Consider the following 57,671-nt stretch of genomic DNA (forward strand, 5'->3'; position numbering starts at 1 on the left):
ATCCAGTTTAATAGGTGCATAACCTCTATCTCAAAATAGGTCAACATCCGCTCCTTATCTTGCGCCCAGAAACGTACATTTCGCGTCATCGCCGCTCCTCCTATCTCTTCCGTTAAAGCGGCCTAACCCAGCGCCCCTGCTTGCTATCATCTAGTCCAGTGTTTGCTCCATACACCCTTTGCCCGCGTAGATAGGTCGCCATAACCTTGCATGGAAGCTCCATGCCCAGATACGGGCTATGCTTGTGCTTCTGATACAAATGCCGCTCTTCCAAAATATATGCCTCATTTAAATCGATGAGCATAAGATCAGCATCAAGTCCGATTCGGATTTCACCCTTCACACCATCAAGCCCGAACCTTCTTGCCGGGGCTCCCGAGAGCATATCGCTCAGCAAAGTAAGCGGTAGGCCACGCTTCACATGACCTTCTCCGATTATAAGCTCCACTGAGCTCTGTGCTCCGGCAATTCCTCCCCATGCATCGAAAAAATTGTCTGCCTCCTTCATCGAGACAGGACATGGTGAATGGTCTGATGAAATGATGTCCACCAGCCCATTAGCCACGGCGCCCCAAAGATGCTCCTGCTCGGCAGCTTCTCGAATCGGCGGCGAGCATTTGGCAATTGCTCCTTTAACCTCCAAATCCGCAGACGTTAATGCCAAGTAGTGCGGACAGGTTTCCACCGTAACATTCAAACCGCGATCACGCGCATGCTGAATGGAGCGAACCCCCGCTTCGCTGCTAATATGGACGAAATGAAGGGCACAACCCGTCTGCTCTGCATAGAACAACGCTCGATTAACAGCTTCAAGCTCTGCCACGATTGGTCGTGAGGCCACATAGTCGCTCGGCGTCAATCGTCCGGCCTCCCGCATGTCAAGGCCTAGCTTCGATACGATCGGCTCGCTTTCCGCATGCAGTGCAAGCACCTTGTTCACGCTTGCGATGACCTTCATACCCTCGAGCAGCGTATAGTCATCGACCTCGCGGAACGCATCCTCGCCCTGACCTCCCGGCGATGACATAAATGCTTTGAATCCGACGACTCCCGCTTCATGAAGCGGAATGAGCTCATGCAGCTTACCTGGCACCAATCCGCCCCAAATGGCATAATCCACATAGGAGCGCTCCTTTGCGGCAGCAAGCTTTTGCTGCATGCCGTTTATCGTAACAGTTGGCGGTATGCCGTTAAGCGGCATGTCGATGTACGTCGTGCACCCGCCTGCGGCCAGCGCGGCGGAACCCGTCTCGAAACCTTCCCAATCGCCTAGGCCTGGCTCATTCAAATGGACATGAACGTCGATCATGCCAGCCATGACAGTCAGTCCAGCAGCATCGACCATATGGGTAGCAAGCTCCGCATCAAGAGCCTCACCAAGCTGGACGATTCGTCCCTCTTTGATTCCAATATCGAGCAGCTTTACTTCATCCCTTAGCACAACACTGCCGTTTTTTATGACCAAATCAAGCTTTGCAATTGTGGACATATCACCCTCCGCCTTTCCATAGTGCATAAGTTGATTCCGCTTGACGCATGGATTCAGACTTTGTAGAAGTAACCGAGCGATGGATCTCGTTGTCCGTGGCTTGTTCATCTATCCGGATATTAGGACACGCAATTAGATCCGGCAAAGTGGCGATAATCACATAATTTCCAAAGAAAATGCGGCTCGAAATCTGTATTATGTTAGATTTGATGACATCATTACTACTATATAGCTACATCATAGTCCGAAACAGCAGCATTGTCATTGTGCAACCTAACTAGAAATCGATCAATTTCATTGAATAGGTTAAACAAACACACATTTACACCTGCAAGCATAAGTGATATATTAACGTCATAAAATCTAACATAACTTTATTGGCGGTGCTGTCATGCTTCTCAAAGAACTGATTTCTCTCCCTATTTATGCGAATGCAAAAGTAGTTGCTGGACATGAAGGCATACGAAATACGGTCCAATCGGTCAATATCATGGACGCTCCTGATATTATTCACTACTTGAAGCCGCAGGAGCTGCTGCTTACTACTGGTTATGCCATGAAGGATCAGCCCGGAGCACTGCTATCGCTGGTAACCAGCATGGCTGAGGTTGGCTGCGCAGGACTTGCGATTAAGACAAAGCGGTTTCTGCAGGAGGTTCCCGAGGATGTACTGCGATGTGCGGAGAAGCTGCAGTTCCCCATCATCGAGCTGGCATTGGATCAATCGCTAGGCGATCTATCCAACTACTCGCTCAGTCATATTTTGGAGAAACGGACTGGAGAACTTCACTATGCTCTAACGACACATAAGCAATTCTCCCAGATGATTATGCAAGGCAAAAGCACGGAAGACGTTATTGAGGAGCTGTCCCTCCTCATCAACTCCCCTGTCATACTGATGGATTCGCAGGCAAGCCTGATGTTCCGTTCACAGTCTATAAGCGAAGAACTCTATCTAAAACTGTTGCCCGAGCTTGAATCTATTATGCAAGCCCCATCGCCGCACAGCTCTTACACAATACCGATTTTATCACCCCATTTCAGCGGCACACACGATGCAAGAATTGAGCTGCTTCCGATCGCTACCTTTCAACTCGAAGGCTTTCTCATCGCCTTAACGAGTAATAGCAGCAAACATTTCAGCAATCTGACCAAACACGCTCTGGAACAAGCTGCTAATGTGATTGGATTGGAGCTAATGAAGAATCAAGCAGTGAAGGAGCGGTCGCGGCGATATAAGAACGAATTCTTCTCCGACTTTGTAGATGGGTTAATTACATCGGAGCAGGAGCTCATGCACCGCAGCAAAAATTACGGCCTGCTAGGCCATCCCGTCTATATTAGCGTCGTTGCCAAACGCGACACTTCGTTCGAGCCTGAGCGTTCCGATGGCGCACTCGAGACGGATGGGCGAATGATTTCGGAGCGTGACAGGCATTACAACCTGCTGAAAAGCGAGTTTTCTAAGCTGGACCTTCGGTTCGTTCTGTTTACCAAAAACGATTACTTCTGTTTTCTCGTTGCGCTGCATGCAAGCCAAGACGTTACAGCCGGAAAGGAAAGCAAGTTTATGACGCAGCTGAAGCAAATGGTCAGTAACTTGAACGAGCTTCACGGTATCCCCATCTCTCTTGGCATTGGCAATCCCGTCTTGCAGCTCCCGCATATCCCCTTGTCCTACAAGGAGGCCGTCGAAGCCCTTCAGACCGGTTATGATGCGCGCAAAACACAGTTCGTTCAGCCTTATCGCGCCAAAAATTTCAACAACCTGCTGCGATTGATTCCGAAGGAAGAACTTAAAGAATACTATGAGGAAACATTCAAAGATTTGCTCAGTATCGAAGGAAAAGAGCGCAGCGATTTGCTCAAGACGCTCAGCACCTTCTATAATACCCATTGTCAGCTTGCAGAGACCGCTAAGCAGCTATTCGTCCATCGCAACACCGTGACCTACCGCTTGGACAAATGCGAAAGACTAACCTGTCGTGATCTTCGCGATCCCGTGGAGAGCCTTCGTTTCCGAATTGCCTTCTCCATGGAGTCGCTGCTCTTAACCGAATGATCGTTGCAAGAGCACCCGTATGCTTACAGACCAACAAACCCAACTAATCGCAGGCTGTAAGCGCATATTCGCGCTTATAGCCTGCTTTCACACTCGCTCCCACTACCTCTTCCCGCGCTTCGCCTTCTTACAATGCAGACGATAGGTTTTACCGTACGCCTTCGCGTAACGCACGATTTTGCGCAGCATTGATTGATCCTCAAGCAGCGAGAACGGACATGGATCAGGCAGCGTGTTCACTTCCAAGATCCACGGCTTCAACCGTTGATCCATTGCAAGATCAAGCCCCAGCTCCTTAATTCCCGGATATGCTGTGTGAAGCCGCAATGCTGTTCTCACCGCGAGCTGATCCATCCCCTCCATAATTCTTCGCCGCACTTCTTTGCCTGTATAAGCCTTTAACAAATACGCCGTTGGATATATTGTGCCGCCTTGGCTTCCGTTCGTAACGATTTTGCGAGGATGAGCCACCCTGCCCAGCGTACCCGTCGCCTCCCATATCCCTTGTGGAGATTGCTGCATGACGAGGCGTATATCGAAGGGACGTCCCTCATGCTTCAGCAAGCGAATACCCTTCTGCACCAGATAACCCTTACCCTTGATCGTCCTGCGAAAAGAACGATAGAACGTTTCATAAGAAGAGAATACATGACGCTTCTCCCCCAACTGGTACACATACTTTTTCCCTGATACGCCGTCTCCGCCATTGCTTCTTTTACGAGACTTGAGCTCCACTCGCATTACGCCGTTACCCTGCGAGCCTCTGATCGGTTTAGCGTATACCATCCCCCACTTCTGAAGCATCTCGCTCAGCGACTTCTCCGTCAACAGCTTCGTCTGTGGCAAATGTCTTACAAGAACAGGATCGCCGCGCAGCACCTCCGACTTCGCCCACTTGTCTGCTACTCTACGACTTCGACCGTTTCCAGATGACACCTTGACACACCTTCGTTCCACATCATCCCTCCGTCTCGCGATTCACTCTTATTAGCATACGAACCCCCCTCCAAATGGATATGGGCTGTTGTCGTCATAAGCTGAACCTGTGCGCGCCAGCTACATATGCTTTAATAACCCGACATCCGAGATGATTGTCCCTTAGGAGGTATTCTGAGCTATGTCACCCTTCATTGCCCTTGAGCTGCTCGTCGACAAAATCTGCCGCCACCACCCCTGGTATCGCAGTCTACTCGCTCAGCAAGAAATAGATCTCTCCAACATAAGACTCACCCAGTTGCCGCTCATGACCGCCGAGTTGCTGGATCAACACTATTTCAATCCAGAAGAGAGATCTGAGCCGGGGCTGTCCGTATACAAAACCTCTGGCACTTCATCCGGTATTCGAAAAGCGATCTACTATTCCGAAGAGGATGACGAGCATTATATCGCAGCAAAATCGACTGCCTTCCGCACATGGCTATCAACCCATTCTGCAGACAGCAAGTCATCCAGCTCCTCCGTCATTAAGAAGGCGCTTGCCGACATGGGCACCGGGCACGCCGCAAGTACCGCACTCATCATCTTCACTAAGCTCGGCTGGCAGGCGGAATCCCTCTCCTTCGAGCTGCCTATCGAACAACATATTACGAAGCTTGAGCAATTCCAGCCTGAGCTGCTCTATACGATGCCATCCATCCTAGATGCGATCGCCTCCGCTTCGGGCAACCCTCTGCTTCTAGGCATTAAGAAGATTATTCTCGTCGGAGAAATCGCACCGCCAGCATGGCAAGCGAACATCGCTGCCAGGTTCGGGATCGAGCCAGGCGATATTTTGGACACTTACGGCTCCATTGAGATCGGCGCCATCGCGGCGTACTCCCACGAGCTTGGCCTATATATCATCGACGAGAGCCTATACGCGGAATCCTTGCCCGCCGAGCAGATAGATAAGCACTTCGAGCCGCTTCAGCCGAATGAAGGCGTGCTCGTCCTTACCTCTTCTGTCCGCTCCTTGTTTCCAGCGATCCGCTATGTAACTTACGACGTCGTTCGCGACTTTAAAACCATAGATATAGATGGCAAATCACTTCAGACTTTCAGCTGCATCTCCAAGCGCATCGGCTCTGAACTCAAGCATGGCGAGAAGATCAGCCTGTACGATATCGAAAGCGTAGTACATCAATTTGTCCAAGACGCCGAGCTTCGAGTAAGGCTCGAACAGAACCAATTATCCGTCCATATTCAGAGCCATTCGCTGCAAGACGAAAATCTCATGTCGATCCAACATGCGATCGAGCACAAAATCATAGAAATTGGACAAATGATACAGAATCGGATACTTGGGGGCATAACGGTTACACGCGCGGCACCGGACGAACAGCTTGAACGAGGGACAATTAAATCCAAAAAAATTTATTTCTGAGGGGTACTGAGCCTATGAAGGAAAACAGCTTGTTGTCTATTATCGGTAACACCCCGCTCGTCCAGCTCAATAAGCTGTTCGCGAACAACCGGGGAATCAAGATCTACGCTAAGCTTGAACTGCTCAATCCCGGCGGCAGCGCCAAAGACCGCTCCGCTGCACGTATCATCCAGAAAGCTTGGGAGGAGGGGTTAATCGGTCCCGGCTCCGTCATCATCGAGTCTAGCTCAGGCAATATGGCTATCAGCCTCGCAGCTATCTGCTCCTATCTCGATATGACATTCATTAGTGTCATTGATCCCAAAACAACGCAGCAGAACATTCGAATCATGCGTACCTACGGAGCTAAGGTCGAGCTGGTTACTGAAGCCGATTCTGAGACGGGCGAGTTCCTTCCTGCAAGATTAAACCGCGTAAAGCAGCTGCTTGCTAATATTCCAGGCAGCTATTGGCCTAATCAATATGCCAACGAGAACAACTACTTATCTCATTACGAAGGTACGATGCGCGAGGTTATGGAGGAGCTTGGCCATGTCGATTACATAGTCGGCGGGGTCAGCACCTGCGGCACCATGCTTGGCTGCGCCCAATATGTCCGCGATTATAAACTGCCGACACAAATCGTCGCCGTCGACGCTGCGGGGAGTGTGATACTGGGCGGCATGAATGGCAATCGCAAATTCCCTGGCCTTGGCGCAGGAATCGTTCCGCCTTTTGGCCAGAGCAAATTCATGGACCGCGCCATCAAAGTTGCGGATTGCGATATGGTCGCCGGATGCCGGATGCTCGTGGCGAAAGAGTCCATATTAGCAGGTCCCTCCTCTGGTGCCGTTATCCATGCTATGCGGTCGATCGAAAACGAGCTTCCAGACGAAGCCGTATGCGTGGTCATTATTCATGATCGCGGCGAGCGCTACATGGATACGGTGTATAACGAAGAGTGGGTAGAGAGACAGTTCGGTGCAGCAAGCCCTTTATAATTCCTAGTGCAAACTTCTTCAACGATTCATACCGCGTAAAGTTGAACACATCGTGACACGCAGTTATAAGGGGGATCATGCCTGTGTTGTATCTTGGCGATGAACATATCCGTCAGATCGGATTAAACTGGAAAGCACTTGTAGACAGCATGGAAAATACCGTTCGGATCATCGATTCGGGAGATTACAAGCAGCCAATCAAGCCTTATCTACGTTATCAGAGCGCAGTCAATCGCATCATAGCCATGCCTGCTTTTGTCGGAGGCCGCTTACAAACCGCCGGCATCAAATGGATAGCCAGCTTCCCTGCCAACATCGACATTGGTCTGCCGCGTGCACATAGCATTACGATCCTCAATGATGCAGCAACAGGCATTCCCCGCGCCATGCTGAACACGGCGCTGCCGAGCGCTGCGCGAACAGCGGCTGTCAGCGGCTTGCTCATTCGTCATTACTTGCAGGCTCAGGGCGAGTCCCGTCGATTAAAGCTGGGCATTATCGGTTTCGGACCAGTCGGCAGGCTCCATTATGATTTGTGCAGTCAGCTGTATGCGGAGCGTATTGACGACGTTTATCTATACGACCCAAGAGGATGCGACATGGAAAATGCCGATTTGAACCACGTAGACCCCGCTTTCCGAAATCGTACGCAGCTTACGAGCAGCTGGCAGCAGCTCTACTACGAATGCGACCTCATTATTACGTGTACAGTGAGCAAAGAGCGCTATATCGATATTGCTCCCGCGAAGGGCTCTTTGCTGCTCGATATATCTTTAAGGGATTACAAAGTGGATGCTTTAATCGATATTCACACAATAATTGTTGACGATTGGGAAGAGGTCTGCCGCGAGAATACCGATATTGAGGCGCTCCATCATCACCGCGGATTGACCAAAGAACAAACCTACTCGCTCGCGGACGTGGTTTGCCACAACGTGCTCGGAAGGATCAGCAGCGAGGAATCCGTATTGTTTTGCCCCATGGGTATGGCAGTTTTCGATATAGCAGCCGCTGACTATTTCGTAGAACGGGCTTCAGCGCTCAGCATTGGTGTTCAACTGCAATAGCAACTGGATACGCCAAGCGTAAACGGCTGAAGCCGTCTGCGCTTACAGCATCTGTTCGAACTCGCTCCTACTCCATTCCGACTCCTTAAGGGCAGATATGCGCTTACAGCTTCCGTTCGAGCTCATTCCTACTCCATTCCGTCTCCATAAGCGCTTATCTGCGCTTACAGCCATCGTTTTTAGCTTCGCATCATTTTCTCTTAGCTAAGAAGAACTGCCTAACGGCGTCCTTTTAATAGACGCCATCGTTTCGTCGAAATGTATATCTAAAGTAAAGCAAATTTATATACTTTCCTATATTTGAAAAAAAGGATGACACCAGTTGAAGCTGGCATCATCCTTTTCCTTATCTTGCTATGTTCAGGGCTTAACCGCCCGATCGTAGAGTTTATGCTGATTGCCCCAAGCGATTTGCAGGGAACGGGTATACTTTGGAGCGATCATTCGCCTTGTCTGCAGCCAGGCTTTCATTCCTCGCATTCGTTAGCTCCATAAACCATGTCTCATCCCATGTATCCAATGCCAAGTCGATTGAATTCTGAAAAACTTGGGCATCATTTAGAGTAATGTCGGATACGTTTTTGAGCCAAGATGAACGAACAGCAACGATTCTGCCAACGACTTCCTCATTATCCGATTTCACAACATTTACAGTGACGAATCCTTGCAAAATATCGATCGTTTCCACAAATCCGTGGATAAGCTCGCCGTCTTTCGTTTTGCCTTGCACCCAATCGCTTATGTTGAATTTCATCTTCCAACACCACCTATCCCCATTTGTAAGAGCACGCGCAAACTGTACCTGTTATTAGTACACTTACGATTAAAAAGCAGACGCAGCATTGATTTCATCTAACGTCTTCGTTTCACTTCTTACTGTAAGTTTAGTAGTTACAGTTGCCTTTGTCAAGTGCATGGCTCCTATTTGGGCGTGATGCCGGTCTTCAGCTTAGAAGGCGGCTAGCTCCATCCCCAGAAGAAGCCATCTCGTTCCCAAGCCGCTTTGCCCTTATGAAGCTTGCGGAATATCTTCTTTACTTCTTTATCGATTGATTGATTGCCATGCTCATTCACATAGATAAACGATTCGCCGAAATGGTTCTTTATATACGCCACGGCCTCGCCTTGATGCAATATTCCTTTTTCCTTCAGCTCAACCAACATCCATTCTGCAACTTCCGCGGCGGTATGGGACATTACGTTCACTCCTCTGCTTGGATAAACGTTGTAACTATAGCATACTTCTACCTCTTTCATCAATAAAGCCCGTTCCGCTTTCATTGACAGTCCTTTGCGCAAACTTTATTATTATATTTATCACAATTTAATTTTGCTAAATTTAGAGATGATGATAGGCATACTTCCCGGCAGTCTCAACATTGAACGGAGGATAACAACATGGACAACCAAGATGTTTTGAAACTAGATAATCAAATTTGCTTTGCATTCTACGCTTGTTCACGCGAAATCACGAAACTATACCGGCCCATGCTGGAAAAAATAGATCTTACTTACACGCAATACGTCACGATGCTTGCATTGTGGGAGGAGGATCATGTAACGGTTACCGCACTAGGCAATAAGCTGTACTTGGATTCGGGTACATTAACACCACTCCTCAAGAAACTCGAAGCAGCAGGACATCTGACACGCACCCGCGACCGCAATGACGAGCGCAGCGTGATTGTCGAGCTGACCGAGCAAGGCAGAGCACTTAGAGAGCAAGCTATCGAATTCCCTTACCAGCTCGCTTGCAAACTCGACGGTACACCTGAAGAAGCAGCAGGACTGCTTACGATCATGCATCAATTCCTGCAAAAGATGCAGCAGAGCAACACGAAAGAGTAACAAATCGATATCCGCCACTACTAGCAAAATAGGAGGAAAAACCGATGAATCCATCTATTCTCCGGCCATTTGGCCCAACGAATCTGCACTTATCTCCGCTCGGACTAGGCTGCTGGCAATTCAGCAACGGTAAAGGGCTGGTCGGGAAGTTCTGGCCTATTCTACAGGGCAGTCTCATTAATGACATCGTGAGAACGAGCTACGAGGGCGGGATCAACTGGTTCGACACAGCAGAAATTTACGGCAATGGGCAGTCTGAGCTATTGCTTGCACGCGCATTGAGAGAGACGATTCCTTCGGATCAAGACACTTATATTGCTACCAAGTGGTGGCCGCTATTCCGGACAGCAAGCAGCATCAGCAGCACAATTGAAGAGCGCATACGATTGCTCGAAGGCAGGACAATTCATCTGCATCAGGTTCACCAGCCCTTTTCCCTGTCTTCGGTAAGCAGTGAGATGAAGGAAATGGCTAAGCTCGCATCCGCAGGCAAAATCCAGCATGTTGGCGTAAGCAATTTCTCCGCTAAGCAAATGCTCGAAGCTGACCGCGTATTGCGTGAGCATGGTCTGCGACTTGCGTCTAATCAAGTGAAATACAGCCTTCTCGACCGACGCATCGAGCATAACGGCGTTCTGGAAACCGCTCAGGAGCTTGGATGCGCCATTATTGCGTATTCACCACTCGAACAGGGTATTCTAAGCGGGAAATTCCATCATGATGCAGCGCTTGTCAAAGCGATTAAGGGACCGCGCAAATGGAGCCCCGCCTTCCAAGCAAAGGGCCTGAATCGATCAAGACCGCTGATCGATTTGCTTGAGCAAATTGCGGTAGGCTACGACGCTACTGCAACACAAGTCGCGCTCAACTGGCTTATACATGCTCATGGTCATACTGTGTTCGCCATCCCAGGCGCTTCCAAAGTCCATCACGCCGAGCAGAATGTAAAGGCCATGCGATTCATCTTGTCAGCCGATGAGATTACAGAAATAAGTGAAGTATCGCATTTCGCAGCGGCAAAATAATGACAGATAACCGAATACGGAATCGAACCGTTCGCGTACAGCTATCAGCTCCTCGATTCAAAGCTGTGAGGGAAGGGTATATGGAGATGTAACCTCATATTGGCTTAGAAGCGAGAGGAGGGCTCACCCATGACGGTGACCATCGGTATTTTTGAGAAGGAAGAACACGTCCTGGAAGCGATCAAACTGTTTCAAGCAGCACGAGAAGACAAGCAAAGCCTGCAAATTATTGTGAAAAATAAGGAGGCTGCACCGCAGCTATCCAGCCAAACCAGTATTCCAGTCGACGAGGTCTATGACATTCGTGAGGCTGGGGAGCCGAATGGCGAGCGAATCATCGCACCGCTGGCCGCTGGCGGCTATGTTGCCGGAAGCGCAGGTGTAGTAGGCGGAAGCCCTGCTGGCATTGTTACAGGCGCATTCGATTTAGACAACGACACGCGAACCAAAAACGTGCTGCAAAGTATTGGCGTTCCTGATAAACACGCCGACACTGCTGAAAATGCCATTGAGCAGGGACAATACCTACTGTCGACTGACACGGAATTCGAGGAAAAAGCCAAAGCTTTGCTCATCCAAGCTGGCGCAATTGATATCATCGTATAAATTTCATAGCATGCATAATGGAGGCTGCCGCATACTTTCGCGGGCAGCCTCCTTTTCAATTGACAGCTTTCTTTATATTGTGTACAATTAAATTACAAAAAACTTAAATCGAAAGTTATTGGAGGTTTTATTATGTCCTTATACGATATCGAAGTAAAAACGATTAGAGGAGAATCCCAAACACTAGCCCCTCATAAAGGCAAGGTGATGCTCATCGTGAATACGGCTACCAAATGCGGCTTCGCCAACCAGTTCAAGGGTCTCCAAAAGCTTCATGAAACCTATAAAGATCAAGGCCTGTCCGTACTAGGATTTCCATCCTCACAATTTGCCAATCAAGAACTGAGCGAAGACAGCAAGGTAGCTGAGGCTTGCGAAATCAATTTCGGTGTAACTTTCCCGCTATATGCCAAAATCGACGTAAACGGCAGCACCGCTCATCCCCTATTCCAACATCTAACCAATGAAGCTCGCGGCTTCCTTGGCTCGCGGTCAATTAAGTGGAACTTCACGAAGTTTCTAGTCGATCAGAACGGGAAAGTATTGAAGCGATTCGGCTCCAAGGATACACCCGAGCAAATCGATAAACACATCCAGAAGCTGCTCAAAACACCTACACTTGCATAATCCATTAAAGAGGCCGCTCTAAAGGAAATAACACCTTTAGAACAGCCTCTTTTTCTATATATGATCAACCAATAAATTGTTGGGTCCAGTAATAATTATTCATTCCGATCCCAATGTACTTGAACGAGCTGCTCAGCATATTTTTCAAATGACCTGGGCTATCCTCCCATCCGTTAGTTACCAACGTCGCCGTACGATAACCATAGGCAATGTTCTCGCCCGCGGCACTATAGTCGATCCCGAATTGATCCATCATTTCGAAAGGGCTTCCATACGTAGGAGAGGTATGATCGAAATATTGATTATCATTCATATCCTTCGACTTCACACGAGCAACCTTGCTCAGTGATACATCTAAACCGAGGGGTACCTTCGCTCCTCTCTTCTCTCGCACAACGTTCGTCAGGAAAAAGACCTCCAGCTCCTCCTGCTGCATCTCCTTTAAATCTCCACGCAGCGTATACTCAGGAAAAGAAACGGTCGTCGCAGTCACCCCTGCCTGCTTTAAGCCAGCTTGAAGGGTATTCTCCTTCCATGATACCGAATAACCCAGAAACTCTCCGCTAGCACGAAGCGGTATATAGACACGATTGTTGATCATTCGAGTCGGAACATCCACCTTAACTACCTTTGATGAAACAGCCCCATTGGACGTCGTCAGCGTACGACCTACAAACGGAGATCCGACTGTCATTTCAACGTACACGATGACCTTGTCCGTATCCTTCGAATAATCTACGGTTACAAGCTGCTGCTTGCTATTCCAGTCAACCTTGGCGCCCATCCCCTCCAGAACAGCCCTTAACGGAACAAGCACCCGACCTTCCATCTGTACAGGCTTAGCATCCTGAAATACAACCGCTTTATTATTGACTGTAACCTTAATTTCACTTGTGCTGCTTGCCGCACTTGCTTGCTCAGGCGCCGTTGCAATACTCCCAAGCCATAGAACAGGTAGTAGAATGAAAGCTGCCAAAAAGATAGATATTTTTTTATAAGTACTAAATGATGTGCGATTCATAGCATGCGTTCCTCCAATATAATCCAGTTATTTCATATCATAAAATAGAATATATCATATTATCGTATACGGAGCATGATACAAATGCACTTATTATTCATATTTTCAGGTGAATTCTCAGGTTCTTCATTTGTCAGCCAAACGGTAAATCACTTCGTCAATACACAAGTTCTGCTCCGTCCTCGCTTCCATATCCTTCAGACGTACCAGCCCCTCGTTCCACTCCGATTCACCCAGCAGAAGAGCATAACGAATGCCGCTGCCCGCTACTGAAGCCAGTATGTTCTTCAGCTTCCTTCCACTCGTATCAAGCTTCACCCGAATACCGCCGGCACGCAGCTCAGCTGCAGTCTGCAGCACTTCTAAAGCCGTTACACCGATGGGAATAAGCACGATTGCTGCAGATGACTTTTCTACCTCCAAACTCTCAAGCAGCGCCATGATAGACTCCATACCGAACGAGAGACCCGCCGCACTATAATCAACATCATTTTTGCCTACCAGTTCTCCAATAATGCCATCATAACGTCCGCCTCCGCCAAGACTAGAAGTGAAGCTGCTGGAAGCATCGAATATTTCGTATACCGTTCCCGTGTAGAAGGATAGCCCTCGCGAGAGGAAGGGATCAAAAACACAAACACGTTCCAAACCAAGTTTAAGCAGCATATTTCGAACGGCTAATACCTCCAACGCCCCTTCGCTGTTCTGCAGCCCGTATTTATTCATCAACAGTTCCAAGGTCGGCTCCTCTAGCTCAATCAGCGCCATAATGCCGCTTATTACGGCATCGCCAAGCCCTTTATCCACTAACTCCTGCTTCACGCCGATTACTCCAACTTTCGCGAGCTTATCTAAAGTCAGCATCACTGACAGCATATCCTCGGCCGGAATTTCGATAGCAGCCATCATTTCACCTAAGAAGCGACGATTATTCCATTTGAGCTCAATCTCGATATCAAGTGTCCGAAATACATCAATAGCCAATTGCATAAGCTCAACCTCCGCCTCCGGCCCCTCCACTCCCACAACATCCACATCACATTGCAAAAACTCACGCAGCCGCCCGCGCTTTACCGGGCCGTCCCGAAACACCTTTCCCATCTCGTATCGCTTGAATGGCAATTCAATACTCGGATTTAGAGCAATCACTTTCGCGAACGGAATCGTCAGATCATATCGCAACCCCAATCGCCGTTCACGCCTATCCGTCAACTGATACATCTCCTTTACAATTTCATCGCCGCCCGCGTATTTCGAAGTCAAGAATGCAAGATCGGTCAGCTCAGTTGTAACCATTTCATCGAAATCATAGAGCTCGAACTTCTCGCGAAGCGTCGCTTGAATCTTCCTTCTTAACGCCTGCTCTTTGCCAAAAAAATCATAGGTTCCCTTTACTTTTTGCATCACGATCATTCCTCTCTAAGTAAATAGAATAAAAAAAACGCGCAGGACCCCATGGTCCTGCGCGCATCGTATGCAGCAGGGGGGGCCAACGCGAGAAGCGCTAGCCCGCCCTGATTGTTGATCAGGTGTGCTAACGCTTAATGAAATGATGAAGCTGGTTGAATGAACATGTATACATGAAGCTCCACCCCTTTGACTGAATTAAAGTGATTATAGCGAATTGCCAAGCGTCGCGCAACAACTTCTTTTCTTACGTATTATGAGATCTTGTTATCCCATCTCATTTGTGATATCGTAACTTTCAAAGCGAAACGGCTATTGCCAAAAAAATAATGTAGAACGTTAATGAACGGGATAGTATACCATGACGAACAGTCAAAGCGAGCCGGGTTAGTGGAAGCCGGTACGTCTCTCATGGAGGAATCGGGCCCAGGAAATGGTTTGCTGAACGATGAACAGTAAGCAAATCCGGTCAATGACCGTTATCAAAATCGAGTGGTTAAACGATTCGTTTAGCACTTTAGAGTGGCACCACGGGACCTGTTCAGGCTCTCGTCTCTTTACATAGAGACGGGAGCCTTTTTGTGTTTTTTACAGCTTTCACATTTCGCATATTACAACGAAAGGAGTTTGTTGACATGAAAAAATATAAAAATTTGATTGCCAAAGAAATATCATCCTTATTAGAGAATGTTACAGAGCAGCAAATTGCAGCGTTAATCGAATATCCGCCTAATTCCGAGATGGGGGACTTGTCATTTCCGTGCTTTAAGCTAAGTAAAACGCTTCGTAAAGCCCCTCAAGTGATTGCTGATGAATTGAAATGGTCTCTCCAATTGGATGCCATCGAACGAATGGAGTCGGCAGCTGGATATCTGAATTTTTTCATAGATAAGGTTCGTTTTGCTGATTATGTGATTAAAAGCATCCTGACTCTAGGTGATCAATACGGGTCTCAGAATGTCGGAAACGATAAGACCGTTGTTATTGATTATTCTTCACCGAACATAGCGAAACCCTTTCACGTAGCCCATCTGAGATCCACAGTCATTGGCAATGCGTTATATCGTATTTATTCATTTCTAGGCTATACATGTATTGGAATCAATCATCTTGGTGATTGGGGTACACAGTTCGGCAAATTAATCGTCGCTTACCACTTGTGGGGCAACTCGGATGAGATAGAAAAAGGCGGGATTGATGAACTACTTCGTCTATATGTTAAATTTCACGATGAAGCAGAGCATAATCCGGTGCTTGAAGATCAAGCACGTGCATGGTTCGTTAAATTAGAACAAGACGATAAAGAGGCACTACGCTTATGGCGCTGGTTCGTTGATATTAGCATAAAGGAATTTAAACGTATCTATCAGTTGCTTGGCGTTCACTTTGATTCCTACACCGGAGAAAGCTTCTATAACGATAAAATGGAGGCAGCTATCGGACAATTAAGGGATAAAGGTTTGCTAGAAGAAGACCAAGGTGCCTCGCTGGTAAGGTTAGATGCTTATGAAATGCCGCCTGCCTTAATCCTTAAAAAGGATGGCAGTTCTTTGTATCATACTCGTGATATAACCGCTGCACTTTATAGAAAAGATGCCTATGACTTTGAGAAGGCCATTTATGTGACCGATTACGCGCAAAATCTTCATTTTCAACAGTGGTTTAAGGTTGTCGAGCTGTTGGGTTATGAATGGTCAAATGATCTTGTCCATGTTGCCTTCGGTCGAGTAAGTCTGGAAGGTACGAGTCTATCTACACGTAAAGGCAATATTATTAAACTGGAAGATGTATTACAGCAATCTATTGCTAAGACAAAAGCCATCATGGAGGCTAGAAATGCAAACATCGAAAATATGGACGAAATCGCAAGGCAGGTCGGCGTTGGAGCTGTCATTTTTAACGATCTGAGTTCAAGTCGTATCAAGGATATCGTCTTCTCTTGGAAAGAAGTACTTAACTTTGAAGGAGAAACAGGACCTTATCTACAATACACACATGCACGCGCATCAAGCATTCTGACAAAAGCAATGAGTCAATTTGGGATGTCGATTAATGATTCGCTAGTTGAGCCTGCCCACCTTATTAATGACTCGTCCATACATTTGTTAAAAGAACTGTCTATGTTCGGTGAGCGTATCGAATGGGCCATGCAGAAGTCGGAACCCTCTATCATTAGCAGATATCTTATTGATCTTGCGCAAGCATTTAATCGTTTTTATCATGAATGTCCGATCCTCGTGGAAAACGCGTCTGTACGAGAGGCACGTCTTGCTTTAGTCAAATGCGTTAAGACCACATTGGTCAACGGATTACGTTTGATTGGTTTGGAAGCGCCAGAGAAAATATAAATGATTGGTTGAACTGGTCCCTAAGCCGAGTTGGTCTAGCTTGGTTATTCCCAAATCTAGATTCCTATATTTTAGGGTGCGTGCTAAGATGGTTGTAAAAATAACGAAGAAGTAGGAGATTACATGAGGCCCATTCGAAATTCTGCTAAAGCAGTAATCATTCAAAATGAAAAAATTTTATTAACAAAAAATCAGGATGACTTGGGCTTCTTTTATTTGTTCCCTGGAGGTGGGCAAGACCACGGTGAAGAACTAAAAGATGCTGTTAAGAGAGAGTGTTTAGAAGAGCTTGGAGAAGAAGTTAAAGTAAGTGAACTGGTCTACGTACGCGAGTACATTGGTAAAAACCATGAGTTCGCACAGTGGGATTCAGATTTGCACCAAGTCGAATTTTACTTTAACTGCTCATTAACGTCAGAAGAGCCTACATTCTTGAAAGCTACGAATCCTGATAAGGACCAGGTCGGCGTTGAATGGATTGAAATTAAGAAGCTTGAAGAAATAAGGCTATACCCAAAAACACTTAATAAAATGATTAATCAATCTGATATTAACATTCATTATCTAGGTGATGTAAGTTAACGATTTAACACACGGGCACTATAGCTTAACAATCATTAGATCAAGGCTGCCGGAATGAACCGGCAGCCTCTTTGAGCTAACTGGCAGGTTTGTTCAATAACTTCGCGAATACTTAAAAATTGATAATTTTCGCGAAGTTTGTAAATACACTGTTAGCCGAAACTTCCTAGGTCAAGATCCTATGGGTAAACCCTAAAAGCCAGAGCATCTAAGGCCAAGTTCGGATATGGGCATAAGAAGATCAAGACACATTCGGTGGTAACTCTAAGAAGAGGAAGCATCGGCTAACATCGCAATCACGCTTCGGGCTACGCCCTCGAAGTTGAGAAGCCAGGTAGTAGATTCAGCCGGACACATCCGACTCCGTCGGACGTCGAGAATTCAAGAACGTTAGCCGAAAGAATTTCTTACATGTTTAGGAGGAGTCTATATGATATTAGAAAAAGTTATAAATAGAATTGTAATACAAAGTGAATATAAGGATTTTGTTGATAAATATAAAGATAATATAATTACCGAATTTAAAGGTAAGATTCATAGCATTTATATGTGTGGCTCGATTCCAAAAGGAACTGCTAAACCTTTTAAGTCAGATGCAGACTTTACTATTGTATGTGTAAATCCCAAAGATATTGATTACGAAAGATTGTCAAATATTAAAGACAATCTTTTGGAAGAATATCCAGTAGTAACTAAGATTGATACGATAATTTGCTCGATTGACGATGTATTAAGTAAACCGAATGAGTGGGGTTTTGGATTAAGATAATTTGTGTTTGCATATATGGCCCTGACATTGGTGAAAGAGTGCCACCGATAATTGCTTCTCCAGAGTTCATTTTGGACTTAAATACAGAGACCAAGGAGGAAGTAGATCGTATACATAATTTACTTTCTAATGCTAGTGATAACACAATGAAAACTAGATATATTAAAGGTTATTCTAAGAGATTAATTCGTGCATTATACTCTTTGGTTTTAGAAGATACAGGTGTATGGCAAGATGACATTATTAAGATGAAAAATGCCATATTAGACTATTGTGAGATTGACTCCGCTTTAGTTGATTATCTGTATGATTGTTACTTGGATAGTCATATACGTGTAGAAGAGTTTCTGGGAATTGCAGATGAAGTATATAGCTATTTTGAGAAATCCTTAAATACAATGGCTGCTTCCAGAACTTCCTTCGGCTAACACCGCATTCACGCTTCGGGCTATTCGGCCTTCGGTCCTGTTAAACTAACGTAAGAACTATAGTTTAACAAGCATCAGAATGAGACTACCAAAATGCAACGACGGCCTCGTTGAAAAGAGAAACGTTAGTGTAATAACGCTCATAATGAGCAGGTGCTGCGATGCCTGCTCTTTTTATTGAAGCTCACAGAATAAAATTTCTAATAAAGGGGATTATGCTTTGAATTTTAAATTAGTTGACTTACACAATCATCTAAACGACTTAAAAGAATTAGAAAGCACATCATATTACGAATTTCTGAAGGTACCTTCAATGAGTATAGGGCTCTATAAACTGGGTAAAGGGGAAACGGATAAACAACAGCCGCATACAGAAGATGAGATATACATAGTAATTGAAGGTAAATCTTCGTTTCAGAATGGGGATATCCTTTCAGATGTCAGTAAAGGCGATATCATATTTGTAGAAGCTTACAAAGAACATAAATTTTTTGATATAACGGAAGACCTGACTACCCTGGTCGTTTTTTCACCAGCAGAACACTCAAATAAATAAGCAGTACAAGCTAACGTGGGTTTGTTGAAATAAGGCGAAACACTAGTTCAACAATACAGCGGCGGCCTATGTCTTAATTTTCTTCTGACATCGAACCGCCTCAGAGCTACTCCTTAGCTGCCTTATTAATCCTCATTCGGTCGTATACGAGTAGAATAACGATTAATAAAACAAGAGAAGCGTAGCTTTCAGCCATATTCATCAGATGAGAAGAGCCCTCGTCAAAAACAACGACAAACAGCCCGTTGCCAGAGGCAAGCTCCGGAACTCCGAAAAACAGACTATGAACAAAGCTAACTCCCGTTCCGATACCTGCACTCATCCAGATCGAGTTTGTACGCAGCAGCACATAGCCGAGCGATAGCCCGAGCACTGCCGAAGCGAGCGCTTGTGAAGCATTGAATTCGGTCAACCATACGTCGTCCAGTGCATAAATAACGGCAGCTAGCAGCACTAGAAATACACTGTGGATTTTACCCTTCAGATGTGCGAACACATATCCTCTGACGACTAGCTCGTTCATCAGCGAGACAAAAATTGCAACGGAGAACGCCTTTGCCAAGAAAGCCGCAGCAGCAGGCATGGCAAGCATCTCGCCAACTTGAAAAACTCCAAGCTTCGCCATATAAACATACAGCGCACCCGATAGGCAAGCACCAAACAAGATGCCGATCCGCATATTTCTTTTCCAGCCATAATGCCCCGTCAATCCAAGCGCCCCCACTCCTCTGAGGCCGGTCAGTTTCGCTACCCAGTGGACCAGCACCATGAACGCGCATACGTATAACATGAAGGACAAGGCCCGGTTAACCTCGAACAGCCTTGGTACGAGATTCATATATAGATTAATGATAAGGAAACCCATCAGGCCGAATAACATCTTCATATCATAAACCCTCTCTATGGCTATAGTGAGCAGCTAGACTTCCCATTCACACACCCGTGTCCGTGTATCCAATCCGATATTCTGTCCTATTCCAGCTTATTCTCCAGCTTGTTTACCTATTCCAAAAGGCTAAGATGCCCATTACAAATCGTTCACTTTCCGCAAGACCATTTTTTACACAAATGTTTACATCCTTCACTTGTAAGCGTTTACAAATAAAGCTACTTTATTAGTGAGATCCATATGCATGCTGTGCCTTGCCGCAAATAAGTACATTCACCTGTCGGCTGAGGATCATCTATCTCTTATGGGAGGGATTTAACAATGCGTACAGCTTCAAAAAGATTACTCTCTATGGTCATCATGTGTTTACTTATCGTTCTAACTTATGCAGGAATCAGGTCTGAGCAAGCAGTTGCAGCGAGCGTCAGCATTACGAATGGCACAGAATGGCTGGATACAGCGGGTAATCCGATCGACGCTCACAGCGGCAATATTCTAAAGGTCGGCTCCACGTATTACATGTATGGCGAGAAAGCGGTCAATTGGACGTTCGACAGAGTGAATGTGTACACCTCTACCGATTTGAAAAACTGGACACTCGGCAACAGCATTTTGACCAAAACCTCTGCTCCAGAACTGAATTCTAGCAAAATCGAGCGTCCAAAAGTCATTTACAACGCAGCCACAGGTCAATATGTGCTGTGGATGCACTATGAGAACGGCACCGATTATTCGCTCGGCCGTGTAGCTGTAGCGACAAGCAGCACGCCTGACGGCAATTTCACGTACCAAGGAAGCTTCCGTCCTCTGAACTACGAGTCACGGGATATGACCGTCTTCGTCGATACGGATGGTACCGGCTACTTGGTTACCGCATCGAAGAAAAACGGAGGCACTAATGATACGATGGCTATCTTTCAGTTGAATAGCAGCTATACGAATGTGCAATCCTTTGTAGGCTGGGTATTCGAGAACGGCTATCGCGAAGCTCCTGCCGTCGTTAAGAAGAACAACACTTACTATTTATTCACCTCACAAGCATCAGGCTGGTATCCGAATCAAGGCAGTTATGCTACCGCTTCCACCATGACAGGCTCGTGGTCGGCGCTTTCCCCCTTCGGAGACCCCGCCGCCTACGGCTCTCAAATTCACAGTATCGCAACGATTACTGGCAGCAGCACGACCTCATATATGTATATGGGCGACCGCTGGAACCCTCTTAATCTAAGCGACCATCATTATATTTGGCTGCCACTTACGTTAAACGATGCAAGCGCGTCTGCCTCGCTGAATTGGTACAGCTCGTGGAGCATTGACGCAGCCACAGGTTCCGTGACACTGCCGTCATTAGTGAACCATGCGCAAGGAAAGACGGCGACAGCCAGTTCAACGGGCACCAGCTCCTCAGCCGCGAATGCCAATGACGGTAATGCCCAGACCAGTTGGGCCGCTTCGAGCAGCTCTTGGCCAGCATGGTCGCAGGTTGACTTCGGTGCTCCAAAAACGATTACTGAAGTCGATATCTCCTGGTTCATGTACAAAGGCTCCGAGGCTTATTACAAATACAAAATCGAGGTGAGCAACGACGGCGTCAACTATTCGGCAATTGACCGAACGGGCAACACCAGCTACGGCTTTACGACCGATGCCGTCCGCTTCACTGCCCGCTACGTACGCATCAACCTCGTGAATGCCGTACTCTTCAACAATCCGAACAACTGGTATACGCCAACCGTACATGAAGTCAGGCTGCTCGGACCAGCTAACGCCGACGCAACCGGATACAGCAGGCTTGAATCGCATAATTTCTCCACACGCTATATCCGGCACTACAATTACATCGCACGTATCGACGAGAACGTCTCTCCCGCCTTGGACTCCCAGTTCCGCATCGTGCCCGGACTTGCCAGCTCATCTGGTGTTTCCTTCGAATCAATCAATCTACCCGGCTACTATTTAGCACGCAACGCCAGCAATCAGATTATACTGCAGCCATACGCAGGCAGCACCATCTTCAAAGCTGACGCAACCTTCAATCAGGTTGCCGGCTGGGCCGACAACACCAAAGTATCCTATGAATCATACAGCCAGCCCGGCTCCTTCATCCGCCACTATAATTACGTGCTTCAGCTATCCGCCGTCAATGTATCTAGCTCCGCAACACTGAAGAGTGACGCAACCTTCAGGCGCTACAATTACTAGATATTCCAAAACCCCGGAAGCAACGGCTCATGCCGATGCTTCCGGGGTTTTTCAACTTCACCCTTCTATAACGTAATAATTTGGACTCATTTACATTGCTGCCTAGGTGATTTTGACCCGTTCTATTCGCATTTAATTCCAGCAATATGCTATTATACTACTTGAATAAGCGCAAACGGCAGGAGCCGACTATCGGCTGCGAGAGCCCGTTTCGCTAGGAATGATAAGAATATTGCTCAGTCGAGCATCTCAAAACTGTGCAGAATTCGCAAATTTAAGGGGGATATGAAATGTTATTGAAAAACAAACGCTTTGGCATGATGTTGCTTCTTACGCTCGTCCTGCTCGTTGTAGCAGCTGGCTGCGGCGGAACCAAAGGCACGAATAACGGTACAACCAGGTCAGCTGGTGGCAATGCCGCTACAACGCCGCCCACAGAAGCACCAACAGAAGCTCCTGTCGACGAAGGTCCCGAGCTTCTTGGATCGGACAAGCACCCTGTCGTAACGATTGAGCTTAGCAATGACAAGATTATCAAGCTTGAGCTTTACCCAGAGGTTGCTCCAAATTCGGTAAACAACTTCATATCTCTCATTAATAAAGGCTTCTATGACGGCGTTATCTTCCACCGCGTAATTCCAGGCTTCATGATTCAAGGTGGAGATCCTGAAGGAACGGGCATGGGCGGACCTGGCTACAGCATTCCAGGCGAATTCAGCAGCAACGGCTTCGAGAACAAGCTGAAGCATACGCGCGGCGTGCTCTCGATGGCTCGTACGCAGGACCCGGATACCGGTGGTTCACAGTTTTTCATCATGGTTGCAGATGCCCCATCACTTGATAATCAGTACGCAGCGTTCGGCAAAGTAACAGAGGGCCTGGATGCGGTTGACGAGATCGTGAATCAAACGACCGGAGCCAACGATAGACCTGAAACGCCAATCTCTATGAAAAAAGTGACAGTAGACACGCTTGGTATGACATTCGAAGAACCAACAAAATCGTAATAAGCGATGAGGAGGGCTGATCTGAGCCCCTCCTCTTTTTTTACACCTTAAAACAGCTGCTTCTCGTCACATACTGGATAAACATGCTTAGCAGCACTCCGAAAGGAGGCATGATATTAGGTTCCTGTCATATGGTGGAGGTATATGCCTGCTGCAAAGGGTGGTGAAGCTATGTACGGTTATGGGCCTGTCAACGCGATTCATATAGCGAATTCGCTATATCACTCGCTGCAAGGGAAATACTTCGTAGGCGAGACCGATCAATTAAACCCCACCGACGCTAGCCGAACTTGGGGCGCGTTAGTTAACCCGCCACATTCCGGCGTTAATCTTCATCTAGACATGTTCGTGCTCAGCAATCTGTCGGACGATAAGCTGGTATCACAAATTTGCTTCTGCGCAAGCTTGCCTGCTCACGGGATGCAGTCTCATGAGGTTGCATCAGCGAACCTTGCCCTGCAGCCTGCTCCGCTTCCGCGTGGACAAATCCAATTCGGCAACCGACTGGATACGACTACTCTTACCGCCACCCCTGTTTCTACTCGCGTTATCCCTTCCTATTCGAGCGTCACCAGCGAGAAAGCAGGACACTGGATTATTGGCCCGGGCAAAGCTATTCTGTTCACTTTAACGAGCGCCATTAGCCGTCCAGCTCCCGCAGTTATATCCATTGGCTGGTGGGAAGAGCGTCACTTGGTTGACAACGCTCATATTAGTACTTTATAGTACTAATATGAGCCCAGAAGCCAAAACATCTAATCGTGAAATTGCCCTGCAAACCGCCACTGCCCTGTTCCTTAGCAAGGGCTATCTAGTCACCAGCATGGACGACATTGTAACGGAGAGCAAAGTTTCCAAAACTAATATTTATTATTATTTTAAAAGCAAAGAAGAACTGCTATCCGCGATTATCGGCCGGCTGACGGAGCGATACGAATCGCTTATCGTCCATATCGTGAATCAGAAGGAACTGCCTGTCATGGACCGTCTGCTACAAATGATGCAAGTACTCATCGAACAAGATGCGGACTGTCTCGGCGGCTGCCCATTTCTGACACTATATACACAAACACCGCCCGATTCTCAAGCCATCCGCGAACAGATCAGCCTATTTTTCACAAATCAGCTGACGGTGCTGGAGCAGTTGATTGCAGAAGGCATTGCGACTCAAGAATTCAGCGGAAAGCTGCCGCCGCAACAGACCGCTGCTCTCATTCTAGCCACGGTCGAAGGCGGACTATTCCTACAGCATGCACAGCCAGATTCCATGGTCATGCAGCAATCGCTCCATGCTTTAGCTTCCATGCTAAAGTAATTTTTTTGACCATATTAGTACCGAATAGTACTAATAAATATAAAGGAGTGGAAGCAATATGGCTCACGTATTCATAACTGGAGGAACTGGCTTTCTCGGTACTCAAATCATTATGCAGCTTACTCAGCAAGGCCATCAGGTTACAGCCTTGGTGCGTTCCCCCCATCGTCTAGCCGTTCTTCATGAACAACTAGAGAGAGAACACGCTCTTTCAGTATCCGCTGTTATCGGAGATCTTACATTACCGGGACTCGGACTTTCAGCGGAAGGCCTTCTTTCTCTTCATCAAGCCGATATCATGATTCATGCAGGCGGGCCCATGGATATCATGCTGAGCGAACAGCAAGCCAAATCAGCCTTTCTGGATGCTGCGGGATATATAAGCGAGCTCGCAGCAGCTTTGTACAAGAACGGAAAACTGAAGCACTTTATTCATGTCGTTGGTTTCAAAAGCCCTGTAACCAATGAGAATATAGACCAACCTGATGCCATCATGAAGCTGCTTGAGCACGAATCACCTTATGAGCGAATGAAAATAATGGCCGATGTTCATATTCGCCAACAAGCCAAGGCGAGCGGTTATCCACTCTCCATCGTCAATCCCAGCGTCGTCATCGGCGACTCTATTACTGGAAGCACCGAGCAAACAGGCGGTCTCGGTATCCTTGTCAGTAGTTCTAGGCGGAAGCTGATGGGAACCGTTCCTGGCGGCGGCAAGTTCTGGATCCCGCTCGTCCACATTGACCATACTGCCAAATTCATCGCAGCATTGGTACGAGAACACCAGCCAGAGAATGAAACCTACTATCTGCTTGATGAGCAAATGAAAAGTCCAAGCATGACGGAACTCATCCGTATCATCAATAAGGAGCTTCGCGTACCAGCTCCTATTGGATTTATCCCCTTATCTATTCTAAAGAAGCTGCTGAATACGCCTTTGGGCCGCAAGCTCGGCATTCCGCAGCAATCACTTAGCTTCATCGTTGATTCAGCCTTCCCAATTGAATCAACGAAGACGATTCAGCGCAAATATGAGCTTCCTGCTTCCATAGAAGCTTCTGTACTCCCCCATGTCATCGCTGACCTCGATTACCGACTGTCTCATCGAAATACGGATCTTTCGGGCTTTATACGCGGAAGGCGCGGACCGCTGGCCACACTCGAGAAAAAAGGCAGCGGGAACCCGATACTTATACTGCCAGGTACCTTCAGCGGCGCGGACTGCCTGCTGCCGCTCGCCTCTGAGCTTCATGGCCGCCAGGTTTGGATTGCCGATTTACCTGGTCTAGGGCGTACGCCCTATCATCATTCTAAAGACGTCGTGGAAGGTCACGTCCACTCGATCATAACCGCAATTGCCGAGCAGGAGACATCCGTTACGTTAATTGGACATTCTTATGGCGGCTTACTCGCCGCCAAGGTCATGGAGCGAATACCCAAGCATATTCAGTCCGTATACTTACTGCAGCCCGCGCTTCATAAAGCCAACGTTCACCACCGCCTGCCCAGTCTAAACCGACTAATACTTTCGAAGCTGTCCCCCAGCGTATTGCGCAATACACTCATAAGGCAGGGCTGCTTTGATAACGATGAACAGATCCCTGCTTCCTATATGGAATATGTACTCGCTGAGCTTAGCTCCCCTAGAATCCGAGCTACGCTAGCTGATACGATGGCAGCTTTAACTAAAGCGCGCACCTTTCAGCTTCAACCGAGCAGTTGGAGCGCCGTCCCAACCACCATTCTTTGGGGCGAACTAGACCGCAATTTTTCTCTACCTCAAGCGTACAACAAGCTACCCCTAGAGCGAGTCGCGCGTGGCCATCATTTCCCGATTTCCCATCCCGCCCAGACCGCGCAATTATTGCTCCAAGCCGGACTCTAAGCTCAAGAATTCATCGCACACCAAAAGGCGGTTTCCATTAGGTCTGATCAGACCTCAGGAACCGCCTTTTTTGGAGGTCAGCTAAAAGCTGCCTTCTATTTGTTTTTGAGCATGTTCATAATAATGGTAATGGCATCCGCTCTCGATGCTGTTGCCTTAGGAGCGAATACATTGCCCGTACGTCCTTGAATAATTCCTTTGTCACTTACAGCTTTCACAGCGCCCAGTGCCCATGTCGGAATATCCTTGTTGTCGGTGAAGCTTGTTGTTGCATTGGGATCCAAGGTTAGACCCGAACCTTTTGCAATCATCGACACCATTTCCATCCGTAGAATATTCGCACTTGGACGGAAGGTTCCGTCTGGGTAGCCGCTAATCACACCTGCTTTGACAGCCTGTGCAACCGCATCTTTGGCCCAAGCTGCAATACTTGCTTGATCGGCAAAGGCAAGCGCCTCGCTCTCACCCTCTGCTTTCAGCGCACCCATCAGCATGACAGAAAATTCAGCACGCGTAACCGTGTTGTTCGGCTTGAAGGTACCATCTACATAACCCTTCACGATACCTGCAGCCACAGCCTCTTTAATAGCAGCCTCTGCCCAGTGTCCGGTAATATCCGTAAAGGACGCTCCCTCTTCATCTACCGCAAATACGGCAAATTTCGTGAAATGATCCGTTTTTACGGTAATCGTATTGCCGCTAACTGTTCCACCCATCTCAATCCATTGTTTCTTTGTCTCATCGTAATAGAACACAGAAGCTTTCTTACCCTCTTTAATGAGCGACTGATCGATTTTAAAGGTCAATGTAACCGGAATGGTGAAATTGTCCGGAATCGATTTGAGTATTTCGAATACAGGCGATAACAATTGGCTCGATGCATCCACAATTCCGCCTGTGCTTGCCAGCTTCGTAATCGACAATCTCATTTGTTCCTTCGTCGCTCCAGCCGGGATCGATACCGTCACGCTGTCATCAAGACCTAACGTGCCCGAGCTGCCAGCACCAATAGTAACCTCACCCGTATTTGGAGAAACCGTGCCGCCAGAACCCGACCCATTGTTCCCACCAGGAGGAGTTGTAGGAGTTGGCGTAGGCGTTTCAGCTACATCCAGCGTAATATCCTGCGTACCTACTGTCTCGAACCAGCCTTTAATCGTACTAAATTCATTCGAGAATGCCAGCGATAGCATCAGCATAATTCGTGCATGCTGCGGGTTCAGGTTGTCACCAGCAATAATGCCGGTCCCGCCTCCTGTAATCGTACCAGAGCCCGTTCTTGTTGTCGAAACGAACGTAACACCATTGTCCCTAATAGCTGCAGTACGCGCTGTGCCCATTTTCGAGGAAATGCCCGCCGCTCCTGTACCTGCTGTTACAATGCCTTTCGCACCATCTTCAACCAACGCACGGATTGCACCGCCGCCAGCTTCTTGATAGCTATACACAATTTCTACTTTAGGCAAGCTATCCTTCGAGATGGTCTTTAAGTTAAACGGTGTTTTCCAATCCGCTTGACCAGCCTTCAGTGCACGAGCATTCATACGGTAAATCCGAACTGCCGGATCATCCACATAACCAAGTGCTCCGAACATCGGTGTTTCAAACGTATCCATACGGTGTGCATTACTTTTGGTTACCTCACGAGCCGCATGAATCACGTCATTAAGCATCACTACTGTACCATACCATTTGGTTTTGTTACTTCCCGCAACCTTGATTGCTTGATAAAGGTTGGCAGGCCCATCCGTTCCAATCGCATCCCAAGGTCGCATTGCACCCGTCACAACGACAGGCTTCTCGCTTTGTACCGTTAGGTCAAGGAAATAAGCAATTTCCTCCATCGTATCTGTACCCGTTGTAACAACCGCGCTGTCATAAATTTCAAGAGCAGCATCTACTGCAAGCGATAGATCATAAAGCTCTTTCATTGTGTATCCGCCAGACCCTTTGTTGCCAAATTGGAAGGTAGATACATCAGCGATTTTATCTTTTCTCGGTAGCTGAGCTACCATATCTGCGATCTTATAAGTACCCGCTGAGTAGCTTTGGAAATTCGTCGGGTCGTTCGATCTCACTTGGCCGGCAAGCGTCCCACCTGTCGCAATAACGATCACATTAGGCAGTGGAGAAGCCTCGTACACCGCGCTCAGCACCGGAATGTCGAAGGTCGGCAGTACTACAGGCGCTGGCTCCGCACGAACTGAGCTTGTATAGCCGATCAGTAGCGTGCTGAGGAGTGCTGTAATAAGGAGAGGAACGAAAATTTTCTTCGTTGTTTTTAACTGGCTTATTATGTTCATAACCGTACTCCTCCCCGAGTTTATGGCGTCACCGGTGCTGTTTCAGGCGTTGCTTCTACAGTAGGCTCTGCCGTTGGAGCATCGGTAGCTGCAGGTGCTTCTGTAGTCGGAGTTGGTTCAACAACGACTGGCTCCGTCACATCTGGCTCAACGATCGGTTCTTCAATTAGTTCTTCGACCGTAGTTTTCATTACCGTATTCTCATCAACTGAAATCTCAACATCTTGTGTACCAAATGTCGTAAACCAGCTTCTAATCTTGCTCACATCATTTGTAAATGCTAGTGAAAGCAAAAGCATCATACGAGCATGAGCAGCATTAAGGTTGTCTCCGCCAATGACGCTGCCGTTGCCGCTGTCATAGATAGAGCCTGAGCCTGTTCTTGTCGTCGATACGAATACAACACCGTTATCGCGAATTGCTGCTGTACGTGCTGTACCAAGTTGCGAGGAAATACCGCCTGCTCCTGTACCTGCTGTTACAATACCTTTCGCTCCGTCCGCTACAAGTCCGCGAATAGCGCCGCCGCCTGCTTCTTGGTAGCTGTAAACAATTTCAACGATAGGAAGACTGTCTTTGGAAATCGTTTTAAGGTCGAATGGCGAAGCCCATTCCGCTGTACCCGCTTTTGCCGCTCTTGCAGTAGCACGATAGATTCGCACTGCAGGGTCATCTACATAACCAAGCGCGCCGAACATCGGAGCGTCGAATGTATCATTGCGGTGAGAGTTCGTTTTCGTAACCTCACGAGCTGCATAAATGACATCATTCAGCATAACAACGGTACCAAACCATTTTGTTTTACCGCTGCCTGCTACTTTAATCGCTTGATAAAGGTTGGCAGGACCGTCTGTTCCAATAACATCCCACGGTCTCATTGCGCCTGTTACAACTACCGGCTTCTCACTGCGTACCGTTAGATCAAGGAAGTAAGCAATCTCTTCCATGGTGTCCGTACCTGTTGTGACAACCGCACTGTCATAAATTTCGAGTGCCGCGTCTACAGCCAGCGAAAGATCGTAAAGCTCTTTAATCGTATATCCGCCTGATCCCTTATTTCCGAATTGGAAAGTTGAAACGTCAGCAATTTTATCTTTTCTAGGAAGCTGTGCTACCAAATCTTCCATTTTGAATGTACCAGCAGCATAGTTTTGGAAATTGGTAGGGTCGTCGTTTCTCGCTTTACCAGCAAGTGTACCCCCTGTAGCTACTACAATAACATTAGGTAAGCTTGATGCTTGATGCTCAGATGAAAGAGCTGGAATATCAAAGGTAGGCAATCCCGGCACTTCCTCAGCGCGGACATAGTTATTTTTCGCCATAACCCCAACCATAGCAGCCAATAATGAAAGCACCAGTAAGGGAACGATCACCTTTTTAGCTAACTCACTCTTTACAATTTGTGTCATGTTTCTCTCCTCCTATGTTATATACTTCTCTCTGTCTTATTCAACAGTCTATTTTATGTCACGTTTTCTAACAAGCTCATATTTCGTCATAAAAGCGAATACAACCTGCTTTTACTCATCTTTTTCCACTATTTTCACCGTTTATCTCACTAAATCAAAAATACATTTATTATATTACTTTTGTTTTTCAAAAATAATTAATTGCTAAACAAGTTTAATCATTGTTAATTCATGAAACCAAATTCATTATATTTATATTTTAAAATAAATCATTTATTTACACTATATTTTTATAGCAAAAAACTAATTTTATATTATAACTCTATGCAACTGTAATAATGCTTTTATTCTAGTTAAAATTAAACAATTTTTATTTCGTAAGGAAATATCTCTTTTAGTCACTCTGTTTAATATATGACATTAACTTAACATAAATTCTTCAGTACTATTTTAAACGCTTGCTCTATTTCATTTGTTTGTTCTAATAATGAACATATGGCATCGGTTGACACCCTTAGTTGCCAATGCTATGGTGAACGTGAGCAGGCATTCCGCTTCTAGGGCGGAGTGCCTATCTTTCTATTTGGAAAAGAAGGAGGGGAGAAGTCAGCATGATTCAAGTTAAAGAATTTCTCGATACAGATACGGTATTTGCAGAGAAGAGAGCCAACGAATTTCTAGCCGAGTTAGATGAAGATCAAGTCGTCAATATTTGTTATGGCTCTATGATCAAGACAGGCACATCAGGCAACACCTACCAACGAAGCACAATTCTAATCGTATACAAGCAAAAGTCAGAAAAGTAATAAAGAAAGCGGGTGAACCATCATTAAGCCCCGTCTAAATCATTTGGAACCTCAAGCGACGAAGGGGAACGAGGGACAGGACATTCGAGATACAAAAAAAGATAAGTGGGAGATATTCTTTCTCCTACTATCTAGCACGGCAACAATTGGATTAATTGCAGCAGGAATCGGATACATCGTCTATCTCATCATCAAGCAATAGACACTGCTGCACGGAAGCCTTTAACACTCACTCAGCTCGGAGGTTAGCTATGAACGTTACTACTTGCGATAGACTGTTTATGTTAAAAAGCGGAATATTCACTAAGCCATAGCACCCTCACCTCCTCTCAAAATGGAAAAAGCAAGCTGCTTTGCCTCTACGGCATAAGCAGCTTGCTTTTTCTTTAGTGTATGTTTAAGCGTCACGCTCGCTCCTGTACAACAGAACGGCCAGCTCGGAAATGTCCTTCGCTAGGGCGTTCAAGACCAAGATGCTCGCGGAGTGTATCACCTGTATAATCCTCTCGGAACAACCCGCGCTCCTGCAGAATAGGTACAACCTGATCCACGAAGTCATCAAGTCCACCGGGCAGTACAGGCGCCATAATGTTAAAACCGTCGCATCCGTACTCTTCGAACCAAAGCTGGATTAGATCTGCCAACTGGACGGGCGTTCCAACGAATTGCAGATGCCCTCTCGCACCTAGCATCCTTCTGCCAAGCTCCAGCATCGTCAGCTTCTCGTTGCGTGCCATATCCATAACTAACTGTACGCGGCTTTTCATGCCATTCGATGCCTCTACGGGATCTGGAATTTCAGGAAGCTGGTCATTAAGCGAGTATTTGGTTAAATCCACGCCCAGAAAAGCGGATAGAAAAGCGGTAATATGGGCCTCAGGAATCAGCTCCTGCAGCTGCTGATAACGCAGCTTAGCCTCCTCCTCGGTTGCTCCCAGAACGGGAGAGAGACCTGGCATTATTTTCAGACTGCCGCGCTTTCTTCCGTAATCACCTAGACGACTATTCACACTTTCATAGAACGCCTTAGCCGCCTCCAGCGATTGCTGCGCCGTGAATACAACCTCGCCAATAGAAGCTGCGAATTCCTGTCCGGGTTCCGAAGAGCCTGCCTGAATCAGTACAGGATAGCCCTGTGGAGATCGTGGAACGTTCAGAGGCCCTTTCGTAGAATACCACTCGCCGTTGTAATCGACAGGCTTCACCTTTGCCTCATCGGCAAACTGCCCGGCCTCACGGTCAAGCACCAGCGCCCCATCCTCCCAGCTATCCCATAGGCGGGTCACGACGTCTACGAATTCCTTAGCCATCTCGTATCGCAAGCTATGCTCTGGATGCTTAGGCCTGCCGTAATTGTGTGCTTCAAGATCAAGCTGAGAGGTCACGATATTCCACCCAGCCCGTCCTCCGCTAATATGATCCAGTGATGAGAACTTGCGAGCGACATTATATGGCTCGTTATAGGTAGTCGAAACCGTAGCCGTTAACCCGATTTTCTCCGTCGCCGCCGACAAAGCCGAGAGCAGCGTAAGCGGCTCCAGCATACCTGCAACAGCTTGCCCTACGTTCGTTGCATACAGCAAGTCCGCAAAAAAGAGCATATCGAACTTTCCACGTTCTGCCGTCTGTGCCAGCCTACGATAAAACTTTACATCGAACATGCCCTCGACGCCGGAATCCGGATGCCTCCAACCCGCGTGATGATGGCCTGAGTAATAGATGAAAGCGCCGAGATGGAGTTGCTCGTGCCGTTTCCCCATAATGTATGACCTGCCTCTCCGAACTTATATAGGTTAACCTTTATACGTATCCCGCCAGCGCAGCCACCTTGTTTCCAGCAGCTTAACCGCCGAGTCCGACAGCTTGCCGAACACCGCGAACATAATAATGCCAACGAATACGATCTCTGTCTCTGAATACGCTCTAGCATCCTGTATCATGTAACCAATACCTGCACTCGTGCCCATCATCTCGGCAACGACAAGCAGCAGCCATGACGCGCCAAGCGACAGTCTTACCCCCAGCAAAATATTAGGAAGTGCAGCTGGAATAATGAGCTTCGTCACCTGCTGCAGGCGCGTGTACTGAAAAATACGCGATACCTCATACAGCTTGGCATCTGTGCTGCGAATTCCTAGATATGTGTTCACATATACGGGAAAGAAAGCACCTAAGCCTATCAACAAAACCTTCGAGAACTCCCCAATACCGAACCATAATATAAACAAAGGAATGACCGACAGCAGCGGCACTGTTCGCAGCATTTGCAGCGAAGGATCAAGCGTCTTCTCGACCAGCTTGCCAAGCCCCGCCGACAATCCGAGCAGCAAGCCCAGTGAAGTACCAAGCAGAAAACCGAATCCAGCCCGGTAAATGCTGATGCTCAAATGTTCAGCCATCTCACCGCTGGCACAAAGTGCTAGAAAGCTTTTGACAATACTAGCCGGCGCCGGAAGCAGCGTTGCCGACAGAATGCCGAGCCCACTGACGATCTGCCATACAACAACGACAAGGACAGGTACGATCCATCCATGAAGCGGCCTCGGGATTCTGCTAAGCCAATCAGAACCAGCAGCCTTACCGGCCGTTTCCCGCGAAACAGACTGCCCGCTCATGACACTCCCTCCCCTTTATAACTGTCCTGCCAGCGCAGCAGACGCTTCTCCAGCAGCTTAACGAGCGAATCTGTCAGCTTACCGACAACCGCAAAAATAATAATGCCTACAAAAACAACGGAAGTGATCATAAGATAACGAGCATCATTAATTAAAAATCCGATACCCGAGCTAGACCCCATCATCTCCGCTACAACAAGACCGAGCCACGCAACACCGATAGATAATCTCACCCCAAGAAGCACGTTCGGGAGCGAGGCCGGCAGGACAAGCTTTGTAATCATCTGCCAGCGGCTGAACTGCAGCACGCGTGCTACATCGAACAGCTTGCTGTCCACTGAGCGGATGCCAAGAAAAGTATTCACATACAGCGGGAAAAATGCACCCTTGGCAATCAGCAATATCTTCGACGACTCATCAAAGCCGAACCATAATATAAACAAAGGAGCTACTGCCAAATGAGGCAGGGTACGAAGCATTTGGAGCGATGGATCAATTAGTCTCTCCGCCCTATAAGAGAAGCCTACCCATAAACCAGCTGCCAGCCCAATCCCGCCTCCAAGCAGGAAACCTAGAAGCGCACGCCATGAGGAAACACTAAGGTGGTAGAAGAGTTCACCTGACATCGTCAGGGCAACGAATTCCTCCACAATCAATCCCGGGGTTGGCAGCAGAGTTGGGTTCAGCCTGCCCATCATACCCGCTATTTGCCAGACAGCCAGTAAGCCAAGTGGCAGCAGCAGACTTAACAGCAAATTAACGGTTTGAATGGAGAAGCGGCTTCTAGTCCGCTTCTTCTTTGCTTTAACAGCTTTGCGCAGCGCGCTTTCCGCTCCTCCTGATCCAATCATTGCGAACGCCTCTTTTCTTTACTATGCCTCTATGATTTCAATGCTTCTTCGATGTATTGATTGTCGAACACTTCGGAAACGTCAATTTTTTTGCGAATGGTTTTAATTTCGAACTGGAAGTCTGCCGTTTTCTGCTGCTCAGCAATGATCTCTTCTGTTACCGGAATACTGATTGTCTTAGAGCGCGTGAAGATCGCTTCAATAACCGGTGCCGGTACGCTGCGTTCTGCCGCATAACGTTCGATAGCTTCGTCCCAATTGTCGTTCTCCCAAGCGAGCGCTTTGTTCCAAACCTTCAAATACAGCGTCACCAGCTCTGGATAATCGTCAGCCAATTGCTTTCTTACAATATAGAAGGAGGGCGACAGAACGCCTAGCTGCTCACCGTCAACAAGCACCTTCGCTTTATCCTGCAGCGTGTTCAGCGTAATGTTCGGATCCCAAGTTGCCCAAGCATCTACTTTACCCGTTTCGAATGCAGGCTGTGCTTCATCCGGCTGCAACTGAATAATTTCCAATTCAGAAGCCTTTAGCCCAGCTTCTTCAAGACCACGGTATAGAAAGTTATAGGCATTGCTGCCTTTGGCAACGGCAACCTTTTTCCCTTTCAAATCTTCAATCGTCTGGAGCGTGCTATCCTTTGGAACGATAATGGCAACATTGCTCTTGCCTTCCAACGCTTGTGAGATGACTTTAAACTTAATATCTGCTGCTTGCGCCGCGATAATTGGCATATTGCCTAGACCTGCAAAATCAAGCCGGTTGGAAGCAATTGCTTCCGTCATCGGTGGCCCGCTTTGAAATTCTGCGTACGTTACTTTAACACCAAGCTTGCCAAACTCCTCGTCGAACCACTTCTCCTCTATCGCTTTCCCCATTAAACCGCCGCTTCCTTGGTACCCAATGTTTACCGTAAGCCCTTCAAAGCTCTTCGCTTCCGTTCCGCCAGTATTTTCCGACTTTTCGTTCTCTGCCTTATTGTTATTTGGTGCCGCGCACCCGCTAATAAATACCGCCAGTAGTATAAATGCTGTCGTAAGCAAGCGTAATGATTTCATCGTCCATCTCTCCCCAATGTTTGTTTTATAGCCGCTATTTCTTCTTTAAATATGGGCACCCTCGTCCACAGCCGGCCCTTCGACCTTCTCGAACTCATTCAGCACCTTATGTCTCAGCTCTTGAAAAGCATGACCCGCCCGCTTCCGCGGATAAGGCAAATCAATGGGCAATATGCTGCGGATATGACCTGGACGCGGATTCATAATGACCACTCGCTCGCCTAGGAACACCGCCTCATCTAAATCATGTGTCACGAACAGCATCGTCGTCTTATTGCTCTGCCAAATGTCGAGCAGCACTTCCTGCATATGCGATCTGGTGAAAGCATCAAGCGCTCCGAACGGCTCATCAAGCAGCAGTATGTCCGGGCTGCGGAGCAGCGCCCTCGCAATCGCAACACGCTGTGCCATCCCGCCCGAAAGCTCCCTCGGATAAGATCGCTCGAAGCCTTGCAGACGTACAAGCGCAATGAGCTCATCTACTCGCTTACGCACCTCCGGCTTCCTAAGCGATAGATTCGCCGCAATATTCTTCTCCACCGTTAACCAAGGAAATAGGCGCGGCTCTTGAAAAATAAATCCTTTCTCAATGCTGGGCCCATCAATCGGCTTCCCATTGACCAGCACTGTGCCTTCGTACTTCGTGTCAAGGCCCGCTACAATCTTGAGCAATGTGCTTTTGCCGCAGCCGCTCGGTCCAATAATTGTAATAAACTCCCCCTGCTTCACCTGTAGGCCGATGCGATTAAGCGCGATAACATCGCCCGAAGGTGTAGCGAATGTCTTATTAAGTTCATGTACAACGAGCATTTCTGCGGCCATTAGCTGCCCCTCCTTTTAAAATATATTATTAACACCTGTTTACTTGGTATTGTGATAAAATAAAAAGATCTAACGCGTATGGGTACAAACGTTAAATCTCCAGTTGTCTGGTCGATTCGTTTATATACAAAGCAATTAACAATTCGAATATATATTCGGTTTGTTATGTTGCTTATTTTGCGGCATCGTTTATTTTTTGTCAATTCTTTTTTTCTATCATGATTTAACCCAATCACTTAACCTCGAATAACCGAATCATAGCCTCAACATTCATCTCTACCGGAACCTCATAATCAGGCGGGCGCTGGAGCGTCAGACCTTGAATCATGCTCACGAAATAAAAGGCCAGCTGCAGCGGGTCCTCATCAATAATCGTCCCTCGACTAATGCCATCTCGCATAATCTCGGCAACAGGAGCAAGATTAGCTGTAAACCGATCCGTAATCGCTTTCTTTATTTCTGGAGGGGTTGCTTCTGAGAGCCTTGCCGTATGCATAAGTATTGTGAACGCCCAATTGGTCCGTAGGGAAAGCCACGAAGTGAGCATCATTCTAAGCTTCTCTATGGGTTCAATGTCCATTGCTGCCAAGCCAGAAACATGCATGCCATAGCTCGTCTGTCCGGATCGCAGCACCTCACTGAAAATCTCTTCCTTCGAGGCATAATAGTGATAGACATTGCCTACGCTAACCTTCGCTTCCTTCGCAATATCTTGTATACTCGTTAACTGGAAGCCATTTATCGCCATAACCTTGAGCGCACTGTCTAGAATGTGCTGCATGCGTTTCTCACGCATTAATTTGTCCTTCTCCACGTTTCTTGGTGACAAGCCATGTCCTCCTCAATCATAAACTCATTTGCGCTATACCACGCTGTTCATCCTGCCATTATACATGGAAATACGATGGGCAGTCATTTCTGAGCAATCAGAAGAAACGGCTGTCTCTGTCCTTTTCCTAAATTTCAAAAAAAGCCGTCCCTCCGACATACAATCGCCGGATCGGACAGCTTTTTGTGACATTCCTTTATTTCACGCCTAGTCTCATCCGGTAGCTGAACCTTACCGCCAAAGCTCTACCTGCAAAATAATGCTCCGCGCTGCTTATGAATTGCTGCAGCTGCTGTTCCAGCTCCTTGGAGCCCAGCTTAAAAACGGTCTGAATGCCGCCTTGGCTAAGCGCTAAGCCAATATATCGCTCAGCATCACAGTATTCCAGATTATGAAAGACGATTTCCTTGGCGAAGCAGAACAAACCGCTGTTTTTAATCTGTGTGATATGCTGTTCCTTGTCTCGTTTGCTCGCAAGATCCTTCGCCAATACATACTTAGCGATGATTTCTTCTGATCGGGCAATCAGCCGTTCATACTCCGCCTCCACAGCCCAGTGCAGCGTCGGCGGCCAGTCACAGTCATAAGCTGCGAATATACCTCCAGGCTTTAGCACACGCGCGAATTCACGAAGTGTACTCACTGGCTCCATCCAATGAAAGGATTGCGAGCAGGTCACGACATCGACACTTTCCGCATCCAAGAAAAGCCTGTCTGAGTAGCCTTTGACGAACGATATCGCGGCTGCCTCTGCTTGCTTAGGCAAATGGGAAAGAGCTTTTCCTCTCATATCGTCATTTGGTTCAAAGCCAATAATTTGTTTGGCATGTCCAAGCCAGACAAAGGAGGATAATCCCGTTCCACAGCCGACATCAGCGACTAACTCTGGCGTTCGGCCAAGATAGCTGGATAGAATATCGATGACGGCTTGCGGTGTTTTCGGGCGATGCTGATCATAATCATTCTCGAACCCGGAGAAACGATCTACGTTGTTTTGCGAATGGCTTCCTGTAGTCATTGCACAACCTCCGTTCCAGTAAAATCGATTTAGGCAGATTACTGCCCGCTACCGATTATGATAGCATTAAAACCATTCTCATGTGCAAGCAGGAACGATCCCGCGTCCGCCAAATAATCTGCTTCAACGTACAACGTACCGCGCTCAAGAAGAACCGTACGTTTGGCGTTCACTTTAAGTGCCAGCTTCCACTCTTGTTTGGAAAGCACTGCTTCTTTGGCTGCTGCATTCCATTTAATCTCCGCTCCCCAAGCTGCGAATACGGCTCTCACAGGCAGATAGGTTTTATCACCTTTCTTGAATGGCTGCTGAGAAGCATTAAACTTCACTTGCTTACCATCCAGCCACACCTGCGGATCTTTGCCAGCCGGCAGAAGCGCTGTGCCTTCCATTAATTCTTGCAGGTTGATAATAGGCTTAAGTGACTTCGAGCTAACCTCCAGCTGCTTTACGCTATCGTTCAGCGTATCGGCAATGTACAGCTTCCCAGCTGTATACAGCAGAGCAGAGGGCTGGTTAAATTGTGCAGTATCTGCGCTTCCTAGCACGTTGCCTGGCTTGCTTTGACCTGCAATGGTAATTACGACGCCTTCCTTCACTGCCCGAATACGGTTATTGAGACTGTCCGCAATATAGAGAATGCCCTCCGCATACGCAAGCCCACGAGGACGATTGAACTGTGCATCCTTACTTGCTCCTGTCGCATAGCCGCCCTGCATATAACCGGTCAACGCATCAACTGTCGTCGCTTTTCCAGCTATCGTCGTCACTTTACCATCCCGTATATATCGAATCAAATGATTGCCGCTGTCCGCAACGTACAAGCCGCCTTTCTCGTCGAAGGCGAGACCCATTGGCTCATTGAATTTGGCCTCTGTCACATCACCATCCTTGTAGCCGCCTGTTTCACCAGCCACTCCGGCGAAGGTCGTCGTCACACCTTCCGGTGATATGACACGAATTACATTGTTCAGGGAGTCGGCCACGAATACATGATCCTTCTCATCTATGGCTATGCCCGATGGAGCATTGAATTGCACTTCCCCGAACTTGCCGTTCTCATAGCCTGGTTGACCATTACCGGCAGCCGTATAGACTCTATCCTTCACAATTCTGCGCACCACATGATTGTCGGTGTCACTTACGTAGATAACACCCTTGCTGTTAAGTGCAGCATACGAAGGGTGATTGAAGGTTGAATTAACTGTTGTTCCGTCGAAATAACCGCTTGCCGTCTGATTCGTAACGGCTGTCAGCCCTCCAGTCTGCCACTTGCTAATCTGGTTGCTCCCGGCACCAACAACGATTATTCCGCCATCCACCGCGGCAGCCAGACCCCAAGGTTGGCTGATCTTCTCAATTGCAGCGGACACCTGCGCAGTTCCCGTCTGCTCCGCTGCGGCAATTGATTCTTCAGCGTTCGCTGCATATGTGTTTAAATTAAACGTCACTAAGGCAGTCGCAAGCGCCGTTCCAACTGCTAATATACGAAACTTCGTTTTCATGATGTCGCTCATCTCCTTTAGCCTAGCATTATACTACAGGTATCTTTACTTCAATGTTTAAACTCAGATATGTCGGCCAATCCAGATCATCCAAAACAGGTATGACAAGCACATATCGTCCTGGGCGAACATCCGATGAATTGAAATATTCAGCCAATAATGTGAGTGTTTTCACATCCCCTTCACCAGATAACGTATAGACGCCATCTAATTCATAGAGCGGTTCAGAACTACCTTCGGATATCCTATAGAGATAAGGCTCCCCTATTTCAAAGCCATACGTATTAATCATTATTTCTTTGTTCACTTGGTTTGAATCTTGGTGAATAAATTCAACCTCGCTTGTTAACAGTATCGCTCTATGGGTCAGGTATATCAACTGGTCTTCCTTCTGCACATCACGCGTCTCTGGATTCATTAATGAGTTAGCGGCAATAGTCACCAGCAGAGTAGTGCCATATTCCAATTCATTTTTCAGTTTCACAATAAGCTGCGTGGCATCGTTTGGATTGATTGACACACTCTCAATTTCCAGTGCACGATCAGAACCCTCAGCCGGATCTTCATTTCCTTCCATAAGTGCAGGCGGAATCTCTGACACGGTATGAATACTAACGTTGGACTTCGTAATCGGTATGACGTAAGATGCAATTTTTGTAGTAAACGGTAATATTATCGTGCTGCTATCTGTGGTATAAGCTCCATCCCAAAATAGTACAGGAGGCTTCTTTTCGACGATATTTATATCCACCCATACATAGTGAGGTTGAGCCCTATCATCTTGAAGATTCACCCTCACCTGATATAAAGCAGGTTCAAGCAATTGAAAGTTCGTTATATTAAAAGCAATAACCAACCGATTCGGCCATATTACACTAGTACTACTAACGTATTGCCTAAGATCGTATTCGAACCCCGAGTAGCAGCCCTCATCTTCGTAACCGCCCTCATCCTTCGGACAAACCTTATAAATTTGGATATCGGTTCCCGTTTCCGAATCATAAGGAATACTGTATCCAAGCGAGCTCAGCTCAATGGAACGTATTCCCTCCCCGTCATACATGCTATCCTCATGCTTAAATTCCATCTCATAGCGCTCTTGTGCGAATGTAAACAAAAAACCTTGACCATACTCTTCGCTGCCCGTAACCAGATCATTCTCTTGTACATCGTTCGTTTCTGCATTTTTTAGTTGATTAGCTAGAATTGTAAATCTTATTCTCGAACCGTATTCAATCGGCTCTGACAGCTCAACGAGCAGTTGCTTTGAAGAAACGTGGCTCAACGATACTTGTTTTACAATATCTCTTTCCTCGAACAGCTGCGTTTCAATATTAAGCACTTCTACTTTGACCACTTCTGATCCATCTGCAGGAAATGAGCTATTCGGTCCATTATAAGCAATGGATGTTGTGAAAGGTAAATTAAACGCTTTGTCATTACCAATAAAGGATTGAAACCCCTGGTATAGTGCTCGCAAATCCAACAGCGGAGGAACCGGTGCTTCTATAGGACCTGGTGTCTCTGTTGGTACTGGTGTTTCTGTCGGTGCTGGCGGTGTCGGCACCACTACACTGCCACCCCCGCTAGTTTGACCCGAAGTGTCTTCGTATACGATTTTGGTATTGCTTGGTGCGCTGCCGTTATCCTTTGAGGCATCCGCCGCTTCCTCTTGCTTCTTAACCACAATTTGCTGTTTGACTCTTTCAATTAAAGCCTTGTCCGCTTTCGCGTCCTTCTCAAGCAGCGTTAGGTAATGCTCCAGACCTACTAACGGGAGGTCGAGATAGTCCAGCTTTTCCTTCTCACCTTTACCCTCATCGTTCAGCCCAAGCTGCTCATTCGGAGTAACAATCGTTTCCTCTTTGCGCTTTTCGCCGTGCTTTGTTTTCACTGCTCCTTCGAAGACGCCGACATAACTCTCGCCCTCTTCGTATACAACAGTAAACTCCGTTCCCATAACACCCATAATTGCAGTAGGGGTTTCAATCTCGAAACGCGAATCCCCATCCAGCTTTTTCTTAATAGTAATAAGCACTTTGCCCTTCAATAAGCTTAGGCTGGTCTTGCCTTCGAGCGCCTTTGCGCTTTGAACCAGTTCACTGATAACAAGTGTTGTATTCGTGCCGATTGTCACCTGCTTATCACTGTCAAGCTCCATCGTCACTTTGCCGTCGCTGCTCGTTATAATGGTGTCGCCCTTCGTAATGGCCATGCCTTTGAACGCGTTGAATTTCTTCGAGCCGCCGCCCTTTTTCACTTCCGACTTCCCAGCAACTGATGTAATTTTCCCAGCCTTATCCGTATCCTTAGCCAAAACTGATGTCGGCATCATAATTGCAAATGCAAGCAAAGAAATGAATAATAGCTTTGCTATTCTCAATGTAATCCCTCCAATTCATAGATGGTAATACCCTGTTCCTTGCCTTTAACCTTGATTTCACCAAGCGGAGCTGCATGAATGCGATCCTTCACTCGTTGATAGACAGCGTCGCTCAATACGATTTGGCCGGGCTTTGCATTGCTTTCCAGTCTCGCAGCCGTGTTAACCGTGTCGCCTATCGCCGTATAATCCATCCTGCTCTTGGAACCGATATTACCGAATACTGCTGGTCCAGTATGAATACCTAGACCAAACTTTACACCGAAGCCAAATCGCTCAATTAGCTTTCGCTCCAGCGCCTCAGAGCCTTCCTTCATCGCCCAAGCCGCTTCGACCGCTCGCATAGGATGATCTTCAAGAAGCAGCGGTGCATTGAAAATAGCCATAGCTGCGTCACCTATAAATTTATCGAGAGTGCCGTCAAACTTAAAAATACAATTGGCCGCAAGATCGAGGTATTCATTTAATATTTCAACGATCTCCTCCGGCTCCGCCTTCTCCGAGAGAGGCGTAAAGCCTCGAATATCTACGAACAATACCGTTAACTCGCGGCGTGTTCCACCCAGCTTTAGTCCATCCTCGCCATTTTTTAATATTTGGTTAACGACCTCCGGCGCAACATACCTACCGAATATATCGGTCACACGGCGGCGTTCGAACAGCTCCTCCACGTAATGGAAGCAGACGACAATGATACAACTGATAATGAGAAGCGGAACGACATAACCAATCGATATAATCATGCCTTGCTCATACAAATAGCGGCCCCCAAACACAAATGCCGTAATAATCACAGCAACTGCCAAGAAGGAAACAACCATATTCCACTTTCGGAATAGGAAGTACGCAAGACCTGCGACAAGCAGCAGAATGAGTGCATTCCACTTCCAATCCACCTCACGCTTCAGGTCTTCATCCAGCAGCGCTTGAATAATGTTGGCGTGAATTTCTACTCCGTACATTGGACTTTTCACCTGCAGCGGTGTTAGATAGTCATCCTTGAAGCCCGTAGCATAGGGTCCAATGAGAACGATCCTGTCTTCAAAATAATCAGCAGGTACATCGCCGTTTAATACAGCGGAATAGGGAATCGCTTCATACTGGAATGGACGTCCTGTAAACGGAATGTGAAATCGGCCGAAGGAGTCAAGCGGTAGCATCTCGGCATTGACATGCTCGCCAAGTCTTTCCTTAAACATCCGGTAGATGACCCACGAGAAGCTCTCCACCTGCTCTCCGTTATCCATGAAGCTGTATAAGGAATTACGTACGACGCGATCGCGGTCAGGAATCGTATTGATATGACCGACCTCTGCAACTGCTGCCTTCAATGCAGGGAAAGGCTTTGACATCTCAATCGCCTCGATTGCCCCCTCCCTCGCAGAGGAAGCAAACGTTCCGTACACTGGCATGACTACGTTGCCAGCATGCTCTGCAGCGGCAATCAATGCCTCATCTGATGAAGGATCATCGGCCGAAGGTGCTGGGAACGTGACGTCGAATGCGATAACCGCTGGATTACCTTCGTTAAGCGTTTCGATGAGCTGCGCATGGATATTTCGGTTCCACGGCCAGCTCCCATACTCGTTCACACTCTCATCATCAATCGCAATTATGGCAATTCGGGTGTCGATTGTACCTTCCTGTTGCATGAAACGATCCTGGAAGAAATAATCCACTGTGTCCAGCGTACCTCGGTACATAAGAAATACGGACAATGCCGTTAAAAACGTAATCATATGTATCAGCTTTATTCGCACAGCTTCCCTCCTTCCCCCTCGTTATGAAATAAGATGAAGCCACTTCCAATACGGCACGCTTACAGCTGCAGCCAGCAGCACCGCCAGACCATACCAAACGGCTATCTTCTGCGCTTGCTGATGCGAGAACGCTTTTCCTTCCGCGCTATAATAAGCTGTTAAGTATGTAGACGATTGATAAGTAAAGAAAAACGGACTAGTTGCAAGCAAAATAATGAATACGAGTATCCATGGGTGAATGCCCACCACATCTCCCAGAGGCACGATCGCCGTTACCAGCAGAATAACAGCGGGGGCATCCCGAATAACGAGCGTTACCAAGTAAGAACCGAGAATGACGGCTATTAGGAACAAAGCAGGATTGTCAACAAACATAGGCAAATGCTCATCTAAGAAAGAGGACAACACATTAGAAACACCCAACTGCTCATCTACTCCCGCAAAGCTGAATGCGGCTCCTAGGAAGAGCAGGAACGTCCAATCTATTCCCATGGATAGCGTCTGCTTGTCCAAGACACCGCTCACGACTAACACCGCAAACCCCATTAACATAATCCATGTACTGTCTATACCGTGCAGCGGTTGAAGTACCATAAGCCCAATACATCCAATAATGGTCCACATGGAAACCCGCTCATCCTTCGTAAGCGGACCAAGCAGACGCAACTGCTCGTTCAGCACCTCTCCGGTAATGACTTTGGCAGGCTCAAGCTTACGGAACATATAGCGCATAGCAATTAGCAATATTAATGCGAATAAAATGAAGGCAGGCAGTGCGTACAGCAGCCATTGCAGCCAAGACACTTTATCGTCTGCCTTGGCTAAGCCGTATGCCATCACATTTGTATAAGATCCCGTCATGACAAATGGTGCGGTAAATCCAAAAAACAGCATAGCAATAAGCCCCAGCCCTGCAGCCCCCTTGCTCCTCTCGCCATAACCGAGGGACTCAGCCAATGTCTGTGCCATCGGCACACCAATAGAAACCTTCGCTGACGAAGAGGGCAGAAACGGATTTAGCAGTAAGCCTCCCGTCACGATGCCCCATAGCTGCCCGCGATAATGGGAGGGAAATTGTCTAAGCACTAGCAGTGAAATGCGATAGGCTATGCCTGACTTCATGACGACTGCACTCACAGCCATAATAAAGATCATAAACAGCCATGCACTGGATCCGAATCCAGATAATGCAGTCTCAGGGGGAGCAACCCCGCCAAGCACCCATAACATAATCATGCCAAGCGCCACCATATATTCCGGCACGACAGGCACAATCCACATCACAACTGCAGCAAGCGTAATGCCGATAAATCGCATGCCAGCTTCAGACAAACCTCCTATCGGCTCAAGCACAAAGGATAACACGATGCACAGAAGGGCAATGACCACAGCAATAACCTCTGCAATACGGTTGCCATTCAGCAGTCTTCCAGCACCCTTCACAAGCAGTTCGCTGCGCTTTCTTGCCAGCTTCTGCTTCGCCAGTCCGTACGCTTGGTCTGCATTCACCACTCTTCCTTCTGACGACACCGTGCTTGCCAATGCGTCCGCAAGCTGCAAATATTCCAGCGATTGATTCTTCTTGCCCACAAGCCTGCAAAGTTCGGTTCCACATTCATACAAAAACAATAGCTCATGAGGCGAGAAGCCATGTCCATAGCTTAAAGCGCTCTCTACTACCGATAAGCCCGTCTCCGGCGCATGACTCTCGCAATAGGGCAAATAGATTTGGAGAGCAGCATAATTGACAGCAAGCAGCTCTCTCGGACAGCGGTTAATGGTACGAAACAGCTCTGCTCTTTGCCCGTCTGTCACCTTACCGCCTATTCGGGCATACGTATCCAGCGCTACGGGCCAATCGCCCTTGTCTCCTTGGATAAGAATAAACGCAACCCAATTGCCCTGCGACACGTACCAGGAAACAGCTTTATCAATCCACGAAGCCATCTCGTCATAGCCGTACCGTTCCTTGCTTATATCGTTTAATACAGACTTTAATCCGCTTGCTAAGGTAAGCCATTCTGAAGTCGCCTTGTTATCTTGGAAGCATTGCTCTAGGAAGGGATATTGCGAGAGTTCTTGATCTAGTGAAAAGTGAAAGGTGTGCTCCGCGAGCTCTCTGCTAACGAGCGGAACATGCGCGCACCATAGCAGAAATCGAGCTGTCTGCTCGCGCAGCTGCCCTAGCCCTTGGATAATACGTTCAGACTCCGTCTTCTTCGCTTCTTGCAGCCTTGTATTCGTAGCTACAAGACGCTGCGAGAGCAGCTTAATGAAGTAAGCAGAGAATACAGCATTCTCTGCTACTAATCGGTCAAACATTTTGCTATCGATTACATAAAGCACAGACCGCTCGGCCGTAATCGCTTCCGCAGACCTGGCTTCGCCTGTAAGCAGCGCCATTTCACCGACAACCTCACCTGTGCCGAGGACGGTAAGCGAACGTCTAACGTCACCGTCTGCCAGCAAGAAAAGCTCAATTGCGCCGCTTTCTATAATATACATTCGATCGCCAGGCTCACCTTGACGAAACAGCCTAGTACCCGCGACAAATTCCTGCTTGTCCAGCATGCCGAGCAGCTTCGCCAGCTCCATGTTGGACAACCCTTTAAACATTTCAATGCCTGTTAGTTTCACCGGTTAACCTACCTTTTATCAACTAAAGAAGTTCTATTGTTACTTAGGTCTATTATATATGAAACGTGAAATTAAGGGATAGCTGTCCAAAATGATCTGAAAATAAATTTATTGTATTTCTCGAAATACCAGTTGCTAATTATGAGCGTATTTACTACTATTAAGTTAATTATACTAAATCCAATAAGGAAAGTTGGTTTTAACATGAAGGAAATTCCGATTCCGCTCGTCCGCAGCAATCAGACGGGTATTGTCATTACCTTGCTTATTGCAATAAGTCTGCAGCTGCCTTGGCTCATTGCAGTCTTGTTTATTATCCAAGTAGTAGGCCTGCTAGGTGGTCCCCGCTCGAATTTGTTCATCCTAGCTGGGCGGCCCCTCCTAGCTAAGCGGCTTCCTTCCGCACAGACTGAGGCAGCCGAGCTTCAGCGATTCAACAACTCGCTCGGCGTAGGTTTTCTTACTTTGTCGCTGCTAAGCTTTGTAATCGGCTGGACCACAGCCGGCTATATTTTTGCCGGAATGATGGGCGCAGCTGCCTTAGCTGCCATTCTAGGCTATTGCATCGGCTGCACGATCTACTTTCAGTTCAAGCAATTTCGTGCAAGGCACTTAAAGCGCAGCTAACGGACATGAATCAAGCGTAAACGCCTGAAGCCGTTCTCTGGCGATTAAGCTATCGTTTCGCATAGAAATATAGAGAAAGTTAGCGAAATGTTATCCTGTTCTATATTTAAACAAAAGGAGCAATTGCCGCAGTCAGGCCGTTGCTCCTTCATTCATATAACCACCTTCATACAGCTACATCTTCACTTTAGGCTCATCACTCATTTCCGAACAATTCCTGAGCCGATACGGCCAGCAATTCCGATGCTCTCTTCCTGGTTGTCCTCGTCCCACCAAGCCTCTCTAACCGAAAGACCTCGCAAATATTCAAAGTCAGGGTAGACGACCAAGTCCTGCAAATAAGCAGATATGGTGCTTCCTTCCTTTCTCATTCGGTTCAACGCCTTAATGATATCCTGACCGGTTTCAATACCAATGCCATGCCCGAAATATAAGTTGTCATCCAGCATGACGACATTCTCGCCTTGCCATTCCGGCGTTTCTGGATCATGTTCCGGATTTTTGAAATAGAGAACATCACCGGGATAAGCCTGATTTTTGTCATAAGCCGTAATCAAGCTCAAATCCCGATCATATTGCCAATCTCGTAAAAACAGATTTTTGAAATATGCATTAAATACCGCGTCACCTACCGTATCAAGCACAGCCTTATACAAAATAATGATAATGGCTCCCGCGCATTCAAAGCCGTATAAATGTCCGTTTTCGAATATATCATTGATTCCGACTGATGGCAGCACACCGCCCTTGAGCTGAAATCCACCGTTTTCTGTTCGTGTCCAATATTGCTCATTGCACCTTGAGCCCGCAAAGGTTGCGAAGCTTACGCCGCTGGTGTAGAGCGCTTTCGCCGCCTCGACAATATGCGTTCGCATTTTTAATTCAAACTCCAGTGCGTCAACCGATGGGTAGCGGTACACGACCCGGCTTTGCTGCTTAGCCTGCAATATTTTCCGTTCAAGCTCCGTTAGCGTCAGCGGATTCATAGCAAACGATGGATTGCCTGCAACAAGTATCACCCTCATGCTCCTCCCTGTTATTCCTCACGTATTGGGTTATTGTACGTGTGAAAATTGTTTTTGTGAGTAGTGAACGGACATTCTTGGATCCACAAACTCCTTCTATTTCTAAAGGCGTCCGCGTTACTCAAATGACTAATTTTTCTGATCTTCTGAAGTTGAATGAGCAATCCCGTCTAAATGCAGCGAAATAATATGGTTCAATTCAGCAAAGAAGAGAGCCGCAGACACCTTGTCTGCGGCTCTCTTCTTTCTGGATTTACGATTATTTACGCATATTCCCGCTAGCCGTACCTGCTCCGCTTGAGCTGTAAGGATCTGAATACTCTGTATTCGACCTCTCCCACACATCCGCATAAGCGGCGGACCTCTTAAATTGCGCTAATGCATAAGAACATGCGGGTACAATCTTGCGACCTTTCTCCCTCGCCTCTTCAACTACGAAATCCAGCAATTGCTTTGCTAGATTCCGACCGCGGTACGCACCGTCTACGTACGTATGGTCAATCACCCACGTATCCACGTCAACCATCGTATACGTGATTTCACCAATTGTACCCTTGTTTGTCGTGAGCACATAGCTGTTCCCTTGCTTTTGCGCCAAAATCTCCTCTTCCACCGCTCCATACATATCTTTGTCCGTACTCATAGCTGCTTGCACCTCCTGGAAAATAGTGTTGAACCCTCTCCCGGTCAAGCTGCGGGTCTACTCTCTCTTACCCTAATAGGGTGGTTGTGAACCCTACACCCTTCTTCAAAATCCCGTTTTCGGTATTTCTTCTGGACAATATTCACTCGGCTTCAAGTAACCCATACGAATTTCATACATCCGATTATGTGCGCTCTTCATCGCTTCAACAAAGGTATGATACGGCTGTTGGCACCCATCCACGACTCCAATTTGATAGTTTTCTCCATCGAAACGACCAAGCACAGGCTGATCGTTCAGTTGAAAATAATGAACACCGATCAATTCTGGAATGGAAGCCGCTTGCTCGACAAAGTATTGGTACGCTAGTCCACGGTCAGACTGTGTGGCTAATGCGCGAATACCGTAAGCCAGCATGCCTACATCAGCAGCCCCGAAATGAAATTCCCCGATTACGATCGGTTTGTTCAGATGCTCACTGATTGATCTAGTCATCTCCCTCGCTGGTTCAAACTGATAACAGTTTATGGAGAACACATCGAAAGCCTCACAGCCTTCCAAAACATCATCACTGCCAACCCACGCGTAGCGCATACCCAAATTCAAATGATTCGGATCAGCTATTTTACAATACTTTGCCGGCACTTCCACATATCTTCTGATCATTATACGATTATATAAGCGGAAATCCTCTCTACGTTCGGCACAGTCTGTAAACTCAGAAAATCTTCTTGCCTCATACAGATCCTCAAACTTCTCAAACGAGCTGCCCCACGCCGCGTTCCAGCTATTAACATCGCCATACTTCTCCTTCAACCATGCAGCAAAATGAATTTTACTCTTAAATCGAATTGGTGATCTCAGCATTTGTTCGGTTAAATTCAGACCATCTACAAAAGCCCAATGGGGTTCATTCCGCATAAAATAGCCCACCAGACGACGGTCTTCCTTCATTACTAGCAGCTGATCTGAGAAGGCTTCTGCATTTTTGTCATATTCCGGGTCGAACACATCAGGGAAATCCCTAAAAATCGTCTGTTCCGTAGTCGGAAAATTCACCATCGGATATACATACGGCAGCTCAGAATTTTGTATAAACGCGGGACTCGACCAGTTGCCGATCGTGTTCATCCCCCATGATTTCAACCGATGTTCCGTTATATCCATCCACTTCTGATGCCATTGCGCACCGAAGGCTCGGATTAAATTAGCAATTCCGAAGCTGTAGCCTTGATCTCCCCAAGCATTGCTAAACTCCTGATTTCTGCTTGGAAGTTCCGTAAGCAGATGCTCCATACCGGTTACTTTCATCGTTTCTGCAGGATGAATGCAATCCATTCCAGCACTGAACAAAGCATAGCCATCTGGATCTACAAACCACCATCTTTCGCCGTCATGCTGCGTTCGAAAAAATCCTGTTGATTCAAAATGAAGTCCTTTCCACCCGCCATATCGACCGTATCCCGTTTGTTCAGCGCGGTGATCCTGTGAAAGCTGCCACTCCTCCCTCAAAGAACGTACAAGCTCCTCGGAATCTTTTGTCTTACCGAGCCAGTCTTTTCCTGCCAATTGACCAAGCTCATCGATATATGAGGTCTGTTCATACTGAAACTCCGAGGCGGACAAACTTACATGCAATCCGGATATTTCCAATGTTCTCGATGAAACCGAAGAGATAGTCGAGATAGCGAACTGGGTAATATGCTCCCTATCCACGAAAGCATCTCCACGAAGTACGGATTGCATGACGCCAGGAAATCTGTCAAGAAATAGCTTCTCCCCATTCAGAGCAGTGAGCGGCAAACAGATTCTCGTTACAACACGAGGCAATACGCCGAAATGAACCGTTATCGACCGACTTTCTCCATCCGTAAACGAGAAGAGAACAACGAGAACATCATGGGACTCGTGATAAATATCCGCCGACAAATAGTTGTAATCTGACCAAGTACGTAAAGGAAGAGCTCCTTTATCCACATAAATGCCCCCGCCTTGCGGAGATGTTTCCATACGAAACCCATTTTCTCCAAGCAACTGTAGCTTGGTGTCTTCTTTGCATTGAAAGGTCGAAGCTTGTAAACCGAATACTTCCACGAAATATCAGCTCCTAAACTATTCTTTTACAGCTCCGAGCACAATGCCTTTTACGAAAAACTTTTGTAGAAACGGATACACTAGCAAGATTGGTAAAGCACCAATGAAAATTTGCGCGGCTTTGACTGTTCTTTGCGACAAGTTTTCCATATCCTTGGGGTTTATGCTCATTTTGCTGAAATCCTGCTGTACAACTACGGTTTGCAAAAATGTGGCAAGCGGATATTTTTTAGTGTCCATCATATAAATGAGCCCGTCGAACCAAGAATTCCAATGGCCGACTAGAGTGAAAAGTGTAATCGTCGCCAGAGCGGGAAGGGATACAGGCAAATGAATACTAAATAAAATCCGAAATAACCCCGCTCCGTCAATGACGGCCGCTTCTTCCAGTTCTGCTGGAATGGTCCGAAAGAAATTCATAAGCAGAATCAGGTTATACACACTTAACGCCGCCGGCAGAACAAGAGCCCATATGGTATTAATGAGATTCAAATTCGTAATGAGGATATAACCCGGAACCAAACCGCCCGAGAACAACATCGTAAATACAAAGAACCACATGTATACGTTCCGAGATTTAAAGGCCGGATTTCGTTTAGACAACGCATATCCCGCGAAAACAATAACCGCCATGCCAATCGCTGTGCCCAGAACAGTACGATAGACGGAATAAAGCAATGCTCTTATGAAAGCAGGATTATCGATCGTTTTCTGATAGGACTCCAACGTAAAATCTACCGGCCATAAATTAACGATATTAGCAGTAGCTGCGGCTTTCCCACTAAACGAAACGGCCAGTACATGCATGAGCGGCAGTATGCAAAGCAATGATAACGCAATTAAGAAAATGTGGTTTAAAGCACTAAACGTTTTATATCCTGCTGATTTATGATACATCTGTCATCCTCCTTTTCATTAAAAAATCCGATAGTTGCCGAATCTATACGCCAAACGGTATGAAACAACGATTAGCACAAAACTAATAATTGATTTAAATAAACCAACAGCTGTAGCAAAGCTAAAATCCCCTTTTAACATAGCTGAACGGTAAACAAACGTATCAATAACATCACCTTTGCTATAAACAAGCGGATTATACAGATTGAAAATTTGATCAAATCCTGCGTTTAGAATATTGCCAAGCTGCAAGGTAGCCACAACGACGATTATTGGAAGCATAGTTGGCAGTGTCACATTAATAGTCTGCTGCAGCCGGCTTGCTCCGTCCACTTCTGCTGCCTCATATAGTGACGGGTTTACCCCTGCGATTGCTGCCAGGTAGATAATCATTGCAAACCCAAATTCCTTCCATATGTCACTAACGACGATGACGAAACGGAACCAGTCGCCGTCACCTAGAAAGAAGATCGGTTGTATGTTGAACCAATCGACTAGCATCCGATTGACAAGACCACCTTTAACCGATAGTAAGTCAATAAGAATACCGCCTAAGATGACCCATGATAGAAAATGAGGGAGATAGACCAACGTCTGAATTCCACGTTTAATTCCAGATTTACGAACCTCATTCAGTAAAAGCGAGATTACAATGGGTACGAACAATCCGCACACAATCTTAAGAACGGAGATAATCAAGGTGTTCCAAATGACTTGAACCGATTCGTCAAACATAAACAAAGCTTCGAAATGCTTAAAGCCTACCCACTCCGAATTCATAAATCCGAGCCAAGGCTTATAATCTTGAAAGGCCATAACGAGCCCAAGTATTGGAAAATAATGAAATACAACTGCGATTATTGTTGCCGGCAATATCAGCAAGTGGAGCGGCCATGTTTTTTTAATCCCCTTTTTCCACTTCGACTCCGTTTTAACCCTATTTGGTTCATTAACCGCAACCTCAAGTCCGCTTTTCAAACAGAATTCCCCTCTCTATTCCTACATAATTGCACGTTGGTAAACTTCTGCTATTATTATACCAACAGGTTTTGACCCTACCTATGATAAGGTCTTAACATCTATATCCCCTCTCATAACCTATTTCGTCAAATTCACTCAGGCGGTGATCTACATAGTAAAATATAAGGTGTTCCATAAGCTTCTCGTCATGTTGGCATTATTGCTCATTCCATCGACCTTGTTATTCGCATACGCCAATCATACAAGTGAAATTGTAGTGAAAAAGACGCTTGAGAGCTCGGCTTCCAAGCAGATGGAATTTACCATTCAGCAATTGGAACAATCACTCCGCCAGCTTGAGAAACAGACGCTTTTGCTTGCCTATGATTCGAGCATCAAAGCCTATGCCAGCTCAGAGGAGTTTCCAGAATATTTGAATCACCTCTTAATGCGAAAGACCATCGAAGAGAAGCTTGAGCTGCAAAGTCAGGCTGAACCGCTTATTAGTGAATTAAACGTATACTGGCCCAGCATACAGGAAGTATTATCAACTTCAGAAACCAAACAATTCGATCAGAAGGAGCTTGCCGAAAAACCAATGAATCGATGGTTTTCACGGGCACACAATGATAAACTTACCTTTCATTTTCTGCTCGTTAATCCAACGGTTCTCTCTTCTGATTTCGACAATGCCGTTTCAGTTGTAGAGACGACCATTTCAAGCGAATATTTGCGTTCTGCCCTTAAAGGACTTGATAATACAGGGAATGGCACATCTTTTTTCTACTTTTCCAAGGATGATGTGATTAAGAATACTGAGGTAAATACAAAGCTGTTCCCGCTTTTCATCAAAGAAAATGTGCTTGATGGCAGTACGACGACACATCCTAAAGTAACTGTTTTTGAAATGGATAACGTTGAATATTTAGTCCAATCGATTCAAAGCCCATCATTAGGAGGCACGTTGGTCAGCTATATCGAACTGAATGAGTTCCTCAATCCGCTTCAGAAGGTAAACTGGCTCGTCAATGGAAGCTTCGTTTTTTTGTTTATTACAGGAATTACTTTTTCTTATATGTTTTATAGACATTTCCGCTTGCCGTTTGGATATTTGGTACGTAAAATCGAAAAACTGGGAACTGGTGATTACGGAAGTAGAGCAACGCTTAAAACCAATACCGAATTTGATTATTTATTTGACCGATTCAATGATATGGCTTCTCGTACGCAATCACTAATTGAAAATGTATACGAAGAAAAAGTCCGTACACGAGAAGCAGAGTATAAGCATCTCCAATCGCAGATTAACCCTCATTTCCTATATAATTGCTTATTTTATATCGTTAGCATGGCGAATAAGTCACCCGATGCAGTTATCTCAATGGCCAAAAACTTATCCTCCTTTTACCGCTACATTACTCGCAAAGCGGGAGAAACGACGACCTTGGAAGACGAAATCCGTCTAATCGAAAGCTATCTTGAAGTGCAATCTCTGCGAAACAAACGTTTGACCTATACGATAGATATACAATCCTCCATGCTGGAACTTTCCGTGCCAAGCCTGCTTTTGCAACCGCTTGTGGAGAATGCGATTGTACATGGTATTGAACAAAAACAGGACTCGGGAAACATTCATATTCGTGGTGTCGTCAATGGCAGTCATTATCTCATTCACGTCGATGACGATGGAATTGGCCTATCTGAAGGGGAATTACATTTGCTGAATGATCGTGTACATAGCAGCTATCAGAATACGGAGGAAATGGGCTGCGGATTAAGGAATGTTCATCATCGGTTAGTCAACCGCTACGGAAACTTCTCTGGGCTTACTTTCGCATCCAATGAATGGGGCGGGTTCCGCGTTACCCTTGAAATCTTATATAGAAAACAGGAGGCATAGCATGAACGTATTACTGGTGGATGACGAGGATTATGTGCTCGATTACTTAGAAACAGAAATTCCTTGGTCAAGCCTAGGCATCCTACATGTATATCGCGCAAGTTCTGCCAAAGAGGCGCTCGATATGGCTAGCCGAGTTCCTCTCTCCATTATTGTGTCAGATATTCGCATGCCGGAGAGAAGCGGACTCGAACTTCTCTCCACCCTTCAACGGGAATATCCTGAAACGAAAGTCATCTTATTGTCGGGATACTCCGATTTCTCGTATGCCGTTAAAGCTCTGCAGCTTGGTGCTGCCGATTATTTATTGAAGCCCGTTACCGAGGATGAAGTACTGCTCAGTTTGAAAAAAGTATTTGTTAAAATTGAAGATGAGAAGCAGAAAAAGCAAAGCCTCGAAGCTGCGAATGATGTCTTGAAGCTCGGGGGAATACGTATGAGGGAGCATCTGCTGATCGATCTTTTACTTGGGAAAAAATACGACTCTGATGAATTAAATCGTCACCTCAAAGCCCTTCACTTACCCTTTGAGGCAGATGCACAATGTGTGCTCGTATTAATTAGAATCGAAACAGGAGCGGAGGAAATCAAGCGTGAGGATTATGAACTGCTGAGCTTTGCACTTATGAATATGGCAGAGGAAATTGTATTCGATCAGGTTAATGACCCTTCCTCTCTATGGTCGTGTAAAGATCATCATCGATTTCTTATAGCCCTGCTTCCGATCGACTCAGTCCTAGATGAGGCGGAACTCCATCAACGTATGATAAAGTTGCAAAATACAGTGTTAGCCTACATGAAACGAACCGCTTCCATACTGATCACCCCTTCGTTTATGTTTCAGCATGAACTCCATCGTCAATATTTACAGGCGCTTAACCTATTCTGGAGGGCTGTTGGAACGCGTAATAATGTTTTACTTACGATGACTGAGCTTGAGCGCGAGACGACGCCCGAGCATGTGATAAAGCCTTTGACCAGACTTCACCAATCACCGACTATGCAGCAATTAATGGAGTCTGGCCGCTGGGAAGAGGTCACAAGCAAACTTGATTTCATTCTGGAAGAGCTTAGTCTTCCCGCGTATCGCACACAGCAGCATCTCATGGAAGTCGTTTACTATTTGTTCAGCAGCTTCTCCTACATTGCACATAAACAGGGAGATTCCTTTGCTGATATGGTTAATATCCCTTCCATGCAGCGTGAATCGTACTACTACCAGTCGACTGATCAGATCAAAGAATGGGCGATTCCCATTATCGAACAATTTCAAAGATCACTAAAAGAAGTTTCGTCCAGTCGCAGCCACATTATTAGGCAAATTCACGAATACATCGAACATAATCTGCAGGAAGATGTATCTCTTACTCGAGTTGGCGAGCATGTCTATCTTCATCCTGTTTATCTATCCCGTTTGTATAAGAAAGAAACCGGAGAAAGTCTGTCCTCTTATATCGCGAGAATCAGAATGGAAAAAGCGGCTCATTTGCTAAATACGACCAATATGAAGGTTTCTGACATCGCTAAAGACGTTGGCTATCAGAAAACGCAATATTTCATCCATATCTTCAAAGAGTTTTACAACAGTACTCCTCAAAACTTCAGAAATCGATAAAATAAGGGCTGCCTCAACTGAGACAGCCCTCTTCAATCGTTATTGGTTTACGCTCTTATACCATTCGTTGATTTCAGTTTCAATTTTGTCTCCACCTTTGCTCTTCCAATCGGATACAAAAGTATCAAATTTATCAAGAGGCTCGTTGCCATAAATGATTTTTGCAAAAGTTTCAAGCTCCATTGTTTTCAGATTATCACCTTTGCTTCTCATCGTTTCCGTAGGCGCTCCGAGAAACTCAGTCGGCGCATTGATTTCGCTCATTTGGAAATTCAAAGATCCTGCACGAATCATCTCTTTATCTTGGATCGAAATTTCTTTATGCGCTCTCGTTTTCACTTCGCCGCCATTATGAATGTAATCATAGATGGAAGAACTCATGAAAGGAATCACAGGAACATTCCAAAATAAATTGTATTTGCTCGATGAAGCTGCGGCTTCAAGCGGAGTAGGAAACTTCTTCGAATCATAGATCGGTTCTCCGTCAACGATGGCGAAATCATAACCTTCAAAGAATCCGTCTTTGAATTCACCCGTTTCGAACTGGTGATCATAAATTTTGTCGAAATACTCGAAGAATGCATCCATGTGTTTGAAATCCTTGTTAAACATCATCACTTTTCCTTCATTGACGTAACCGGTATAACGAGCAGATTTGCCATCCGGTCCTGTAGGAAGTGGATATGCTCTAAGTTTCGCGTCTGGATTCGTTCCCTTCACGTCCCCGAGCGGCCAGCCAAACGCCCAGAAAGGAGCAGCGATCATGCCCGATTTGCCTTGGATAAAGCTTTCTGTTGCCTTCACTTCATCAATCGCAGCCATTTCAGGGTCCAAATAACCTTTCTTGTACCATTCATGAAGCTTCCCAAGACCTGTCTTAATCTCAGGCTGTACAGATCCGTACTTCAAAGAGCCATCATCCGCTTTTTGCCATGTGCCCGGTATATATTTACCTGTGTACGCACCAAAAACAAAGCTCACATCGGACATCCAGTTCGAGAATCCATTACGGCCCGACAAACTAAAACCAAACGTATCCTTTTTACCATTGCCATCCGGGTCTTGATTAGTGAACGCATCCATCACCGTTTCGAACTCTTCGATCGTTGCAGGCTCTTTCAGGTTCAGCTTCTCCAACCAATCCTGACGAAGCCAAAGGACTGGATTTGTACCGTCGCCAGCTGAGAATATCGGTAGCCCCAGCAATTGATTATCTTTCTTTACTTGATTCAGTGCTGCACTATTATCAGCATACACTTTTTTAATCCGCTCACTGGCATATTTTTCGAAATCCTCGCCGATATCCTTCACCTTGCCTGATTGAATCAAATCGGCAATTAGATTAACATCCTGTACGATAAAAACATCGGGAAGCTGGTCTTGTGTAGTCAACGAGAGTCTAAGTTTTGTATGGTAAGCTCCATTATCCGCCGTATTCC

The 57,671-nt window shown here is 46.6% G+C and carries 47 protein-coding genes, 1 pseudogene and 1 other annotated feature (2 of these 49 running past the window's edge); of the genes and pseudogenes, 21 read left to right on the forward strand and 27 right to left on the reverse strand.

What is annotated here, in order from left to right; translation table 11 throughout:
* Both allC and allB read right to left on the reverse strand, forming a co-directional pair.
* On the reverse strand, positions 1 to 89 hold the beginning of the coding sequence (gene allC / locus FGT79_RS21925; RefSeq protein ID WP_138754982.1) for an allantoate deiminase. 1,198 nt of this gene lie to the left of the window's left edge; the window shows 89 of its 1,287 coding nt (coding positions 1-89); it begins with the start codon at positions 87 to 89; the stop codon falls past the left edge of the window.
* A gap of 23 nt (positions 90 to 112) precedes the next feature.
* The gene (gene allB / locus FGT79_RS21930; RefSeq protein ID WP_138754983.1) at positions 113 to 1,489 is read right to left on the reverse strand and encodes an allantoinase AllB; all 1,377 of its coding nucleotides are present in this window, start codon (positions 1,487 to 1,489) and stop codon (positions 113 to 115) included.
* A gap of 391 nt (positions 1,490 to 1,880) precedes the next feature.
* Here allB and FGT79_RS21935 point away from each other — a divergent pair, with 391 nt between their 5' ends.
* Complete coding sequence (locus FGT79_RS21935; protein ID WP_138754984.1) at positions 1,881 to 3,551, forward strand: PucR family transcriptional regulator; 1,671 nt, start codon at positions 1,881 to 1,883, stop codon at positions 3,549 to 3,551.
* Between the two features lie 102 nt (positions 3,552 to 3,653).
* Here FGT79_RS21935 and FGT79_RS21940 read toward each other — a convergent pair whose 3' ends face one another.
* Positions 3,654 to 4,508 carry a YheC/YheD family protein gene (locus FGT79_RS21940; protein ID WP_246096547.1) on the reverse strand — a complete coding sequence of 285 codons (855 nt, stop codon included), beginning with the start codon at positions 4,506 to 4,508 and terminating at the stop codon, positions 3,654 to 3,656.
* 160 nt (positions 4,509 to 4,668) lie between these two features.
* Here FGT79_RS21940 and FGT79_RS21945 point away from each other — a divergent pair, with 160 nt between their 5' ends.
* From FGT79_RS21945 to FGT79_RS21955, 3 genes are all read left to right on the forward strand, one after another.
* Positions 4,669 to 5,913 carry a phenylacetate--CoA ligase family protein gene (locus FGT79_RS21945; RefSeq protein ID WP_138754985.1) on the forward strand — a complete coding sequence of 415 codons (1,245 nt, stop codon included), beginning with the start codon at positions 4,669 to 4,671 and terminating at the stop codon, positions 5,911 to 5,913.
* A 14-nt stretch (positions 5,914 to 5,927) separates the two neighbouring features.
* Positions 5,928 to 6,893 (forward strand): 2,3-diaminopropionate biosynthesis protein SbnA, encoded by a 966-nt coding sequence (gene sbnA / locus FGT79_RS21950; protein WP_138754986.1) that lies wholly within the window; start codon positions 5,928 to 5,930, stop codon positions 6,891 to 6,893.
* A gap of 77 nt (positions 6,894 to 6,970) precedes the next feature.
* On the forward strand, positions 6,971 to 7,960 hold the full coding sequence (locus FGT79_RS21955; RefSeq protein ID WP_342778515.1) for a 2,3-diaminopropionate biosynthesis protein SbnB: 990 nt from the start codon (positions 6,971 to 6,973) through the stop codon (positions 7,958 to 7,960).
* 388 nt (positions 7,961 to 8,348) lie between these two features.
* Here the strand turns inward: FGT79_RS21955 and FGT79_RS21960 are convergent, their stop codons facing one another.
* Entirely contained in the window at positions 8,349 to 8,714 is a 366-nt protein-coding gene (locus FGT79_RS21960) for a hypothetical protein (RefSeq protein WP_138754987.1), read from the reverse strand.
* A gap of 206 nt (positions 8,715 to 8,920) precedes the next feature.
* A complete protein-coding gene (locus FGT79_RS21965) occupies positions 8,921 to 9,157 on the reverse strand; it encodes a DUF6953 family protein (protein WP_138754988.1) in 237 nt (78 codons plus the stop codon).
* A gap of 201 nt (positions 9,158 to 9,358) precedes the next feature.
* On the opposite strand from FGT79_RS21965, the gene FGT79_RS21970 reads away from it, so the two are divergent.
* The 4 genes from FGT79_RS21970 to FGT79_RS21985 all read left to right on the forward strand — a co-directional run bounded on the left by FGT79_RS21970 (position 9,359) and on the right by FGT79_RS21985 (position 12,066).
* Complete coding sequence (locus tag FGT79_RS21970; protein ID WP_138754989.1) at positions 9,359 to 9,808, forward strand: MarR family winged helix-turn-helix transcriptional regulator; 450 nt, start codon at positions 9,359 to 9,361, stop codon at positions 9,806 to 9,808.
* A gap of 44 nt (positions 9,809 to 9,852) precedes the next feature.
* Positions 9,853 to 10,833 (forward strand): aldo/keto reductase, encoded by a 981-nt coding sequence (locus FGT79_RS21975; protein ID WP_138754990.1) that lies wholly within the window; start codon positions 9,853 to 9,855, stop codon positions 10,831 to 10,833.
* Positions 10,834 to 10,962: 129 nt separating this feature from the next.
* Positions 10,963 to 11,439: a general stress protein gene (locus FGT79_RS21980; protein ID WP_138754991.1), complete on the forward strand. Its 477-nt coding sequence runs from the start codon at positions 10,963 to 10,965 to the stop codon at positions 11,437 to 11,439.
* A gap of 132 nt (positions 11,440 to 11,571) precedes the next feature.
* Entirely contained in the window at positions 11,572 to 12,066 is a 495-nt protein-coding gene (locus FGT79_RS21985) for a glutathione peroxidase (RefSeq protein WP_138754992.1), read from the forward strand.
* Positions 12,067 to 12,130: 64 nt separating this feature from the next.
* Here the strand turns inward: FGT79_RS21985 and FGT79_RS31990 are convergent, their stop codons facing one another.
* Together FGT79_RS31990 and hisS are read right to left on the reverse strand one after the other, a co-directional pair.
* Positions 12,131 to 13,087, reverse strand: a complete 957-nt coding sequence (locus FGT79_RS31990; RefSeq protein ID WP_246096548.1) for a stalk domain-containing protein — start codon at positions 13,085 to 13,087, stop codon at positions 12,131 to 12,133.
* A gap of 126 nt (positions 13,088 to 13,213) precedes the next feature.
* Positions 13,214 to 14,491 carry a histidine--tRNA ligase gene (gene hisS, locus FGT79_RS21995; RefSeq protein WP_138755067.1) on the reverse strand — a complete coding sequence of 426 codons (1,278 nt, stop codon included), beginning with the start codon at positions 14,489 to 14,491 and terminating at the stop codon, positions 13,214 to 13,216.
* A gap of 336 nt (positions 14,492 to 14,827) precedes the next feature.
* Positions 14,828 to 15,054, forward strand: a binding site (T-box leader).
* Positions 15,055 to 15,129: 75 nt separating this feature from the next.
* On the opposite strand from hisS, the gene argS reads away from it, so the two are divergent.
* From argS to FGT79_RS22015, 4 genes and pseudogenes are all read left to right on the forward strand, one after another.
* Entirely contained in the window at positions 15,130 to 16,842 is a 1,713-nt protein-coding gene (gene argS, locus FGT79_RS22000; protein WP_138754993.1) for an arginine--tRNA ligase, read from the forward strand.
* Positions 16,843 to 16,965: 123 nt separating this feature from the next.
* A complete protein-coding gene (locus tag FGT79_RS22005; RefSeq protein WP_138754994.1) occupies positions 16,966 to 17,424 on the forward strand; it encodes an NUDIX domain-containing protein in 459 nt (152 codons plus the stop codon).
* Positions 17,425 to 17,854: 430 nt separating this feature from the next.
* Positions 17,855 to 18,621: pseudogene (locus tag FGT79_RS22010) on the forward strand (nucleotidyltransferase domain-containing protein).
* Positions 18,622 to 18,841: 220 nt separating this feature from the next.
* Complete coding sequence (locus FGT79_RS22015; RefSeq protein WP_138754995.1) at positions 18,842 to 19,177, forward strand: cupin domain-containing protein; 336 nt, start codon at positions 18,842 to 18,844, stop codon at positions 19,175 to 19,177.
* A gap of 106 nt (positions 19,178 to 19,283) precedes the next feature.
* Here FGT79_RS22015 and FGT79_RS22020 read toward each other — a convergent pair whose 3' ends face one another.
* A complete protein-coding gene (locus FGT79_RS22020; protein WP_138754996.1) occupies positions 19,284 to 20,063 on the reverse strand; it encodes a CPBP family intramembrane glutamic endopeptidase in 780 nt (259 codons plus the stop codon).
* Positions 20,064 to 20,426: 363 nt separating this feature from the next.
* On the opposite strand from FGT79_RS22020, the gene FGT79_RS22025 reads away from it, so the two are divergent.
* From FGT79_RS22025 to FGT79_RS22045, 5 genes are all read left to right on the forward strand, one after another.
* Positions 20,427 to 22,268 (forward strand): AbfB domain-containing protein, encoded by a 1,842-nt coding sequence (locus FGT79_RS22025; protein ID WP_246096558.1) that lies wholly within the window; start codon positions 20,427 to 20,429, stop codon positions 22,266 to 22,268.
* A gap of 290 nt (positions 22,269 to 22,558) precedes the next feature.
* Positions 22,559 to 23,275: a peptidylprolyl isomerase gene (locus FGT79_RS22030; RefSeq protein WP_138754998.1), complete on the forward strand. Its 717-nt coding sequence runs from the start codon at positions 22,559 to 22,561 to the stop codon at positions 23,273 to 23,275.
* 144 nt (positions 23,276 to 23,419) lie between these two features.
* The gene (locus FGT79_RS22035) at positions 23,420 to 24,001 is read left to right on the forward strand and encodes a DUF6143 family protein (protein WP_138754999.1); all 582 of its coding nucleotides are present in this window, start codon (positions 23,420 to 23,422) and stop codon (positions 23,999 to 24,001) included.
* Positions 23,973 to 24,590, forward strand: a complete 618-nt coding sequence (locus FGT79_RS22040) for a TetR/AcrR family transcriptional regulator (RefSeq protein ID WP_246096549.1) — start codon at positions 23,973 to 23,975, stop codon at positions 24,588 to 24,590. Before FGT79_RS22035 ends, FGT79_RS22040 begins: the two co-directional genes overlap by 29 nt.
* Positions 24,591 to 24,648: 58 nt before the next feature.
* Entirely contained in the window at positions 24,649 to 26,475 is a 1,827-nt protein-coding gene (locus tag FGT79_RS22045) for an alpha/beta fold hydrolase (protein WP_138755000.1), read from the forward strand.
* Positions 26,476 to 26,570: 95 nt separating this feature from the next.
* Here FGT79_RS22045 and FGT79_RS22050 read toward each other — a convergent pair whose 3' ends face one another.
* Both FGT79_RS22050 and FGT79_RS22055 read right to left on the reverse strand, forming a co-directional pair.
* Positions 26,571 to 28,778, reverse strand: coding sequence for an asparaginase domain-containing protein (locus FGT79_RS22050; RefSeq protein WP_138755001.1), 2,208 nt, complete (start codon positions 28,776 to 28,778; stop codon positions 26,571 to 26,573).
* A 20-nt stretch (positions 28,779 to 28,798) separates the two neighbouring features.
* The gene (locus tag FGT79_RS22055) at positions 28,799 to 30,187 is read right to left on the reverse strand and encodes an asparaginase (RefSeq protein ID WP_138755002.1); all 1,389 of its coding nucleotides are present in this window, start codon (positions 30,185 to 30,187) and stop codon (positions 28,799 to 28,801) included.
* 611 nt (positions 30,188 to 30,798) lie between these two features.
* Between FGT79_RS22055 and FGT79_RS22060 the strand changes: the two genes are divergently transcribed.
* Entirely contained in the window at positions 30,799 to 30,993 is a 195-nt protein-coding gene (locus FGT79_RS22060) for a sporulation protein Cse60 (protein ID WP_138755003.1), read from the forward strand.
* A gap of 404 nt (positions 30,994 to 31,397) precedes the next feature.
* Here FGT79_RS22060 and FGT79_RS22065 read toward each other — a convergent pair whose 3' ends face one another.
* From FGT79_RS22065 to FGT79_RS22115, 11 genes are all read right to left on the reverse strand, one after another.
* Positions 31,398 to 32,753: an LLM class flavin-dependent oxidoreductase gene (locus tag FGT79_RS22065; protein ID WP_138755004.1), complete on the reverse strand. Its 1,356-nt coding sequence runs from the start codon at positions 32,751 to 32,753 to the stop codon at positions 31,398 to 31,400.
* Positions 32,754 to 32,786: 33 nt separating this feature from the next.
* Positions 32,787 to 33,608, reverse strand: coding sequence for an ABC transporter permease (locus FGT79_RS22070; RefSeq protein ID WP_138755005.1), 822 nt, complete (start codon positions 33,606 to 33,608; stop codon positions 32,787 to 32,789).
* On the reverse strand, positions 33,605 to 34,459 hold the full coding sequence (locus tag FGT79_RS22075) for an ABC transporter permease (RefSeq protein WP_138755006.1): 855 nt from the start codon (positions 34,457 to 34,459) through the stop codon (positions 33,605 to 33,607). The genes FGT79_RS22070 and FGT79_RS22075 overlap by 4 nt, the downstream gene beginning before the upstream one ends.
* 29 nt (positions 34,460 to 34,488) lie before the next feature.
* Complete coding sequence (locus tag FGT79_RS22080) at positions 34,489 to 35,517, reverse strand: aliphatic sulfonate ABC transporter substrate-binding protein (protein ID WP_138755007.1); 1,029 nt, start codon at positions 35,515 to 35,517, stop codon at positions 34,489 to 34,491.
* 45 nt (positions 35,518 to 35,562) lie between these two features.
* On the reverse strand, positions 35,563 to 36,339 hold the full coding sequence (locus tag FGT79_RS22085) for an ABC transporter ATP-binding protein (protein WP_138755008.1): 777 nt from the start codon (positions 36,337 to 36,339) through the stop codon (positions 35,563 to 35,565).
* A gap of 232 nt (positions 36,340 to 36,571) precedes the next feature.
* On the reverse strand, positions 36,572 to 37,168 hold the full coding sequence (locus FGT79_RS22090) for a TetR/AcrR family transcriptional regulator (protein WP_138755009.1): 597 nt from the start codon (positions 37,166 to 37,168) through the stop codon (positions 36,572 to 36,574).
* 196 nt (positions 37,169 to 37,364) lie between these two features.
* Positions 37,365 to 38,186, reverse strand: a complete 822-nt coding sequence (locus FGT79_RS22095; RefSeq protein ID WP_138755010.1) for a class I SAM-dependent methyltransferase — start codon at positions 38,184 to 38,186, stop codon at positions 37,365 to 37,367.
* Positions 38,187 to 38,224: 38 nt separating this feature from the next.
* Positions 38,225 to 39,691 carry an NHL domain-containing protein gene (locus FGT79_RS22100; protein ID WP_171056370.1) on the reverse strand — a complete coding sequence of 489 codons (1,467 nt, stop codon included), beginning with the start codon at positions 39,689 to 39,691 and terminating at the stop codon, positions 38,225 to 38,227.
* 28 nt (positions 39,692 to 39,719) lie between these two features.
* Complete coding sequence (locus tag FGT79_RS22105; protein ID WP_138755012.1) at positions 39,720 to 42,074, reverse strand: FecR family protein; 2,355 nt, start codon at positions 42,072 to 42,074, stop codon at positions 39,720 to 39,722.
* Positions 42,071 to 43,834, reverse strand: coding sequence for a CHASE2 domain-containing protein (locus FGT79_RS22110; RefSeq protein ID WP_138755013.1), 1,764 nt, complete (start codon positions 43,832 to 43,834; stop codon positions 42,071 to 42,073). Before FGT79_RS22110 ends, FGT79_RS22105 begins: the two co-directional genes overlap by 4 nt.
* Before the next feature lie 21 nt (positions 43,835 to 43,855).
* Positions 43,856 to 46,471: an SLC13 family permease gene (locus tag FGT79_RS22115; RefSeq protein ID WP_138755014.1), complete on the reverse strand. Its 2,616-nt coding sequence runs from the start codon at positions 46,469 to 46,471 to the stop codon at positions 43,856 to 43,858.
* Positions 46,472 to 46,675: 204 nt separating this feature from the next.
* On the opposite strand from FGT79_RS22115, the gene FGT79_RS22120 reads away from it, so the two are divergent.
* Positions 46,676 to 47,098 (forward strand): DUF4395 domain-containing protein, encoded by a 423-nt coding sequence (locus tag FGT79_RS22120; protein ID WP_138755015.1) that lies wholly within the window; start codon positions 46,676 to 46,678, stop codon positions 47,096 to 47,098.
* A 200-nt stretch (positions 47,099 to 47,298) separates the two neighbouring features.
* Here FGT79_RS22120 and FGT79_RS22125 read toward each other — a convergent pair whose 3' ends face one another.
* From FGT79_RS22125 to FGT79_RS22145, 5 genes are all read right to left on the reverse strand, one after another.
* Positions 47,299 to 48,123, reverse strand: coding sequence for a protein-glutamine gamma-glutamyltransferase (locus FGT79_RS22125; protein ID WP_425465037.1), 825 nt, complete (start codon positions 48,121 to 48,123; stop codon positions 47,299 to 47,301).
* A 259-nt stretch (positions 48,124 to 48,382) separates the two neighbouring features.
* A complete protein-coding gene (locus tag FGT79_RS22130; RefSeq protein WP_138755017.1) occupies positions 48,383 to 48,766 on the reverse strand; it encodes a GNAT family N-acetyltransferase in 384 nt (127 codons plus the stop codon).
* Between the two features lie 105 nt (positions 48,767 to 48,871).
* Positions 48,872 to 50,860: a beta-galactosidase gene (locus FGT79_RS22135; protein ID WP_138755018.1), complete on the reverse strand. Its 1,989-nt coding sequence runs from the start codon at positions 50,858 to 50,860 to the stop codon at positions 48,872 to 48,874.
* A gap of 18 nt (positions 50,861 to 50,878) precedes the next feature.
* Complete coding sequence (locus tag FGT79_RS22140; RefSeq protein ID WP_138755019.1) at positions 50,879 to 51,757, reverse strand: carbohydrate ABC transporter permease; 879 nt, start codon at positions 51,755 to 51,757, stop codon at positions 50,879 to 50,881.
* Positions 51,758 to 51,775: 18 nt separating this feature from the next.
* Positions 51,776 to 52,735 carry an ABC transporter permease gene (locus FGT79_RS22145; RefSeq protein ID WP_138755020.1) on the reverse strand — a complete coding sequence of 320 codons (960 nt, stop codon included), beginning with the start codon at positions 52,733 to 52,735 and terminating at the stop codon, positions 51,776 to 51,778.
* A 190-nt stretch (positions 52,736 to 52,925) separates the two neighbouring features.
* On the opposite strand from FGT79_RS22145, the gene FGT79_RS22150 reads away from it, so the two are divergent.
* Together FGT79_RS22150 and FGT79_RS22155 are read left to right on the forward strand one after the other, a co-directional pair.
* Positions 52,926 to 54,617 (forward strand): sensor histidine kinase, encoded by a 1,692-nt coding sequence (locus FGT79_RS22150; protein ID WP_138755021.1) that lies wholly within the window; start codon positions 52,926 to 52,928, stop codon positions 54,615 to 54,617.
* A 1-nt stretch (position 54,618) separates the two neighbouring features.
* A complete protein-coding gene (locus FGT79_RS22155) occupies positions 54,619 to 56,232 on the forward strand; it encodes a response regulator (RefSeq protein ID WP_171056371.1) in 1,614 nt (537 codons plus the stop codon).
* Positions 56,233 to 56,271: 39 nt separating this feature from the next.
* On the opposite strand, the gene FGT79_RS22160 is transcribed toward FGT79_RS22155, so the two are convergent.
* A protein-coding gene (locus FGT79_RS22160; protein WP_138755023.1) for an extracellular solute-binding protein crosses the window boundary here: on the reverse strand, positions 56,272 to 57,671 show its 3' portion. The gene runs 289 nt beyond the window's last position; 1,400 of the gene's 1,689 nt are visible here — the last part of the coding sequence; its start codon lies beyond the right edge, outside the window — the gene reads right to left on this strand; it ends in the stop codon at positions 56,272 to 56,274.

Source organism: Paenibacillus sinopodophylli (genome assembly GCF_005930355.1).
GTDB classification, from domain to species: Bacteria; Bacillota; Bacilli; order Paenibacillales; family Paenibacillaceae; genus Pristimantibacillus; species Pristimantibacillus sinopodophylli.

What these genes read in the sequence shown, in the direction of transcription:
- FGT79_RS22075 (WP_138755006.1), bottom strand. Translation starts at nt 34,459, where the DNA reads ATGATTGGATCAGGAGGAGCGGAAAGCGCGCTGCGCAAAGCTGTTAAA.
- FGT79_RS22150 (WP_138755021.1), top strand. Translation starts at nt 52,926, where the DNA reads ATGTTGGCATTATTGCTCATTCCATCGACCTTGTTATTCGCATACGCC.
- FGT79_RS21965 (WP_138754988.1), bottom strand. Translation starts at nt 9,157, where the DNA reads ATGTCCCATACCGCCGCGGAAGTTGCAGAATGGATGTTGGTTGAGCTG.
- FGT79_RS22025 (WP_246096558.1), top strand. Translation starts at nt 20,427, where the DNA reads ATGTGTTTACTTATCGTTCTAACTTATGCAGGAATCAGGTCTGAGCAA.
- argS (WP_138754993.1), top strand. Translation starts at nt 15,130, where the DNA reads ATGAAAAAATATAAAAATTTGATTGCCAAAGAAATATCATCCTTATTA.
- FGT79_RS22005 (WP_138754994.1), top strand. Translation starts at nt 16,966, where the DNA reads ATGAGGCCCATTCGAAATTCTGCTAAAGCAGTAATCATTCAAAATGAA.
- sbnA (WP_138754986.1), top strand. Translation starts at nt 5,928, where the DNA reads ATGAAGGAAAACAGCTTGTTGTCTATTATCGGTAACACCCCGCTCGTC.
- hisS (WP_138755067.1), bottom strand. Translation starts at nt 14,491, where the DNA reads ATGCAAAAAGTAAAGGGAACCTATGATTTTTTTGGCAAAGAGCAGGCG.
- FGT79_RS21955 (WP_342778515.1), top strand. Translation starts at nt 6,971, where the DNA reads ATGCCTGTGTTGTATCTTGGCGATGAACATATCCGTCAGATCGGATTA.
- FGT79_RS22030 (WP_138754998.1), top strand. Translation starts at nt 22,559, where the DNA reads ATGTTATTGAAAAACAAACGCTTTGGCATGATGTTGCTTCTTACGCTC.
- FGT79_RS21960 (WP_138754987.1), bottom strand. Translation starts at nt 8,714, where the DNA reads ATGAAATTCAACATAAGCGATTGGGTGCAAGGCAAAACGAAAGACGGC.
- FGT79_RS21975 (WP_138754990.1), top strand. Translation starts at nt 9,853, where the DNA reads ATGAATCCATCTATTCTCCGGCCATTTGGCCCAACGAATCTGCACTTA.
- FGT79_RS22140 (WP_138755019.1), bottom strand. Translation starts at nt 51,757, where the DNA reads ATGTATCATAAATCAGCAGGATATAAAACGTTTAGTGCTTTAAACCAC.
- allB (WP_138754983.1), bottom strand. Translation starts at nt 1,489, where the DNA reads ATGTCCACAATTGCAAAGCTTGATTTGGTCATAAAAAACGGCAGTGTT.
- FGT79_RS22050 (WP_138755001.1), bottom strand. Translation starts at nt 28,778, where the DNA reads ATGAACATAATAAGCCAGTTAAAAACAACGAAGAAAATTTTCGTTCCT.
- FGT79_RS31990 (WP_246096548.1), bottom strand. Translation starts at nt 13,087, where the DNA reads ATGAATCGCACATCATTTAGTACTTATAAAAAAATATCTATCTTTTTG.
- FGT79_RS22065 (WP_138755004.1), bottom strand. Translation starts at nt 32,753, where the DNA reads ATGGGGAAACGGCACGAGCAACTCCATCTCGGCGCTTTCATCTATTAC.
- FGT79_RS22130 (WP_138755017.1), bottom strand. Translation starts at nt 48,766, where the DNA reads ATGAGTACGGACAAAGATATGTATGGAGCGGTGGAAGAGGAGATTTTG.
- FGT79_RS22095 (WP_138755010.1), bottom strand. Translation starts at nt 38,186, where the DNA reads ATGACTACAGGAAGCCATTCGCAAAACAACGTAGATCGTTTCTCCGGG.
- FGT79_RS22070 (WP_138755005.1), bottom strand. Translation starts at nt 33,608, where the DNA reads ATGAGCGGGCAGTCTGTTTCGCGGGAAACGGCCGGTAAGGCTGCTGGT.
- FGT79_RS22085 (WP_138755008.1), bottom strand. Translation starts at nt 36,339, where the DNA reads ATGGCCGCAGAAATGCTCGTTGTACATGAACTTAATAAGACATTCGCT.
- FGT79_RS21970 (WP_138754989.1), top strand. Translation starts at nt 9,359, where the DNA reads ATGGACAACCAAGATGTTTTGAAACTAGATAATCAAATTTGCTTTGCA.
- FGT79_RS22155 (WP_171056371.1), top strand. Translation starts at nt 54,619, where the DNA reads ATGAACGTATTACTGGTGGATGACGAGGATTATGTGCTCGATTACTTA.
- FGT79_RS22035 (WP_138754999.1), top strand. Translation starts at nt 23,420, where the DNA reads ATGCCTGCTGCAAAGGGTGGTGAAGCTATGTACGGTTATGGGCCTGTC.
- FGT79_RS21945 (WP_138754985.1), top strand. Translation starts at nt 4,669, where the DNA reads ATGTCACCCTTCATTGCCCTTGAGCTGCTCGTCGACAAAATCTGCCGC.
- FGT79_RS22080 (WP_138755007.1), bottom strand. Translation starts at nt 35,517, where the DNA reads ATGAAATCATTACGCTTGCTTACGACAGCATTTATACTACTGGCGGTA.
- FGT79_RS22120 (WP_138755015.1), top strand. Translation starts at nt 46,676, where the DNA reads ATGAAGGAAATTCCGATTCCGCTCGTCCGCAGCAATCAGACGGGTATT.
- FGT79_RS22055 (WP_138755002.1), bottom strand. Translation starts at nt 30,187, where the DNA reads ATGACACAAATTGTAAAGAGTGAGTTAGCTAAAAAGGTGATCGTTCCC.
- FGT79_RS21985 (WP_138754992.1), top strand. Translation starts at nt 11,572, where the DNA reads ATGTCCTTATACGATATCGAAGTAAAAACGATTAGAGGAGAATCCCAA.
- FGT79_RS22045 (WP_138755000.1), top strand. Translation starts at nt 24,649, where the DNA reads ATGGCTCACGTATTCATAACTGGAGGAACTGGCTTTCTCGGTACTCAA.
- FGT79_RS22060 (WP_138755003.1), top strand. Translation starts at nt 30,799, where the DNA reads ATGATTCAAGTTAAAGAATTTCTCGATACAGATACGGTATTTGCAGAG.
- FGT79_RS22125 (WP_425465037.1), bottom strand. Translation starts at nt 48,123, where the DNA reads ATGAGGGTGATACTTGTTGCAGGCAATCCATCGTTTGCTATGAATCCG.
- FGT79_RS21980 (WP_138754991.1), top strand. Translation starts at nt 10,963, where the DNA reads ATGACGGTGACCATCGGTATTTTTGAGAAGGAAGAACACGTCCTGGAA.
- FGT79_RS21935 (WP_138754984.1), top strand. Translation starts at nt 1,881, where the DNA reads ATGCTTCTCAAAGAACTGATTTCTCTCCCTATTTATGCGAATGCAAAA.
- FGT79_RS22020 (WP_138754996.1), bottom strand. Translation starts at nt 20,063, where the DNA reads ATGAAGATGTTATTCGGCCTGATGGGTTTCCTTATCATTAATCTATAT.
- FGT79_RS22100 (WP_171056370.1), bottom strand. Translation starts at nt 39,691, where the DNA reads ATGAAAACGAAGTTTCGTATATTAGCAGTTGGAACGGCGCTTGCGACT.